At 72.7% G+C, this 55,700-nt stretch carries 49 protein-coding genes, 2 pseudogenes and 1 riboswitch (1 of these 52 only partly in view); of the genes and pseudogenes, 27 read left to right on the top strand and 24 right to left on the bottom strand.

The window, feature by feature from the left end:
- The 5 genes from ABD946_RS04585 to ABD946_RS04565 all read right to left on the bottom strand — a co-directional run.
- Positions 1–701: SMP-30/gluconolactonase/LRE family protein (locus ABD946_RS04585; RefSeq protein ID WP_345280301.1), on the bottom strand; the 701-nt coding region annotated here is incomplete at its 3' end.
- Between the two features lie 70 nt (positions 702–771).
- Positions 772–2,820: a right-handed parallel beta-helix repeat-containing protein gene (locus ABD946_RS04580; protein ID WP_345280299.1), complete on the bottom strand. Its 2,049-nt coding sequence runs from the start codon at positions 2,818–2,820 to the stop codon at positions 772–774.
- Positions 2,821–2,873: 53 nt separating this feature from the next.
- Positions 2,874–3,620 (bottom strand): SDR family NAD(P)-dependent oxidoreductase, encoded by a 747-nt coding sequence (locus ABD946_RS04575; RefSeq protein ID WP_345280297.1) that lies wholly within the window; start codon positions 3,618–3,620, stop codon positions 2,874–2,876.
- Between the two features lie 14 nt (positions 3,621–3,634).
- A complete protein-coding gene (locus ABD946_RS04570; protein ID WP_345280295.1) occupies positions 3,635–4,690 on the bottom strand; it encodes an enolase C-terminal domain-like protein in 1,056 nt (351 codons plus the stop codon).
- Positions 4,691–4,699: 9 nt separating this feature from the next.
- Entirely contained in the window at positions 4,700–5,890 is a 1,191-nt protein-coding gene (locus tag ABD946_RS04565) for an ROK family protein (protein WP_345280293.1), read from the bottom strand.
- A 411-nt stretch (positions 5,891–6,301) separates the two neighbouring features.
- Between ABD946_RS04565 and ABD946_RS04560 the strand changes: the two genes are divergently transcribed.
- From ABD946_RS04560 to ABD946_RS04535, 6 genes and pseudogenes are all read left to right on the top strand, one after another.
- Positions 6,302–7,264, top strand: a complete 963-nt coding sequence (locus ABD946_RS04560) for a TauD/TfdA dioxygenase family protein (protein WP_345280291.1) — start codon at positions 6,302–6,304, stop codon at positions 7,262–7,264.
- A 113-nt stretch (positions 7,265–7,377) separates the two neighbouring features.
- The gene (locus ABD946_RS04555) at positions 7,378–8,940 is read left to right on the top strand and encodes an ABC transporter substrate-binding protein (RefSeq protein WP_345280289.1); all 1,563 of its coding nucleotides are present in this window, start codon (positions 7,378–7,380) and stop codon (positions 8,938–8,940) included.
- Between the two features lie 3 nt (positions 8,941–8,943).
- Positions 8,944–9,887: pseudogene (locus tag ABD946_RS04550) on the top strand (ABC transporter permease).
- 4 nt (positions 9,888–9,891) lie between these two features.
- Positions 9,892–10,728 carry an ABC transporter permease gene (locus ABD946_RS04545; protein ID WP_380150509.1) on the top strand — a complete coding sequence of 279 codons (837 nt, stop codon included), beginning with the start codon at positions 9,892–9,894 and terminating at the stop codon, positions 10,726–10,728.
- Between the two features lie 124 nt (positions 10,729–10,852).
- The gene (locus tag ABD946_RS04540; protein WP_345280287.1) at positions 10,853–12,466 is read left to right on the top strand and encodes an ABC transporter ATP-binding protein; all 1,614 of its coding nucleotides are present in this window, start codon (positions 10,853–10,855) and stop codon (positions 12,464–12,466) included.
- A complete protein-coding gene (locus ABD946_RS04535; RefSeq protein ID WP_345280285.1) occupies positions 12,463–14,784 on the top strand; it encodes an arylsulfatase in 2,322 nt (773 codons plus the stop codon). Before ABD946_RS04540 ends, ABD946_RS04535 begins: the two co-directional genes overlap by 4 nt.
- A 13-nt stretch (positions 14,785–14,797) precedes the next feature.
- Here ABD946_RS04535 and ABD946_RS04530 read toward each other — a convergent pair whose 3' ends face one another.
- Entirely contained in the window at positions 14,798–15,127 is a 330-nt protein-coding gene (locus ABD946_RS04530; RefSeq protein ID WP_345280284.1) for a MoaF-related domain-containing protein, read from the bottom strand.
- 102 nt (positions 15,128–15,229) lie between these two features.
- Complete coding sequence (locus ABD946_RS04525; protein ID WP_345280282.1) at positions 15,230–18,538, bottom strand: carbohydrate binding domain-containing protein; 3,309 nt, start codon at positions 18,536–18,538, stop codon at positions 15,230–15,232.
- A 225-nt stretch (positions 18,539–18,763) separates the two neighbouring features.
- Here ABD946_RS04525 and ABD946_RS04520 point away from each other — a divergent pair, with 225 nt between their 5' ends.
- Both ABD946_RS04520 and ABD946_RS04515 read left to right on the top strand, forming a co-directional pair.
- Entirely contained in the window at positions 18,764–19,204 is a 441-nt protein-coding gene (locus ABD946_RS04520) for a GNAT family N-acetyltransferase (protein WP_345280281.1), read from the top strand.
- A gap of 112 nt (positions 19,205–19,316) precedes the next feature.
- Positions 19,317–19,628, top strand: a complete 312-nt coding sequence (locus ABD946_RS04515) for a hypothetical protein (RefSeq protein ID WP_345280279.1) — start codon at positions 19,317–19,319, stop codon at positions 19,626–19,628.
- A gap of 59 nt (positions 19,629–19,687) precedes the next feature.
- Here the strand turns inward: ABD946_RS04515 and ABD946_RS04510 are convergent, their stop codons facing one another.
- Entirely contained in the window at positions 19,688–20,083 is a 396-nt protein-coding gene (locus tag ABD946_RS04510; protein ID WP_345280277.1) for a guanyl-specific ribonuclease, read from the bottom strand.
- A 204-nt stretch (positions 20,084–20,287) separates the two neighbouring features.
- On the opposite strand from ABD946_RS04510, the gene ABD946_RS04505 reads away from it, so the two are divergent.
- Positions 20,288–21,526: an esterase/lipase family protein gene (locus tag ABD946_RS04505; RefSeq protein ID WP_345280275.1), complete on the top strand. Its 1,239-nt coding sequence runs from the start codon at positions 20,288–20,290 to the stop codon at positions 21,524–21,526.
- A 167-nt stretch (positions 21,527–21,693) separates the two neighbouring features.
- A riboswitch (cyclic di-AMP (ydaO/yuaA leader) is annotated at positions 21,694–21,861 on the top strand.
- 6 nt (positions 21,862–21,867) lie between these two features.
- Positions 21,868–23,049: a glycoside hydrolase family 16 protein gene (locus ABD946_RS04500; protein WP_345280273.1), complete on the top strand. Its 1,182-nt coding sequence runs from the start codon at positions 21,868–21,870 to the stop codon at positions 23,047–23,049.
- A 1-nt stretch (position 23,050) separates the two neighbouring features.
- On the opposite strand, the gene ABD946_RS04495 is transcribed toward ABD946_RS04500, so the two are convergent.
- Complete coding sequence (locus tag ABD946_RS04495) at positions 23,051–23,518, bottom strand: hypothetical protein (protein WP_345280271.1); 468 nt, start codon at positions 23,516–23,518, stop codon at positions 23,051–23,053.
- 81 nt (positions 23,519–23,599) lie between these two features.
- On the opposite strand from ABD946_RS04495, the gene ABD946_RS04490 reads away from it, so the two are divergent.
- On the top strand, positions 23,600–23,917 hold the full coding sequence (locus ABD946_RS04490) for an antibiotic biosynthesis monooxygenase family protein (RefSeq protein WP_345280269.1): 318 nt from the start codon (positions 23,600–23,602) through the stop codon (positions 23,915–23,917).
- 31 nt (positions 23,918–23,948) lie between these two features.
- Here ABD946_RS04490 and ABD946_RS04485 read toward each other — a convergent pair.
- Positions 23,949–24,744: pseudogene (locus ABD946_RS04485) on the bottom strand (IclR family transcriptional regulator).
- 189 nt (positions 24,745–24,933) lie between these two features.
- On the opposite strand from ABD946_RS04485, the gene aceB reads away from it, so the two are divergent.
- Together aceB and ABD946_RS04475 are read left to right on the top strand one after the other, a co-directional pair.
- Positions 24,934–26,586, top strand: coding sequence for a malate synthase A (gene aceB, locus ABD946_RS04480; protein ID WP_345280267.1), 1,653 nt, complete (start codon positions 24,934–24,936; stop codon positions 26,584–26,586).
- A 136-nt stretch (positions 26,587–26,722) separates the two neighbouring features.
- Entirely contained in the window at positions 26,723–27,109 is a 387-nt protein-coding gene (locus ABD946_RS04475; RefSeq protein ID WP_345280266.1) for an allophanate hydrolase-related protein, read from the top strand.
- Here ABD946_RS04475 and ABD946_RS04470 read toward each other — a convergent pair.
- The gene (locus ABD946_RS04470; protein WP_345280264.1) at positions 27,087–28,010 is read right to left on the bottom strand and encodes a hypothetical protein; all 924 of its coding nucleotides are present in this window, start codon (positions 28,008–28,010) and stop codon (positions 27,087–27,089) included. The genes ABD946_RS04475 and ABD946_RS04470 overlap by 23 nt on opposite strands.
- 45 nt (positions 28,011–28,055) lie before the next feature.
- Positions 28,056–29,642 (bottom strand): alpha/beta hydrolase family protein, encoded by a 1,587-nt coding sequence (locus ABD946_RS04465; RefSeq protein WP_345280262.1) that lies wholly within the window; start codon positions 29,640–29,642, stop codon positions 28,056–28,058.
- 148 nt (positions 29,643–29,790) lie between these two features.
- Here ABD946_RS04465 and ABD946_RS04460 point away from each other — a divergent pair, with 148 nt between their 5' ends.
- A complete protein-coding gene (locus ABD946_RS04460; protein ID WP_345280260.1) occupies positions 29,791–30,108 on the top strand; it encodes a hypothetical protein in 318 nt (105 codons plus the stop codon).
- Between the two features lie 275 nt (positions 30,109–30,383).
- On the opposite strand, the gene ABD946_RS04455 is transcribed toward ABD946_RS04460, so the two are convergent.
- The 9 genes from ABD946_RS04455 to ABD946_RS04415 all read right to left on the bottom strand — a co-directional run bounded on the left by ABD946_RS04455 (position 30,384) and on the right by ABD946_RS04415 (position 38,607).
- On the bottom strand, positions 30,384–31,067 hold the full coding sequence (locus ABD946_RS04455) for a response regulator transcription factor (protein WP_345280258.1): 684 nt from the start codon (positions 31,065–31,067) through the stop codon (positions 30,384–30,386).
- A 4-nt stretch (positions 31,068–31,071) separates the two neighbouring features.
- On the bottom strand, positions 31,072–31,728 hold the full coding sequence (locus ABD946_RS04450) for a histidine kinase dimerization/phospho-acceptor domain-containing protein (RefSeq protein ID WP_345280312.1): 657 nt from the start codon (positions 31,726–31,728) through the stop codon (positions 31,072–31,074).
- 1,026 nt (positions 31,729–32,754) lie between these two features.
- Positions 32,755–34,137, bottom strand: a complete 1,383-nt coding sequence (locus ABD946_RS04445) for an 8-oxoguanine deaminase (protein WP_345280256.1) — start codon at positions 34,135–34,137, stop codon at positions 32,755–32,757.
- Between the two features lie 62 nt (positions 34,138–34,199).
- On the bottom strand, positions 34,200–35,660 hold the full coding sequence (locus ABD946_RS04440; protein WP_345280254.1) for a nucleobase:cation symporter-2 family protein: 1,461 nt from the start codon (positions 35,658–35,660) through the stop codon (positions 34,200–34,202).
- A gap of 264 nt (positions 35,661–35,924) precedes the next feature.
- The gene (gene pucL / locus ABD946_RS04435; protein ID WP_345280252.1) at positions 35,925–36,845 is read right to left on the bottom strand and encodes a factor-independent urate hydroxylase; all 921 of its coding nucleotides are present in this window, start codon (positions 36,843–36,845) and stop codon (positions 35,925–35,927) included.
- A 28-nt stretch (positions 36,846–36,873) separates the two neighbouring features.
- Complete coding sequence (gene uraH / locus ABD946_RS04430) at positions 36,874–37,209, bottom strand: hydroxyisourate hydrolase (RefSeq protein WP_345280250.1); 336 nt, start codon at positions 37,207–37,209, stop codon at positions 36,874–36,876.
- Between the two features lie 48 nt (positions 37,210–37,257).
- Complete coding sequence (gene uraD / locus ABD946_RS04425; protein WP_345280248.1) at positions 37,258–37,761, bottom strand: 2-oxo-4-hydroxy-4-carboxy-5-ureidoimidazoline decarboxylase; 504 nt, start codon at positions 37,759–37,761, stop codon at positions 37,258–37,260.
- Between the two features lie 217 nt (positions 37,762–37,978).
- The gene (locus ABD946_RS04420; RefSeq protein ID WP_345280247.1) at positions 37,979–38,356 is read right to left on the bottom strand and encodes a helix-turn-helix domain-containing protein; all 378 of its coding nucleotides are present in this window, start codon (positions 38,354–38,356) and stop codon (positions 37,979–37,981) included.
- Positions 38,353–38,607 carry a thiamine-binding protein gene (locus ABD946_RS04415; protein ID WP_345280245.1) on the bottom strand — a complete coding sequence of 85 codons (255 nt, stop codon included), beginning with the start codon at positions 38,605–38,607 and terminating at the stop codon, positions 38,353–38,355. Before ABD946_RS04415 ends, ABD946_RS04420 begins: the two co-directional genes overlap by 4 nt.
- Positions 38,608–38,787: 180 nt before the next feature.
- Between ABD946_RS04415 and ABD946_RS04410 the strand changes: the two genes are divergently transcribed.
- The 7 genes from ABD946_RS04410 (at position 38,788) to ABD946_RS04380 (ending at position 47,849) form a co-directional block, all read left to right on the top strand.
- Entirely contained in the window at positions 38,788–39,627 is an 840-nt protein-coding gene (locus tag ABD946_RS04410; protein ID WP_345280243.1) for a TIM barrel protein, read from the top strand.
- A gap of 37 nt (positions 39,628–39,664) precedes the next feature.
- Positions 39,665–40,552 carry a 2-hydroxy-3-oxopropionate reductase gene (locus ABD946_RS04405; protein ID WP_345280241.1) on the top strand — a complete coding sequence of 296 codons (888 nt, stop codon included), beginning with the start codon at positions 39,665–39,667 and terminating at the stop codon, positions 40,550–40,552.
- Positions 40,553–40,857: 305 nt separating this feature from the next.
- Entirely contained in the window at positions 40,858–41,982 is a 1,125-nt protein-coding gene (locus ABD946_RS04400; RefSeq protein WP_345280239.1) for a glycerate kinase, read from the top strand.
- Between the two features lie 125 nt (positions 41,983–42,107).
- Positions 42,108–43,490, top strand: a complete 1,383-nt coding sequence (gene allB, locus ABD946_RS04395; protein WP_345280237.1) for an allantoinase AllB — start codon at positions 42,108–42,110, stop codon at positions 43,488–43,490.
- Positions 43,487–44,752 carry an allantoicase gene (alc, locus tag ABD946_RS04390; protein ID WP_345280235.1) on the top strand — a complete coding sequence of 422 codons (1,266 nt, stop codon included), beginning with the start codon at positions 43,487–43,489 and terminating at the stop codon, positions 44,750–44,752. The genes allB and alc overlap by 4 nt, the downstream gene beginning before the upstream one ends.
- Positions 44,753–44,864: 112 nt before the next feature.
- Positions 44,865–46,328 carry a catalase gene (locus ABD946_RS04385; RefSeq protein ID WP_345280233.1) on the top strand — a complete coding sequence of 488 codons (1,464 nt, stop codon included), beginning with the start codon at positions 44,865–44,867 and terminating at the stop codon, positions 46,326–46,328.
- A 294-nt stretch (positions 46,329–46,622) separates the two neighbouring features.
- Positions 46,623–47,849, top strand: a complete 1,227-nt coding sequence (locus ABD946_RS04380) for a L,D-transpeptidase (protein WP_345280231.1) — start codon at positions 46,623–46,625, stop codon at positions 47,847–47,849.
- A gap of 48 nt (positions 47,850–47,897) precedes the next feature.
- On the opposite strand, the gene ABD946_RS04375 is transcribed toward ABD946_RS04380, so the two are convergent.
- Both ABD946_RS04375 and ABD946_RS04370 read right to left on the bottom strand, forming a co-directional pair.
- Positions 47,898–48,794: a hypothetical protein gene (locus ABD946_RS04375; protein ID WP_345280229.1), complete on the bottom strand. Its 897-nt coding sequence runs from the start codon at positions 48,792–48,794 to the stop codon at positions 47,898–47,900.
- Positions 48,791–49,828: an SPFH domain-containing protein gene (locus ABD946_RS04370; protein ID WP_345280227.1), complete on the bottom strand. Its 1,038-nt coding sequence runs from the start codon at positions 49,826–49,828 to the stop codon at positions 48,791–48,793. Before ABD946_RS04370 ends, ABD946_RS04375 begins: the two co-directional genes overlap by 4 nt.
- 187 nt (positions 49,829–50,015) lie before the next feature.
- Here ABD946_RS04370 and ABD946_RS04365 point away from each other — a divergent pair, with 187 nt between their 5' ends.
- The 5 genes from ABD946_RS04365 (at position 50,016) to ABD946_RS04345 (ending at position 54,183) form a co-directional block, all read left to right on the top strand.
- Complete coding sequence (locus ABD946_RS04365) at positions 50,016–50,774, top strand: IclR family transcriptional regulator (protein ID WP_345280311.1); 759 nt, start codon at positions 50,016–50,018, stop codon at positions 50,772–50,774.
- Positions 50,775–50,940: 166 nt separating this feature from the next.
- On the top strand, positions 50,941–51,480 hold the full coding sequence (locus ABD946_RS04360; RefSeq protein WP_345280225.1) for an EF-hand domain-containing protein: 540 nt from the start codon (positions 50,941–50,943) through the stop codon (positions 51,478–51,480).
- Positions 51,477–52,598, top strand: coding sequence for an isocitrate/isopropylmalate family dehydrogenase (locus ABD946_RS04355; protein ID WP_380150505.1), 1,122 nt, complete (start codon positions 51,477–51,479; stop codon positions 52,596–52,598). The genes ABD946_RS04360 and ABD946_RS04355 overlap by 4 nt, the downstream gene beginning before the upstream one ends.
- Positions 52,595–53,251, top strand: a complete 657-nt coding sequence (locus tag ABD946_RS04350; protein ID WP_345280223.1) for a cysteine hydrolase family protein — start codon at positions 52,595–52,597, stop codon at positions 53,249–53,251. Before ABD946_RS04355 ends, ABD946_RS04350 begins: the two co-directional genes overlap by 4 nt.
- A complete protein-coding gene (locus ABD946_RS04345; RefSeq protein WP_345280221.1) occupies positions 53,248–54,183 on the top strand; it encodes an SAM-dependent methyltransferase in 936 nt (311 codons plus the stop codon). Before ABD946_RS04350 ends, ABD946_RS04345 begins: the two co-directional genes overlap by 4 nt.
- Before the next feature lie 7 nt (positions 54,184–54,190).
- On the opposite strand, the gene ABD946_RS04340 is transcribed toward ABD946_RS04345, so the two are convergent.
- The gene (locus ABD946_RS04340; protein ID WP_345280219.1) at positions 54,191–55,156 is read right to left on the bottom strand and encodes a DUF6528 family protein; all 966 of its coding nucleotides are present in this window, start codon (positions 55,154–55,156) and stop codon (positions 54,191–54,193) included.
- Between the two features lie 204 nt (positions 55,157–55,360).
- Between ABD946_RS04340 and ABD946_RS04335 the strand changes: the two genes are divergently transcribed.
- On the top strand, positions 55,361–55,700 hold the 5' portion of the coding sequence (locus ABD946_RS04335) for a metal-dependent hydrolase (protein ID WP_345280218.1). The gene runs 554 nt beyond the window's last position; 340 of the gene's 894 nt are visible here — the first part of the coding sequence; the start codon lies at positions 55,361–55,363; the stop codon falls past the right edge of the window.

Genomic DNA, 55,700 nt, shown 5'->3' with positions numbered 1-55,700 from the left:
GCGCGGGGGACGGGGACCTCGACGGTGGCCAGCAGGGTGCCGGTGGGGGAGAAGCAGTGCACGGCGTGGCCGCCCCAGAAGGCGATCCAGAGGTTGCCCTCCGGGTCCAGGGCCAGGCCGTCGGGCTCGCCCTGGTACTGCGACAGGTCCAGGGTGCGGACGGTGGCGCCGAGCGGGCCGTGCTCGGGGTACTCGTACAGGGTGGCCCGGTGGCTCGGGCTGTCGATGTGCCAGAAGCGGTCCGGCTCCGGCCAGCCGAGGCCGTTGGGGATGGCCAGGCCGCCGAGCAGCTGCCGGACGGTGCCGTCCGACTCGCGGCGGTAGAGCCGTCCGTCGGTGCGAGGCTCGGCGCGCTGCATGGTCCCGGCCACCATCCGGCCGAACGGGTCGACGGCGCCGTCGTTCATCCGGCGGCCGGCGTCCTCGGCCTCCACGGGGGTGGCCAACTCCGGGGTGCCGGTGGCCAGGTCGAGGTTCTCGAAGCCGCGCTCGGTGGCCAGCAGCAGGCGGTCCGGGCCGGCCGGGGCCAGGCAGCCGGGGGTGACGTCCAGGCGCAGGCCGTCGGTGCGGCCGGTGGCCGGGTCGAGCCAGCGGATCTCGTGGTCGGGGATGCCCAGCCAGTACAGCCGCTGTGCGTCGGCGTCCCAGCGCGGGCCCTCGCCCAGGGTGAGCCGGTGGCTGTCGGCGGGTTCGGCACGCATGGAGGTCTCCTCGGGAGCGCGGGGTGCCGCCCCGCACCGGTGTCGGTGCGGGGCGGCCGGGTGGTGGGGATCAGTCGAGCGGTTGGACCAGTGGATCGTCAACTGCGAAGGTCGCGGCGCCGGTTCCCGGCTGCACCCGCAGCCGGAGCCGGTCGGCCGGGCCCGACCCGGCGGTGAGCCGGGCGGTGGCCAGCGGCACGTCGTCGACCAGCAGGTCGTACGTCCCGGTGGCCGGGTGCAGCAGCAGGGCGACCCGGAGCCAGACCCCCGGCGGGTAGGCGAACGGCGCGTCGGTCCAACTCCCGTTGTCCGTCAGGGCGGCACTGCCGTTGGCCGCCAGGCTGAACTGCGCCACCGGCGCCCCGGCGGCGTCCAGCAGGTGCACCCCGAGCGGGGCGCCGGTCTGCCCGGCCCGGACCCGCAGGTCCACCCGGGTCTCGCCGGAGACGGCGGGGAAGGTGCGGACGGCGTTGACCTCGGTGGCCTGGCGGGTGAGCAGCAGGGAGTTGCCGTAGCCGCCGCCCGGGTCGGCGCCGACCACCGCCCCGGCGGCCGGGCCGGTGACGGTCCACCCGGCGGGGGCGGAGCCGGCCGGGTCGGTGTTGAAGTGGGCGGCCAGGGTCGGGGCGGTTACCGAAGGGCCTTGGTACCAGCCGGTGTTGGCCCCGCCCGCGCCCAGCGCCGAGGAGCCGGCCAGCAGGCGGTAGCCCCAGGGGTCGGCCAGCTCGCGGCCGGAGAGCAGCGGGGCGCCGGTCACGGTGTTGGTCGCCCCCGCCGGGGTCGGAACGGCGTAGAACACGTTGTGGTCGATGGTGAAGGCCGGGTCGTTGAGCGTCCAGCCCACCGTTCCCGAGCTGCCGTGCTTGGCGACGATGTTGTCGGTGAAACGGACGTCCAGGGTGGCGTTGGTGCCCTCGGTGACGATCTGCTGGCTGATGCCGTCGGCCAGGTAGATGGTGTTGTGGTGGATCCGGCCGTTCTTCAGCGCTCCCGGGCAGACCTGGAAGCCCCGGGCCCGGTCGTTCACCGAGACGTTGTGGCGGATGGTGAAGTTGCTGGTCGGGGTGTCGTAGGGGCAGAGCAGGAAGAAGCCGCCCTGGTTGTCGTGGGAGTAGTTGTACTGGAACACCACCCCGTCGGTGGAGTGGTCCACGTCGTAGGCCATGCCGTCACTGGTGGTGCGGCCGCCCGAGGTGTCGTTGTACTGGAAGGTCACGTCCACCGAATTCGCGGTCCACATACCGGCGTTGGGGGAGCCGGAGCGGACGTTGAAGCCCTGCAGGAGGTTGCGCTCCACCAGGGTCTGCTGCCCGGTCATCGGGGCGATGCCGTCCCCGCCGATGTCCCAGAGCCGGTTGCCCCGGATCTCCAGGCCGGTGGACGGGGCCCAGGGGGCGGAGCAGAGGCTGTTCCAGAACGCGGCCAGCCGGGTGTTGCGGCACCAGTTGGACCAGGTGTAGATGCCCTGGCGGTCGACCGCGTGGATCCGGTTGTCGAGGATCTTCAGCCCGGTGAAGGCGGTGGGGGTGGTGGAGCCCTTGGCCTCCACCACGATGCCGCCGGAGGCGTCGGCGTACTTGCCGGTGCCCGCGCCCGCACCCGTGACGGCGGGCAGCTTGCCGCGCACGTCGTGCACGTCCAGGCCCTGGAGCACGATCCCGGGCAGGGTGCCCGTGTCGGTGGCCCGGACGTACACACCGCGCCGGGTGGACCGGTTGTCGCCCGGCGCGCTCAGGTCGAGGTTGCGGACCTCGACGTACGCCAGGTCTGCGAGCAGCACGGCCTCGGTGCCGCCGTCGGCGTTGACGGCGGGGAGCGGGCCGGTGCCGTAGGCGTCAACGGTGACCGGCGCGGCGGCGGTACCGGAGCCGACCGGGGTCAGGGTGCCGCGGCAGGTGGAGCCGCGCTTGAGGCGGAGGGCGCTGCCGGGCGTCAGGGTGAGGGAGTTGACGGCGGCGAGGGTGTTGTACGGGGAGGACTGGGTGCCGGTGCCGTTGGTGGCGGCGGAGCAGTCCAGGTAGGCGGTGACCGGAGCCGCTTCGGCGGCGGCCGGGACGGCCAGGGTCAGGGGCAGAGCGGCGGCGAGGGCTGCGGTGAGCAGCCGGAGGCGGCGGGACACTCGCCCTCCTGGGTGATGGACACGGAGCTCTCTTCTCGGTTGGTGACGGACCCTCAGCGCAGCAGCGCTTCGGGGAGCATGGCGGTCGCCCCGCCGTCCACGGCCAGGCAGGTGCCGTTGACGAACGAGGCTTCGTCGCCGGCCAGGAAGGCCACGGCGCGGGCGACTTCGGCGGCGGTGCCGTGGCGGCCGAGCGGATTGGCGCGCAGCAGGGCCGGGCCCAGCTGCGGATCGCTCCACACGTGCCGGTTCCGCTCCACCGGTACGAAGCCCGGGGCCACCGCGTTGCACCGCACCCCGCGCGCGCCCCACTCGACGGCCACCGCCCGGGTGAGCGCCAGCAGCGCCGCCTTGGCGGCTGCGTAGGCGGCGAAGCCGGGGACGGCGCCGTGGGCGTGCGGCGAGGCGATGTGCACGATCGAGCCCGGGGTGCCGGGCGGCAGTGCGCGCAGGAAGGCGGTGTCGAAGTGGCGGGCAGCGGTCAGGACGGTGTGCAGCATGGTGTCCCAACTCCCGTCGTCCTGCTGGTCGAGCGGGGTCGGGGTGCCGGAGAACGCCCCCTGCACCAGGATGCGGGCGGGGCCGCCGAGGGCTTCGGCGGCGGCCAGCGCGGCGGCGCGGGTGGCCGGGTCGGTGACGTCGCCCCGGACGGGGGTGACCCGGTCGGCGGCGGGGACGGGGGCCAGGTCGACGGCGACCACCAGGGCGCCGCGGGCGGCGAGTTCGGCGGTGACGGCGGCGCCGATGCCGTGGGCGGCGCCGGTCACGACGGCGATCCGGTCGGCGAGGGGGAGGGGCACGGTGCTGGTTCCTGTCAGGTCGGGGTGTGGGGGTGCCAGTGGCCGGGTGCGAGGTCCAGGCCGAGGCCGGGGCCCTCGGGGAGGGTGAGCCAGGGGCTGTCCGGGGTCTCGGCGGGGTGCACTGCGTGGCGCCGCCAGGAGGCCTCGCCGAAGGCGAACTCGCTCTCCACGGACGGGCCGAGGGCCACCGCCAGGTGCAGTCCGGCGGCGGTGGCCACCGGGCCGGACGGGCTGTGCAGCGAGACCCCGGCCCCGGCGGCCAGGGCCTCCTCGGCGAGGGCGCGGGCGGCGGCGAGGCCACCGGCGTGCTTGACGTCCGGCAGCAGCCAGCCGAGGCCGGCGCCCAGGGCGGGGCGCACCTCGGCCGGGGCGGTGGCGAACTCGCCGCCGGCCAGCGGGGCGATGCCCGCCTCGCGGACGGCGGTGAGCCCGTCCAGCGGGGCCGCGTCCTCCAGCCAGCGGAGGTCGAGGGCGCGCAACTGCGCTGCGGTTCGCAGCACTTGGTCGATGGAGAGCAGCGCGTGGGCGTCCACCATCAGCTCGGCGTCCGGGGCCGCCGCCCGGACCGCCCGGGCCCGGGCGAGGCCGCCGCCCAGCCGCTCCCCGTCCGGGAGGCCGTCGAACGGCGCGCACTTGAGCGCGGTGTACCCGGCGGCCACGGCGGCGGCCGCGACCTCGGCGAACTCCTCGGGGGTGCGTCGGCGCAGCGCCCGGTTCAGGTTGGCGTACCGCCGCACCGGGCGTGCGGCCCGGCCGCCGAGCCACCGCCAGAGCGGCACCCCGGCCCGCCGCGCGGCCAGGTCGGTGAGGGCCTGCTCCAGCCCGCCGCGGACCGTCCTCGCGGCGAACCGCCGTTCTCCGGAGGCCAGTTGATCGAGCAGGGCCAGCGCATCGCCGCCGGACCCGCCCTCGGCCAGCCGCTCCGTGACCGACGGCCACAGTGCTTCGGCCCCGGGCCCGGCATCGGACCACTCGCCGAGCCCGAACGCCCCGTCCGCGTCGCGGACCCGCACCACGTCCCACGAGGTCCGCGCGGACACACGGGCGCGGAACAGTTCGACGGTGAGCACGGAGGCCTCTCAGGGAAGGTGGTGGGTGAGGGGGTCGGAGAACCAGGCATTGAGGAAGACGGCGGCGGAGGCCAGGACCAGGGCGTGGTCGCCCAGGCCGGAGGGGACGAGGCGGGTGGCGGCGGCCGGGCCGAGGGAGCTGTGGCGGGCCAGTTCGGCGCGGACGTCCGGGAGGTACTCCGGGGTCTTCAGCGGGCCGCCCGCCAGGACCAGCAGCTCGGGGTTGACCAGGTCGAGCAGGACGGCCGCCGCGCGGCCGACCGAGCGGGCGCGGGTGCGCAGCAGGCGGATCGCCCCGAGGTGGCCGTCGCGGGCCAGCCGGACCAGGTCCTCGAAGGACTCCTCCTGGCCCACCATGCCTTGCCCGCGAGCCAGTTGGAGGACCGAACCGTCGGCCAGCACGGCCTGTAAACAGTCCGAGGCGCCGCACCCGCACAGCACTCCCTCGACCCCCGGCAGCCGCAGGTGGGCGATGCCGCCGGCCGCCGAGCGCGGGCCGCGGTGGATCCGACGGCCGACGGTGAAGGCGGCGCCGACCACGTTGCCGACGAAGAGTTCGAGCAGGCTGTCGGTCTCCTGCCCGGCGCCGTACCAGCCCTCGGCGAGCGCGAGCGCGCGGACCAGGGCATCGAGCCGGACGGGCGCGTCGAGCCGTTCGGCGAGTGCGGCGTGCAGCGGGACGTCGTGCCAGCCGAGCGGGCCGTGCTCGACCACCGTCCCCGACTCGGTGTCGACCCAGCCGCCGGTGGAGACGCCGATGCCGAGCAGCCGCCGGTGCGACTGCCAGGCCGTCAGGTCGGCCAGGGCCTCAGCCAGTTCGTCGACCAGCTCGCGCGGGTCGGTGGACCCGCGTGGCACGGCCCACTGGGCCAGCACCCCGCCGCGCAGGTCGACCAGGCCCAGGGTGGTGCGCAGCACGCCGATGTGCACCCCGGCCACGGCGGTCTCCTCGACCGGCAGGTCCAGCGGGATCCGCGGCCGCCCGGTCGCGCTCGGACCCAACTCCGGCTCCATCTCGACCAGTTGGCCGCTGTCGGCGAGCCGTCCGGTCAGCCGGGAGACGGTGCCGGCGGAGAGTCCGGTGAGTTCGGCGATCCGGTGGCGGGGGAGCGGGCCGTGGGCGAGCACGGTCCGCACCACGGCGGCGGCGTTGTGCCGCGCACTTTCCGCAGGGACCGCGCGGGTCGTGGGGGTGGTCATCGGAGGCTGCCTCCCTTCGAGTTAATTTCGCTTGGAAAGTTAATGCGACAACAGAAGGAAGGACAAGCCCCGCCGAGGCCCGCCATCCGCCGCAACACGGCGCAACGAAGCCGCAACACCCGCTCCCACCAGGCGAGATGGTGTTTGACAGACCGGCTCGCGGTCACCACGATGATGCCCAGAAACCGAGCCGCAGTTCGAGCGAGTGACCGAAGGAGGAGCGATGACCGTCCGCATGTGCCGTGCCCTGTCCGCCTCCTGTCCCTGTCGCCGCTGCCGCTGTTCCCGCTGACGCCGCTTTCGTCCGCGCCCCGTCGCGCCGCTCTCCACGCTTCTCCTCCGCCGCCGGCCCGTGCCGTGCGCTGCCCGCCGTGCCCGAGCACGCCCCTTCACCAGAACCGAGGGACCGTCATGACCACTGCCGTCTCCACCCAGCTGAACCTCACCCCGGCCGCCGGCCGGATCGGCGCGATCGTCCACGACGTCACGCTCGGCGGCGACCTGCCCGCCGAGACGGTGGCCGCGATCGAGGCCGTGCTGTACGAGCACAAGGTGCTCTTCTTCCGCGGCCAGCAGCACCTGGACGACGCCGGACACGAGGCCTTCGCCCGTCTGCTGGGCCAGCCGGTCGGCCACCCGACCGTCCCCAGCGCGGACGGCCGGTACATCTTCGAGCTGGACGCCACCAAGGGCGTGCGGGCCAACAACTGGCACACCGACGTGACCTTCGTGCCCTCCTACCCGAAGGCCTCCATCCTGCGCTCGCTGGAGCTGCCGCCGGCCGGCGGCTCCACCGTCTGGGCCAACACGGTGGCCGCGTACGAGGACCTGCCGGCCCCGCTGAAGACGCTGGCCGAGAGCCTGCGCGCCGTGCACACCAACGACTACGACTACGCGGCCTCGCTGGCGCTCACCCCGGAGCTGGCGGACAACAAGGAGGTGGCCGAGCTGTTCCGCTCGGTCTTCGTCTCCACCGCCTTCAAGACCGAGCACCCGCTGGTGCGGGTCCACCCGGTGACGGGGGAGAAGACCCTGCTGCTCGGCGCCTTCGCGCAGAAGATCGTCGGGGTCTCGGGCGCCGACAGCCGCGCCCTGATCACCCTCTTCCAGCGCTACGTCGAGCGCCTGGAGAACACCGTCCGCTGGGACTGGTCGGTCGGCGACGTGGTGATCTGGGACAACCGCGCCACCCAGCACTACGCCGTCAACGACTACGGCGACGAGCCGCGCCTGGTCCGCCGGATCACCCTGGACGGCGACCTGCCGGTCGGCCCGGACGGGCAGCCGAGCCGCCTGCTGGAGCCGGCCGACCCGCCGGCCGTGGCGGGCATCGTCCCGGCCGAGCAGCTCGAAGCCGCCGCCCTCAACTCCTGACCCCCGTAGGTCTCCTGACGCCGTGACGACGGCGGTCCCGGCCGCCGTCGTTACTTTCGGCACCGAACAAACCATCCCCCACGAAGCCACCCCTCGATGAAGGACACGGAACGATGACCACGCTCTCCCGCCGCTCCCTCCTGCGCGGCTCCGTCGCCGCGGCCGGCCTGCTCTCGCTGGCGGCCTGCCGCTCGGCGGCCGAGAGCGCGAGCACCGCCGCCTCCCCGTCGGGAGGTCCGCGCCGCGGCGGCACCCTCGCCATCGCCACCACCATCGACTTCACCCCGAGCCTGCTCTTCGCCCAGAGCGCCAACACCCTGGTGCAGCGCCTGGTCTTCAACACCCTGACCCGCTACGACGACCAGCTGAAGCCGCAGCCCGAGCTGGCCACCTCCTGGCAGCTGGCCGCGGACGGCAAGGGCATCACCTTCAAGCTCCGCGACGACGTCACCTTCCACAACGGCCGCAAGTTCACCGCCGACGACGTCATCTTCGCCATCAAGAACCTCCAGAACCCGGTCCGCTCCGCCCAGTTGAGGACCACGGCGGCCACCGTCACCGAGTTCACCAAGAACGGCGACCACGAGCTGACCCTCACCCTGGCCCACCCGGTCTCCAACCTCTTCGACCTCTTCGAGTTCATGATCATCACGGACTCGGCCACCGTCGAGGACGCCGTGGCCGGCAAGGCGCTGGTCGGCACCGGCCCGTTCGTCTTCGGCAAGCGCACCCCCGGCTCCTCGATCACCTTCACCCGCAACGACAAGTACTGGAACCCGGGCCGCCCCTACCTGGACGGCGTGGAGATCCGGGTCATCCCGCAGGCCGACTCGCTGGTGGCCTCGCTGAAGACCGGTCAGAGCCACCTCTCCTACCACGTGCCCGGCAAGGACCTGGCCGGGCTCAAGGCCTCCGGGCAGTTCCAGCTCAAGCCCTACGACACCGGCTCCGGCGCCTACTACATCGGCGTCAACGTCAGCGCCGACCAGGTCAAGGACAAGCGGGTCCGGCAGGCCATCTCCTGGGCAGTGGACCGCGAGCGGCTGGTCCAGCAGGCCCTCGGCGGCTACGGACTGCCCTCCGCCGCCCCGTGGCCCAAGTCCTCGCCCGCCTACAGCGACGCCAACGCCACCAAGTACCGCCACGACCCGGAGAAGGCCAAGGCACTGCTCGCCGAGGCCGGGGTCACCGGCCTCACCCTGCCGTTCGCCCACTCCAACACCCCGGACGGCATCGCCTTCGCCCAGATCATCCAGCACGACCTCAAGCAGGTCGGCATCGAGACCGTGCTCCAGCCGACCGACTCGCCGACCATGCAGAAGCAGCTGATCTCCCAGACCATGCCCGCGCTCTGGACCCTCGGCCACGGCTTCGCCCAGCTCCACCCCGCCACCCTGGCGGTCAGCGCCTACCCGTTCAACGAGGCCAAGAACAGCTCGCACTTCTCCTCGCCGGCCTACACCGACATCGTGCAGCGCGCCTGGAAGCGGCCCGACGCCGACAGCCCCGAGGCCAAGGCGCTCTACCAGCAGATCACCGACATCCTGCTGGACGAGGAGTTCGTCATCGACCTTGCCATCGGCGGCCAGATCGAGGTGGCCGGGCCCAAGGTGCGCGGCGCCACGCTCAACAAGTTCACCTACCTCAACCTCGACGACGCCTACCTGACGGCCTGACGGATGCGCACCTTCCTGCTGAGGCGGCTGCCCTCCGGGCTGCTGGTGCTGGCGGCCGCCTCCTTCCTGATCTCTCCATCCTCCGGCTGATCCCCGGCGACCCGGCCACCAGCCTGGCCGGGCCGGACGCCGGCCCCGAGGCGGTCGCGGCCATCCGCACCCGCCTCGGGCTGGACCAGCCCTTCCTCTCCCAGTACCTGACCTGGCTCGGTGACCTGCTGACCGGCCACCTCGGCCCCAGCTACGCCATCGGCGGCGAGGTCGCCACCCTGATCGGCGACGGCCTCGGCGCCACCGTCGAACTCACCCTTGGCGCCCTGGTCCTGGTCGCCCTGATCGGCCTGCCGCTCGGGGTGATCGGCGCCACCGTGCGGCGCGGGCCGGTGGCCGCCGCGGTCCGGGCCTTCACCACCACGGTGCTGGCCGTGCCGCCCTTCGTCACCGGCGTGCTGCTGGTGCTGGTCTTCGCGGTGACGCTCCGTCTGCTACCCGCCGGGGGCCACGAGTCGATCCTCGACCAGCCCGACATCGGCCTGCAGTACCTGCTGCTGCCCGCGCTCTGCCTCGCCCTGCCCAGCGCCGCCATCCTGGCCCGCTACCTCAAGGACGGGCTGGAGCGGGCGCTGGCCGAGGACTACGTCCGTACCGCCACCGCGCTCGGCGTCTCCCGACGCCGGATCGTCTGGCGGCACGCCCTGCCCAACGCGCTGCCGCCCGCCGTCACCGTGCTCGGCCTCCAGGTCGGCCAACTCCTCGGCGGCGCCGTCCTGGTGGAGGCCATCTTCGCCTGGCCCGGCCTCGGCCAGCTCGCCGAGCAGGGGGTGCTGCGCCGCGACTACCCCGTGGTGCAGGACCTGCTGCTGCTCCTCGTCGCCGTCTACGTCGCGGTCCAGCTGCTCACCGACCTGGTGTACACGTGGCTGGACCCCCGGATCAGGTGGGAGTGACCTGTTGACCACCATCTCCCTCGCACCCCGTCGCAGCTTCCTCCCGGCCGGACTGCACACCCTCCGGGGCACCGCGGGCCTGACCCTGGTCGGGCTGGTCGTGCTGGCCGGGCTGCTGGCCCCCCTGCTCACCGACGCCGACCCGCTGGCCCAGAGCGGCCTGGCCCTGGCCGGGCCGAGCGGGGCCCATCCCTTCGGCACCGACGACCTCGGCCGGGACCTGTTCAGCCGAGTGCTGCACGGCATCCGGGCCGACCTGCTGATCAGCGTGGTGGCCGTCCCGGCCGGCGCCGTGCTCGGCTGCTCGCTGGCCCTGCTGGCCGCCACCTCGCGCGGCGCCGACGTCGCCGTCCAACGGGTCTTCGACCTGCTGCTGGCCTTCCCCGGCCTGATCCTCGCACTGGCCGTCACGGCCGTCCTCGGCCCCGGCCGCTGGCCAGTGATCATCGTCATCGCGCTGGCCGAGATCCCGGGCTTCGGACGGCAGTTGAGGGCCGGAATCCTGGTCCAGCGCGAGCGCGAGTACGCCCTGGCGGCCCGGCTCGGCGGCGCCTCGAAGGCCCGGGTGCTGCTGCGCCACGTCCTGCCCAACGCCACCGACCCGCTGATCGTGCAGGCGGCCATCGCCTTCTCGCTGGCGGTCTTCATCGAGGGCGCCATGAGCTTCCTCGGCGTGGGCCTGCGTCCGCCGGAGCCCTCGCTCGGCGGCATCCTCAGCCAGTCGATGGCGTACCTGTCGAGCCACCCGACCTTCGCCGCCGCGCCGCTGGTCGTGGTCACCGCCCTGGTGCTCGGTTTCACGCTGATCGCGGAGGCACTGAACGAAGGGATCCGACGATGACGGGACGGACGCCCGCGGCGGGCTGGTGGCGGGGCGGGGGAGGCGCGACCCCGTTGGTGGTCGTCCGCCGCCGGCCGCTCGGCTTCACGCTGATCGCGGAGGCACTGAACGAAGGGATCCGACGATGACGGCGGTACTGCCGGAGACCACGGTCGCCACCGTGCTCCAAGTCACCGATCTGCGCGTCGAGTTCGACGGGGCGGAGGCCGTCTCCGGGGTCTCCTTCGAGCTCGGCGCCGGGGAGACGCTCGGCATCGTCGGCGAGTCCGGCTCCGGGAAGTCCACCACCGCGCTGGCGCTGCTGCGGATGCTGCCCGCCGGCGGGCGGGTCTCCGGCGGCTCGATCGAGCTGGGCGGGCAGGACCTGGCGCAGCTGGACGAGCCGGAGCTGCGTGGGCTGCGCGGCCGCCGGATCGCGATGATCTTCCAGGATCCGATATCCTCGCTCAACCCGGTGCTCACCGTCGGCCGCCAGCTGGACGAGGCGCTGCGGGCGCACGGCCGGTACCTCGCCAAGGCCCAACGCGCGGAACGCGCTTCCGAGTTGCTCGACCTGGTCGGCATCCCGGGTGCGGCCGGACGGCTGCGGGACTTCCCGCACCAGTTCTCCGGCGGCCAGCGCCAGCGCATCATGATCGCCCTCGCGCTGGCCGGTGACCCAGAGGTGCTGGTGGCCGACGAGCCGACCACCGCCCTCGACCCGACCGTGCAGCGGCAGATCCTCCTCCTGCTGGAGCGGATCAACCGCGAGCGCGGCACGGCCCTCGTCCTGATCAGCCACGACCTCGGCGTGATCGCCCAGACCTGCCGGCGGGTCCTGGTGATGCACCAGGGCAAGGTGGTCGAGCACGGCCGCACCGAGGAGGTCCTGCGCAGCCCGCAACAGCCGTACACCCGACAGCTGTTGGCCGCCGTCCCGCGCCTCGAGGCCCCGTCCACCGCCGCCGCCAACTCCACCCCCGGCCCCGAGCCGCTGCTCACCGTCCGCGAGGTCACCAAGACCTACGGCCCGCGCCGCCGCCGGGCCACCGCGCTTGCCGGCGTCAGCCTGGAGCTGCACCCCGGCGAGACCCTGGGCCTGGTCGGCGAGTCCGGCTCCGGCAAGTCCACCCTGGCCCGCGCCCTGGTCCAGGCCCACGCGCCGAGCACCGGCACCATCAGCTACCGCGGCGAGGAGCTCACCCGCTCCAAGGTTGCCCGCCGTGAGGTCCAACTGGTCTTCCAGGACCCGTACTCCTCGCTCAACCCCCGGATGACGGTCGGCCAGATCCTGGCCGAGCCGCTGATCGCGCACCGCCTCGGCACCCCCGCCGAGCGGGCCGAGCGGGTGGGCGAACTGCTGGCCCAGGTGGGGCTCGACCCCTCCGCCGCCGAGCGGCACCCACGCGCCTTCTCCGGCGGCCAGCGCCAGCGGATCGGCATCGCACGGGCCCTGGCCCCCAACCCCTCGGTGCTGATCTGCGACGAGCCGGTCTCCGCCCTGGACGTCTCGGTCCAGGCCCAGGTGCTGGAGCTGCTCTCCGGCCTCCAGCGTGAGCTGGGCCTGGCCGTCCTGTTCATCGCCCACGACCTCGCCGTGGTGCGGCAGGTGAGCCACCGCATCGCCGTGATGCACCGCGGCCGGATCGTCGAGACCGGCCCCGCCGACCGGGTCGTCACCGACCCGCAGGACCCGTACACCGCCGAACTGCTCGCCGCCGTACCGCACGTGAGCCACCATGACCGGAGCGCCGCATGACCACCACCCGCCGTGACCCCTACGCCGGCTTTCCCGGCACCGTCGGCCGCACCTTCGGCGAGTCCACCGCCGCCTGGCCGCCCCGCCGCCGGGCCCGGACCGGGGCGCCGAACGTCGTGGTCGTCCTGGTCGACGATCTCGGCTACAGCGACATCGGCCCGTTCGGTGCCGAGGTGCCCACCCCGACGCTGGACCGGCTGGCCGGGAACGGCGTCAAGCTGGCCAACTACCACACCATGCCGCTCTGCTCCCCGGCCCGCGCGGCCCTGCTGACCGGCCTCAACCCGCACCGGGTCGGCTACTCCTTCGTGGCCAACGCCGACCCGGGCTTCCCCGGCTACGGCATGGAGGTGGCCGGGGACATCCCCACCCTGGCCGAGCTGCTGCACGACAGCGGCTACGCGACCTACGCCGTCGGCAAGTGGCACCTCACCCGGGACTCCGCCTCCAACGCCGCGAACGACCGCTCCAACTGGCCGCTGCAGAAGGGCTTCGACCAGTACTACGGCGTGCTGGAGGGCCTGACCAGCCTGTTCCACCCGCACCAACTGGTGCGGGACAACAGCCCCTTGGACATCGACGAGTTCCCCGACGGCTACTACTACACCGACGACATCACCGACCAGGCCATCTCGATGGTCAAGTCGCTGCGCGCCCACGACTCCGAGAAGCCCTTCTTCCTCTACCTGGCCCACAACGCGGTGCACGGCCCGCTCCAGGCCAAGCCGGAGGACCTGGCCCGCTACCGGGGCCGCTACGACCGGGGTTGGGACGAGCTGCGCGCCGAGCGCTTCGCCCGCCAGCTGGCCGCCGGGCACTTCCCGGACGGCACCCGGCTGCCCGAGCGCAACGGCGAGGCCGGGTACGACGTCCGGCCCTGGGACGAACTCACCGAGCCCGAGCAGAAGTTGTACGCCCGCTACATGGAGGTCTACGCGGCGATGGTCGACAACGTCGACCAGAACCTGGGCCGTCTCACCGACACCCTGGCCGCGCTCGGCGAGCTGGACAACACCATCATCCTGTTCACCTCGGACAACGGCGGCACGGGGGAGGGCGGCGCCGAGGGCACCCGCAGCTACTTCAGCCGCTTCGTCCACCACCCGGCGCTGCCCGCCGACTGGAACCCGGACGTGGAGCGGGAGGTGGAGCTGATCGGCGGCCCGCAGAGCCTGGTGCACTACCCGCGCGGCTGGGGCATGGCCTCCAACACCCCCTTCCGCCTCTACAAGGGCCAGACCTACGCGGGCGGCGTCCGGGTGCCCTTCGTGCTCTCCTGGCCGGCCGGACTGCCCCGGGCCGAGGGCGACCCCGGCGTCCGGACGCAGTACCAGTACGTCACCGACGTGCTGCCCACCATCCTCGAACTCGCCGGGGTGGAGCGGCCGGTGGAGCGCCACCGGCAGAGCGTGCAGGAGCTGGACGGGATCTCCTTCGCCTCCGTGCTGCGCGCACCGGAGGCCGACTCCACCCACACCGAGCAGTACTGCGAGATGACCGGGAACCGCAGCTACTACCGGAACGGCTGGAAGCTGGTCACCCTGCACCGCCCGGGCAGCCCGTACGACGACGGCGAGTGGGCGCTCTACGACCTGCGCACCGACCCGACCGAGACCACCGACGTCTCCGCCGAATTCCCGGAGGTGGTCAAGGAGTTGGCCGAGGCCTGGGAGGACGCGGCCTGGCGCAACGGGGTCTTCCCGCTGGCCGACCGCTCCGGGGGCCTGGCCCTGCGCCACCCGGAGGACGCCGGGCTGCGCGCGCCGCTCACCCTGCTGGCCGGCACCCCCGAGCTGGAGCGCTACCGCTCCTCCCGGCTGATCGCCTTCCGCTCCTTCGAGGTGGTGGCCGAGCTCACCGAGCACCGCGCGGGCGACCAGGGCGTGCTGGTCTCGCACGGCGACCAGGGCGGCGGCTACAGCCTCTACGTGGAGGACGGCGCGTTGCGGCTGGCCTACAACCAGTACGGCGAGCTGTTCGAGGCCGGCGGCGGCCCGCTGGAGCCGGGCGCCCGGACGGTCGGCCTGCGGGCGCACGCGGTGGCCGACCTCAAGTGGGAGTTCGAGCTGCTGGTGGACGGCGAGGTGACGGGCCGTCTGGGGCCGGTCCACCAGCTGATCGGGATGGCCCCGTTCCAGGGCATCAGCGTCGGGGTCGACCGCAAGTCCCCGGTCTCCTGGCCGGTGTACGAGCGCCACCGCAGCTTCCGCTACGGCGGCCGGCTGCACGCGGTGACCTACCTGCCGGGCGAGCCCGCCCCGTACGACCCGGAGACGGTGGCCACCGCGCTCAAGGAGGCGGCCGCCGCGTTCGAGTGACGGGGTCGGCGGGTCAGGACTCCGGGGTGAGCGAGCCGGTGTGCAGCTCGCCGACCCGGCCGCCCTCGCCCTCGTAGGTCCAGAAGGCACGCACCGTCAGCCGCGTCAGGTCCATCACGTGGCTGACGGTGATGCCGCCCTTCTCGGTCCAGCTGACGAAGTAGACCGCCGGGGCCACCTCGGCCACGTGCAGGGCGACGTCCTCCCACTGCCCGGCCGACTCGCCGAGGCCCTCCCAGCGCAGCCGGGTGCCGTCCGCCGAGTACGTGTTGCGGAAGGCGGCGCCGTTGTCGACCTGGAACAGGTAGGTGTGTCCGGCGAAGGCGGGCAGGGGCGCGGTCATCTCGGGAGGCGTCCTCGTCTGGTGGCTACGGCTGGCGGGTGGGTACGGACGGCGAGCCGCCCGTACCGACCAACCTATCGGACCACCGGCCCGGAACGCCGCCTACTTCAGGTACGGGCCGTCCGCGCCGACCTTGCCCGGGGCGGCGTTGGCCCCGCCCAGGTCGAGCACGTAGACGCGCAGGTTGCCCTTGCCGGAAGCGGCCACCGCGAGGGTGCCGTTGGTGACGTTCTTCACGTCCCCGGTGACGGCGTCCTTGTAGGTGCCGTTCGGGATCCCGGAGAAGGTGGCGGCATTGGTGACGGCCACCAGGGCGAAGCTGTCCGTCCCGTTCGCGGTGTACCGGCGCTTGAAGGCCACGTCGCCGGAGACCCCCTGAGTGGAGTACTGCCCCAGCTGGAGGGCGGGCACCGCGCGGCGGATCTGGTTGAGCCGCTGGAGTTGCTTGACCAGCGGTTGCTGGAGCGTGGTGGCCACCGGGCCGGAGGCCGAGGAGACCACCGAGAACTGGCCGGCCGTCACCTCACCGGCCACCTTGTCCCCGTAGTACGCCCGCCCGGTGCCGGCCAGCGGGCAGGTCGGGCCGCAGTCGATCTGCTTCCCGGCCTGGAACTCGATCTCCGAGCCGTAGTAGAGGGTGGGGATGCCCCGGAAGGTCCACATCAGCGCCATGTTCTCGGCCCAGGCGTCGGTGCCGCCCGCGTAGCGGGTGCTCGACTTGTTCGGGCCGAAGTCGTGGCTGTCCACGTAGACCACGTTGTAGGTGGCGTCGTTGGTGGAGTCGTCGCTGTCCTTGCCGTTGTTGAAGGCGTTGGACGCGTCACCGAAGTTCATGTGCATCCGCATGTCGATGATGTTCATGCCGGAGAATTTCGAGTGGTCGGGCGCGTGGTACTCGTTGCCGTTGAGCACCGCGTTCGTGGAGGTCGGCTGGTTGCCGGTGCCCATGGTGTTCTCGTAGGCGAACTGGTCGAGCGCGGCCTGCACGTCGTCCGAGGTGTACTCCCTGCGCTCCTTCCAGGTGAAGAACTGGGCGGAGTGGTTGACCGACCCGCGGTTCCACCTGTCGTTCACGAAGGCGCCGACCTCGCCGAAGACGAAGAAGTCGTTCGCCTTCTCCGGGCCGAACTTCCGTGCCACCTCCTCCTGGATCGCGGGCAGGAAGCGACGGTTCCAGGTGACGCGCGGGATGTGCACGGCGGTGTCGATCCGGAAGCCGTCCACGCCCATGTCGATGTACTTGTCGTAGGCCCCGATCAGGTACTGCTGCACCACCGGGCTCTCGGTGTTGAAGTCGGCCAGGTCCTCGTGCAGCCAGCAGGAGCGGGAGTCCTCGCCCTCCCAGTTCCCGATCCAGCAGGCGTGGTAGAGCGCCTTGGGGAACATCCCGGTGGTGGCGCCCGGCCACTGGCAGTTGTAGATGGTGTAGCCCTCGGGGCTCCTGGCACCGGTCGGCTTGCCCCAGTTGAGGCAGGTGTTGCCGCTGGGCTCGGCCGTGGACCAGAGGTCGCCGTTGTAGTACGACTTCCCCGAGACCGGGTCGACGGTCAGGCCGTCGTACTCGAAGCCGGAGTTGGGGGCGTCGTAGTACCAGCTCCACTGGCTGTCCCGGACGCCGTAGACGGTCGGGGTGAACAGGCCCTTGGCGCCCCAGCGGGAGCTGTGGTTGTAGACCACGTCCTGGTAGATCTTGACGCCCTTGGCGTGCGCGGCGTTGATCAGGTCCTGGTACGAGGCGCCGGCCGACTCCAGGCGCGGGTCCACCTTGTAGAAGTCGTACCCGTGGTACCCGTGGTAGTCGTAGTCCGAGCGGTTGAGCACCACCGGCGTGATCCAGATCGCCGAGAAGCCCAGCGCCTTGACGTAGTCCAGCTTCTGCACCAGGCCCTTGAAGTCACCGCGGAACATCGGGTCGGCGTTGGCCGCGTTGCCCGACTTCACGTCCTGGCTGCCGCCCCGGTTGTTGGAGCTGTCGCCGTCGTAGAAGCGGGCGGTGAGGACGAAGTAGATCGGGTCCTTGCGCGGGTCACCGCCCAGCGGGGCGCCGGCGGCGGGGGCCGGCTCCGCCGTGCCGGTGGTGGCGCAGGCGGGCGGAGCGGAGGCGGTGGAGAGGTTGCCCGCCGCGTCCTTCGCCCTGACGGTCCAGCAGTAGGAGGTGGTGGGCTCCAGGCCGCTCTGCGAGTACACGGTGGAGGTGGTGTCGACGACGGAGCCGCCCCGGCTGCCGCCGGTACGGGTGACCTGGTAGCCCGTCACGCCGCGGTCGTCGGTGGCCGGGTTCCAGGTGAGCACGGTGCCGGTGCCCGTGGCGGAGGCGCTGACGCCTGTCGGGGCCGTGGGGGCGGTGGTGTCCGGGACGGCGGTGGCGCAGGGGTCGGTGGCGTCGGGGGTGACGGTCTTGTCCTTGACGGTGCTGTTGCCGCCGCGGAGCTGGTAGTTGACGCCGTTGTTGTTGTCCCAGACGCCGTTGCCGTTGTTGAAGACGGCCTGCCAGGTGGTGGCGGCGCCGAGGCTGACGGTGCGCTTGACCCAGCCGGTGCAGGCGGCGGTCATGCCCGTGCCGGGGGAGGTGGTCCAGGCGCCGCCGGTGGGGGCCCAGTGCAGGTTGACGGTGGACCAGCCGACGCTGGTGGTCGAGTACCAGACGGTGGCCTCGGTCGCCGGGGTCGGCGTCGTGGTGGGGGTGGGCGTCGGCTCCGGCGTGGTGGTGCCGCAGGGGTCCGAGTGGGCGACGACGCCGTCCTTGACGGTGATCGAGCCCGTCCCCAGCTGGTAGTTGGCGCCGCCGTTGTTGTCCCAGGTGCCGGCGCCGTTGTTGAAGGTCGCCTGCCAGGTGGCCGCGTAGCCGAGGGCCACGGTCTGCTTCACCCAGCCGGTGCAGGCGGCGGTCATCGCCGTGCCGGGGGAGGTGGTCCAGGTGCCGCCGGTGGGGGCCCAGTGCAGGTAGTACGCGGGCCAGTTGCGGCCGGCGGTGGAGTAGAATACGGTCGCGGAGGTGGGGGTGGCGGCCGCGCACGGGTCGGTGGTGGTGACGGTGCCGCCCGAGACGGCGCTGACGCCGCCGGCGAGTTGGTAGTTGGCGCCGTTGCGGCTGTCCCAACTGCCCGAGCCGTTGGTGAAGGTGGCCTGGAGACCGGTGGCGGCGCCGAGGTCGACGCTCTTCTTGAACCAGCCGGAGCAGGCCGCCTCCATGGCGGTGCCGGGCGCGGTCGTCCAACTCCCGCCAGTGGGGGCCCAGTGCAGGTAGACGGCGCTCCAGGTGGTGGCGGGCTTGTAGTAGACGGTCGCGGTGGTGGCCGCGTTGGCGGTGAGTGCGGGCAGCAGGGTGGCCAACAGCCCTGCCACGACGGCCAGTACGGCGGCCAGTGGATGGCGGGATCGCCGGGGGCGGCGTGCGACTTCACGGTCCACGGAGGGACTCCTCGAATGCCTGACGGGTGGGGGAGGAGACGCCCCCTCCGGCGACGGCACAGGGGTGGGGCCCTGCGGCGCACGCCACCGACCGGAGTTGACGCTCCGTCTTGCGCAAGACTCTGCAAGATGTTTCAGGAGAGTACTCGTCCGTAAATCCCCCGTAAAGGCCCGACGTCAGGTCCGGAGGCGAGGCCCCGGGTCCGGCGCGATAGCGTGCCGGGCATGGCGGACTGGGATCTTCGGCAGGCATCGGCTTCGGACGTCGAGGCGGTGGCCGAGCTGCGCGCGACGGTGCTGCGACCGGATCTGGAGCGGCTCGGCCGGTACGACCCGCAGCGCGTCCGGCAGCGGCTGCGCGACGGGTTCGACCCGGGCCACACCTGGGTGATCGAGGTGGCCGGCGAGTTCGCCGGCTGCGTGGCCCTGCGGCCCGCCGCGGACGGCTGCTGGCTGGAGCACTTCTACCTCGACCCGCGCCACCAGGGAGCCGGCGTCGGCTCGGGCGTGCTGGGTCGGCTGCTGGAGCAGTGCGACCGCACCCGCACCCCCGTCCGCCTCAACGTCCTCCAGGGCAGCCCGGCCCGACGGCTGTACGAACGCCACGGATTCACCGTCGAGACCGAGGACCCGGTGGACGTCTTCATGGTGCGGGAGCTGCCGTGAACGCGCCGGTGCGGCGGTGGACGATCACGCGGATCGGCACTGGACGCGGTGGGGGCCGGGTGCCATGATCGCGCTGCGCTCCGGAGCGTGTCCGGGGTGCGGGGAGCGAATCGTGAAGGTGTATCTCGCAGTTCCGCCTCTGCTGGTGGCGGTCTTCCTCGCCGGGTCGGGGATCGCGACGCTGACGCGGGGCTGGATGCTCCCGCTGAACCGGAGGTACGTCCGCCGTCCCCGGCTGCACGGTTGGGCCCAGCTGGTGTCGGCCTTCGCCCTGGTCTGGCAGGCGGTGTTCGGGCTGCTGGTCGGCGAGTTCGGCTTCCGGATGGGCCTGGTGATGATCGGCAACGTGTTCTTGCTGGTCGGGTTCGGCCTGATGGGGCTCAGTCAGCGTGCGCCGCGTCCGGCGCGGCCCGTCCCGAGCTGACCGCGCGACCGCCCGCCCCCGGGGAAGTGGGGCGGGCGACCGGTGGGTGAAGTGGGGCGTCAGCAGCCGAAGTTGACCTTGTAGAAGGTCGCGTAGTGGTCGGCGGTGTAGTAGTCCTCGTGGAAGACCTTGCCGGTGACGATGCGGCGGGCGCCGCGGGTCGAGGAGCCCGGGGTCTTCACGGTGTACTCGTGGTAGTAGCCGGTGGTCTGCTTCGGGAGCACGCCCTCGCGGTTCTGGAAGACGATGCCGTCCTGGCTGTAGGGGAACGGGCCGCCCTGGTCGATCAGCTTGACGGTGGTGCGGCCCTCGGTCGGGAGGGCGGTGTAGCAGATGCTCCCGCTGACGGTGGCGGAGGCGTCGGTGGCGAACACGGCGGTGGGGGCGAGGGTGAGCAGACCGACGGCGGCGACGGAAGCGGCACGGGTCTTCAACGCGCGTAGAGTGATTCGCATGTTTTTCAGTCTGAGGGTTTGTCAGGTCCCGGAGGAAGCGTTGCGGAAACACTTCACCGACGGGTAACTCGCCGTGAATCCAAGTGACTTGTGGGTTGCCGCCATGCGGCGCAGGTGCCGGATGTGTGACCGTGCCATGGGGGAGCGGTGCCGGTCCGCCTACCGTGGCCGGACCCCTGCCCCCCCACCAGGCTGGAGCTCCCCGTGAGACGACTCCTCGTACTGCTGCTCAGCTGCGCCGCCCTGGCGCTGGGCCTCGGTCCGGCCGCCGCCGCGACCCCCGCGTACCTGAAGCTGGAGGCGACGTACTCCGCACCCGGCAACGGCTGGGCCAAGGTGGAGCGTTGGTACGACACCACCACCGGGTTCCGCGCCGAGCAGTTCCCCGCGGACGGCCGCGGTGACCAGGACGGCGCCCGGGTCAGCTACTTCGGCGGGGTGAAGCGCCCCTCCTCGGCCCGCTTCCTGCTCTACTCGGCCGCCGGCTGGGACACCGGCGCCAAGTCCGCCGTCCTGCTGGTGCACGGGGCCAACGACAACGCGGACCGGGCCTGGGCCAACCCCGCCGAGAGCGGCAACTGCGGTGCGGCGAGCTGCCCTTCGACCGGGCTGGCGCAGCAGCTGGCCGCCGCCGGGCACCGGGTCTTCGCGATCGGGTTCGCCCACAAGCACGGTGACAACCTGATGCAGGCCCAGGCGGTCGGGGACGCCGTCGCGGTGATCCGGGACCGGCTCGGCGTGGGCCAGGTCGACCTGGTCGCCTGGAGCAAGGGCGAAGTGGCGGCCCGGAGTTGGGCCTCCTCGGTCCGGCCGTCCTGGGGGCGGGCCTACCCCGGAGACGTCCGTCGGCTGGTCACCCTCGGTGGCCCCAACGGCGGCCTCGACTACGTCTACGCCCACGGCTGGAGCTTCTCGCTGGCCACCTGGCCCGCCTGCGGGGGCACCGCCAACGCACCCTCCCCGCACCTCTGGATGACCTGTTACGGCACCTACACCTCCCAGCCCTGCCTCGGCGTGCTGCCGGTCAACGGCTCCGACTGCTTCCCCGGCCAGCGCCAGCTGCTGGCCCGCTGGGACGGGCGGTACGGCGTGGACCAGCTCACCCAGGACTGGTGGACCACCTACTACGGCGGCCAGGGCTACTACACCGCCGGCCAGGGCATCCAGGCCGCGATCGACGCCGGTTCGCTGATCGCCCCGCTGCAGGCCGCGGGCACCCCGGCCGCCGTCCCGGCCTACCTGCTGGCCGGCGGCTCCGCCGACCTCCCCGGCCTGCTCAACGAGAACCGCGGCCCGAGCGACGGCATCGTCCTCACCGCCAGCGCCCTCGACACCACCGGCATCCGGACCGTCGGCGGCACCAGGCTGCTCACCGACCTCAACCACCTCGAACTCGGTTGGGCTCCGGCCGCCGCCGCCCAGGTCGCCGCCTGGCTGTCCTGAGGAGCGGAACGGTATCCGCCCAAGGGGTCGGCTGCGACCGGTGGGCCGGGTCCTGTGAGGGACGTCTCGTTGTCGCTCGGCGGGTCGCCGCCTAGCCTGCAGGGAGTTGTCCGCGTACGAGCGGACGCCGTCGCCGGGGCGCCGAGTCCTGCCTGCCCGTCGACGGTCACTCGACCACACCGAGTACGGGCAGGAGCGGGGGAACCAGGTCAGTCCGTGACCCCTGCCCGCCCACTCGGCGCAGGGGCACTCGGGGTGAAGCCGCTCACGGGCGGCCGGGCGTTCCCTCATGCCCGAACCCGACAGCTCACCTCGCAGGCGTCGAAAGAGGACTCCTGCCCATGCGCTTCTCCGTCACTCCCGCGCGCCTCGGCGCGGCCGCCCTGGTGGCCGTCCCGCTGATCGCCGCCGCCCCGCTGGCCGGCCAGGCCGAGGCCGTCACCGTCGTCACCCAGGACCGGCTCAGCCCGAACACCCTGGCCGCGGACGTGGCCGGCCGGGCCAGCCTGACCGTGCACTCCGGCTCCTGCTTCACCGCCAAGACCCTCGGCGTCGGCGTCCGGGACGCGGCCGGCCGCAACCTCGACTTCCCCGGCAACGCGAGCAACGTGCGGATCTGCCCGGGCGGGGTGACCTTCACCAGTGGCGCCCGGGCGCTGCCGGCCGGGACGTACACCCAGTTCGGCTTCTGGCAGGACCAGAACGGGGGCTGGCACAACCTGCCGTCCCGTCAGCTGACCGTCGGCGGTGCCTCGGTGACCCCGACCCCGACCCCCACGCCCACTCCCACGCCCACTCCGACGCCCACCCCGACCCCGACCCCGGGTGGTTCGCCCGTGCCGGGCAAGGCGCTGACCTGGTCGGAGGAGTTCGACGCTCCCGTCGCGCTCGGCAGCAAGTGGGTCAACGACCGCAGCAGCAGCTACCGTTACGGCAACCACAACCCCGACGACAACAAGCTGGACTGGCTGAACCCGTCCGGCGTCTCGGTCGCGAACGGTGTGGCCACCTTCACCGCCAAGCCCTCCGTGCACACCCTGGAGAACGGCAAGCAGGCCTGGGACACCGGACTGCTCACCACCGAGTACTCCTCGCAGGGCTTCCAGGTGCGGACCGGCGACTACGCCGAGGCCCGGGTGCAGCTGCCCTCCGAGGCGGGCGCGTGGCCCGCGCTGTGGACCTGGAAGAACGGCAACGGGGAGATCGACACCTTCGAGTACCACCCGGACAACGCCGCGCTGCTGGAGCTGACCAACCACGTCAGGTCGGGCCAGAAGTACCTCACCGACGCCACCGCGATCGGCCACGACAAGTGGGTCACCATCGGCACGTACTACGGTGCGAACTCCGTCGACTGGTACGTGAACGGCGTCAAGGTCTTCTCCGACAACCAGGGCGTGGGGGCCGACTGGTCCGCCTACCTGATCCTCAACCTCTCGGTGGGTGCCGGGAAGTACCACCCGGCGCCGTCCGGCACCGCACCGATCGACTTCGCCGCGGACTGGGTCCGCGTCTACCGCTGAGTCAGCTCACGGAGAGCGTGAACGGCGTGGAGTTGTTCGTGAGGTCCGTGTCGTCCGCGCTGACCACCGTCACCTGCCCCTCGGCCGTCGTGCCGGGGGGCACGTCCGTGTCCACCCGGACGGGGGCGAGGACCGTCGCGGTCCGGTACTGAGGCAGGCCGGCGCCGAAGGTGCAGGTCAGCGCGTGGTTCCCGGCCGTGAGGGTGCAGTCGGTCGGGAAGGTCGGGCCCTCGAAGGTGAAGCCCTCGGGGACCGTCAGCACCACCGTGAAGGGCGACTCGGTCCGGTCGGGGCCCCCGTTGGCGACGAATCCGTGCACCGTCGTGGTGCCACCGGGGGGAGCCGCCTCGGGGTCCAGCCGGACCACCTCCAGGTCCGAGTTCGAGGGCGCCGCGCTCGCCGGCACGGTCACCCCCAGCACCAGCGCTGCGGCTGCGGCCAGCACCACCGTCAGCTTCCGTCCACCCATGGTCCACTCCGTTCGCTCTCCGTGTCGCCAACTGCACAGAATGTATCGGCAGAGTGTCCGGGAGAGATGGAGGTGCGGACGGTGTCCGGACAGGTGTTGAGCGAGGTCTCCGGGGTGGTCGGCCCCGAGAAGGAGGCCCAACTCGTGACGTCGTACCGGGAGTTGGTGGCAGGGGCGCTGCCGGAGGGGCTGATCAGGACGGAGCTGCTGCGCGGCCCGGGTGGCCGCTGGCGGGTGCAGAGCCTGTGGCGGGACAAGGCCACCCTGGAGGCCGTCCGGGCGGATCCGAAGCTGGCCGCCGCGCCGCGGCTGTTCCGCGAGGTGGGCGTGGAGCCGGAGCTGACGGTCTTCCAGCTGACGGCGGCACAGGTGGGCGCGCCCGACCTCGATCCGGACTGAGGCCGGGAGGTCGGGCGGGCCTGACCTGACGTCAGGGGGCGAGGACCTGACCGAGTCGGGTCGCGATCTGGCGCATCACGGGGACCAGCGAGCTCTCCCCGGCCTGCGCCTCCAGGGCCCGGATCCGGGCCTCCGGGCCGGAGACCGAGAGGGCGGTGGGGGTCGGTGCGCCGGGGACGGCGACCGCGATGCAGCGCACGCCGATCTCCTGCTCCTGGTCGTCCACCACGTAGCCGGAGGCCCGGGCGTGGGCCAGTTGGGCGAAGAGCTCGTCCGGGTCGGTGACGGTGTACGGCGTGTGCGACTGGAGCGGCTGGGTGCCGAGCACCGCGCGGGCCTCGGGCTCGTCCAACTGGGCCAGCAGCGCCTTGCCGACGCCGGTGCAGTGCGGCTGCACCCGACGGCCGACCTCGGTGAACATCCGCATCGAGCGGCGGGACTGCACCTGGCCGACGTAGACCACCTCGCCGCCCTCCAGCACCGCGAGGTTGGCGGTCTCCCCGGTGGCCTCCATCAGCTCGGCCAGGTACGGGCGGGCCCAGCTGCCCAGCAGGCGGCCTGAGGTCTCGCCGAGGCGGATCAGCCGCGGGCCGAGTGGTGTAGCGGCGGGCGGTGTCCTGGCGGACATAGCCCTGCTGCACGAGGGTACGGATCAGGCGGTGGATGGTCGGCATCGGCAGGCCGGAGCTGGCGGAGAGCTCGCTCAGGGTCGCGATGCCGCCGGAGTCGGCGAGTGCTTCGAGCAGCTGGAAGGCGCGCTCGACGGACTGGACGCCGCCGCCGGCTCGCTCGGCCCCGGACGGTGCTGCAGCGGGGGTGGTGGCCACCGGCGTTCCCTTCTGCTGTGGAGGAGGAGTAGAGTCCCGGCGATCTACCTCAACAAACCGTTGAAATTCTGTATCGCGGAAACTAGTCTCCACCTTACAGAACCGAACCCGCCAGTAGGTGGGTCGGTATCGAGGAGGCACCCACCGGAGCCTCCCTGCTGGCTCAACTGTCCAAGGAGTGTTCTGCCCATGGCTGCAGACCAGGACCCCGTCGGCGCCCCCTCCGCCGCTCCGGTCGTCACTGTCGCCGGTCCGCGCGTCCCCCGCAGCGAGGAGGTGCTCACTCCCGAGGCCGTCTCCTTCGTGGTCGGCCTCCACCGCGCCTTCGAAGGCCGCCGGCAGGAACTGCTGGCCCGCCGCAAGGCCCGGCGCGCCGAGATCGCGGCCGCGGGCACCCTCGACTTCCTCCCGGAGACCGCCGAGGTCCGCGCCGGTGACTGGAAGGTCGCCCCCGCTCCCCGCGCGCTCCAGGACCGCCGGGTCGAGATCACCGGCCCGACGGACCGCAAGATGGTCATCAACGCGCTCAACTCGGGTGCCAAGGTCTGGCTCGCCGACTTCGAGGACGCCACCGCCCCCACTTGGGAGAACGTGGTCAGCGGTCAGGTCAACCTGATCGACGCCTACGAGGGCCGGATCGACTTCACCACCGAGGCCGGCAAGTCCTACGCCCTCAAGCCCGCCGCCGAGCTGGCCACCGTCGTGGTCCGCCCCCGCGGCTGGCACCTGGACGAGACCCACCTGCTGGTCGACGGCGCGCCGGTCTCCGGCGGCCTCTTCGACTTCGGCCTGTACTTCTTCCACAACGCGGCCCGGCTGATCGCCAAGGGCGAGGCGGACCCGAACTCGGGCCCGTACTTCTACCTGCCGAAGACCGAGAGCCACCTGGAAGCCCGGCTCTGGAACGAGGTCTTCACCCACGCGCAGGCCGCGCTCGGCATCCCGCACGGCACCATCCGCGCCACGGTGCTGATCGAGACCATCACCGCCGCGTTCGAGATGGACGAGATCCTCTACGAACTCCGCGACCACGCCGCCGGGTTGAACGCCGGCCGGTGGGACTACCTGTTCTCCATCGTGAAGAACTTCCGGGACGCCGGGGAGCACTACATCCTCCCGGACCGGAACTCGGTCACCATGGCAGCCCCGTTCATGGCCGCCTACACCCGCCTGCTGGTGCAGACCTGCCACAAGCGCGGCGCCCACGCGATCGGCGGCATGGCCGCCTTCATCCCCTCCCGCCGCGACCCCGAGGTCAACGCCGCCGCGCTGGCCAAGGTCAAGGCCGACAAGGACCGCGAGGCCGGCAACGGCTTCGACGGCTCCTGGGTCGCCCACCCCGACCTGGTCCCGGTCGCCCGGGCCTCCTTCGACGCGGTGCTCGGCGAGCGGCCGAACCAGAAGGAGAACCCCGGCCCGGCCGAGCCGGTGACGGCCGCTCAGCTGCTGGACATCGCCGGTGCGGGCGGCAGCTGCACCGAGGCCGGACTGCACAACGCCGTCCAGGTCGGCGTCCGCTACATCGAGGCCTGGCTGCGCGGGCTCGGCGCGGTCGGCATCTTCAACATGATGGAGGACGCCGCCACCGCCGAGATCTCCCGTTCGCAGATCTGGCAGTGGATCCGCAACGACGTGGTCCTCGCCGACACCGGCGAGAAGGCCAGCGCCGAGCTGGTCCGCCGGCTGGTGGCCGAGGAACTGGACGCGCTGAAGGTCGAGCTGGGCGAGGCCGCGTACGCCGGTGGGCGCTGGGCCGAGGCCGCCCGGCTGTTCGAACAGGTCTCGCTGGCCGAGGAGTTCGTCGACTTCCTCACCCTGCCCGCGCTGCCGCTGCTCGACTGACCACCAATCTAGCGAGGCGCGGCCGCCCTGCCGCCTGCCGTGCTGGAGCACTGGCCGCGCCGATTAGTACGAACCGTACGGCCACCCTCGGAAGCGGGTGGCCGTACGGCCTTGTCACGGAAGGAACTTCACGCACATGGCGCGCATCTTCTTCAACGGCCAGGCCATGGTCGGCGGCCCGTTCCACGCCTCGGTGGCCGACGCGCTGCTCGGCCCGGTCAGCACCGCCCCGGGATACCGCTTCTTCTCGATCCGGGACGAGTGCCCCGGCCTGCTCGCCGACCCGACGGTGGAGACCGCCATCGAGGGCGAGCTGTACGACGTCGACCTGGCGCACCTGCGCGACGTCATCCTCCCCGGCGAGCCCGCCGAACTGGAGCTCGGCGTCATCGAGTTGGCCGACGGCTCGGCCTGCCTCTCGATGCTGCTGGCCCGCGGCCAGCTGGAGCGCGGCGTGCACCAGGAGATCACCGGCTTCGGCGGCTGGCGCGCCTACCTCGCTACGCTGGGCCGCACCGCCTGACCGGGTGACCGTCCGGCCCGGCCAGCAGCCAGCTGCCGTCGCCGAGCGGGGTGATGTCGTAGGAGTCCGCGCTCCCGGAGGCGAACGGGGTGACGGCACCGGTGGCCAGGTCGACCAGGTGGTCCCGGTGCCACTCCTCCTCCGTCTCCTCGTCCTCGCCCATGATCGTGACCACCGCGGTGGAGTCGGTCAGGTAGCCCCCGTTCCACTCCACGACGCCCTCCTCGCGGTCGGGCTCGAAGGCGTCGACGGTCAGGGTGAGCAGCTCCTCGCCGCCCGGGTAGCGGTGGAAGGTCACGTCGGTCTGGCTGTGATCCACCGTCATGAACTGGGTGCCGTCGGGCGACAGCTCGATCAGGCAGCGGTCGTGCCACGGGTACTGGAACACCTCCAGCCGGCCGCCCAGCAGCCGGGCCCGGAAGGTGGCCACGCCGTCCTGGCCCTCGCCGAGCTCCAGCAGGACGTGGCCGTCGGTGGGGTGGAAGTACTGCGAGCCGCCGTGGCCGACGGTGCCCAGCTCCACGGCGTCGAGCCGCTCGCCGGTCGCGGCGTCCAGCACCTCCCAGTGGTCCAGCAGGCCACGGTCGGCCATCGCGTCGGGCCGGTAGACCCAGACCGTCCGGCCGTCGGGGGAGTACGCGCAGTCCGGCCGGTGGCCGTACGGGCTGGTGGAGTGCGGCTCCAGCAGGTGGCGCCAGAGCTCGGTGCCGTCGGCCGAGACGCACACCACGGCGTTCAGGGTGGTGTAGCAGGCCCGCCCCAGGTCCGAGGTGACCGAGGTCGAGATCGGCTCGTCACCGGCCACCGGCAGGAAGCGGGCGACCGGGACCAGCTCGCCGGGCCCGCCGGCGAGGTCGTACACGTGGATGACGTCCTTGAGGACACGGGTGGTGTGCTTCACGCGCCGCAGGCTACCGCCGCCCGCCGACAGCCCGTCAGGGGCCGGTCAGACGGGTGGTCTCGTCGTCGAGGTGGGTGGCGAACTCGGACTGGCGGACGTAGCCGCGGTGGTGGTGGCCCCGGATGACGGGGAGGTCGCTGCCGGGGCGGCGTTTCGGCGGTGGGCGGGTCGGGGAGCCAGACGTCGGTGATGCCGGGGGTGGTGAGGGGCTGGCCACCGAAGGGGTCGGTGGCGCGGTGGAAGTTGGCCCAGGTGGGCGGGGTGGGGAAGCGGGTCAGCCGGGCGGCGGTCGCGGCGTCGGCCAGGTGGCGGGGGAACCACCGGCGGTAGAGCCGGGGCACGGGGTTTGCCGTAGGTGACCACGGACAGGCGGGCGCCGGTCTCCGGCGCGGTGCCGGCCAGCCGGGCCACCGTGGCGGTGACGATCACCGCGCCCTGGCTGTGCCCGAGCAGCACCACCGACCCGCCCCGCGAGGTCAGGTGCCTTACCCGCTCGGCGAGTTGGGGGCACCGCCTGCTCCGCGTAGCTGGGCGGCGCGTACGGGTGGAAGGCCCGCGGCCAGAAGGTGGCGACGTCCCAGACGATGCCGACCACCCGGCGGGTGTTCTGGTCGGCCAGGGACTGACGGACCAGAGGAGCAGCAGCACCGGCCCGAGCACCAGGATGGTCCCGGCCAGCGCCGCGCTGGGCGCGGGCAGGCCGGTCCAGATCCGGGTGGGATCCGGCTTGGGGCCGCCGGTCCAGGCCAGTCCGTAGCTGATGCCGAAGGCGATCGCCGAGGCTCCGAGCAGGACGGCCGCGCCGGAGGTCAGGCCCTCCATCCGGCGCAGCAGCAGCTCGCCGTTGCGCTTGCGTCGCAGCACCTCGGCCAGCCAGAGCCCGCGCGGGCTCTCCGGGTGCGGCGCCGGGGCGCGCAGCCGGAGGGCGGGGCCGCGCTGCTCCCAGAGGTCCAACTCGTCGTCCAGGCCCACCGGGTGGCGCAGCCGGTGCCAGAACCAGACCAGGCCGAACCAGGCCGTCAGCAGCACCATCCCGTCGATGCTGTACCGGGCCAGCACCTCGGAGCCGGGCAGGATCTGGACCTGCGTCACGGCCGCCGCGCCCTTCTCCCCGGGCGGGCTGAGCCAGTGCGCGGCGGAGAGCGCCACGCCCGACCAGATGGCGAACAGCAGGCCGCTGCTGACCGCCACGGTGGTGAAGGAGGGCGGCAGCCGGGGCAGGCCGCGCTGCCCGGCGGAGCGCTTGGCCCACCAGGCGCAGAACAGCATCGCCGCTCCGGCGGCGTAGAGCACCAACAGCAGCAGGTTGAAGAGTTCCAGCAGGTCCGGGGTGCCGATCGCGGCCCCGCTCACCCCGGCCGCGCCCTCCCGGCGTGAGCTCGGCTGGACGGCGCAGAGCAGCATCGCGGCGCCCAGCAGCACGGTGGTGGAGGCGCAGGCCACCCGCCGGGAGATCCGGCCGCCGGCCAGCCAGGCCCTGGGGCGGTCGCCGAGCGCTGCGGCGGCGAACAGCAACAGGCCCAGTACGGTGAGCAGTTCGAGGGCGGTCAGCAGCCCGGTGGCCCGGCCGCCGGTGCGCGCGGTGCGCAGCACCACCAGGGTGAGCAGCAGCAGGGCCGAGCAGGTGTGCACCGTGCGGTGGCGGGTGGAGTAGGCGCCGCCCTCCCAGAAGCCGGGGTCGGTGAGTTCGGCACGGGCCAGGTCCCGGTGGGCGGGGCGGTCGTTCTCTCCGCCGGTGCCGTCCCCCGGCCTCCCAGCGCCGGTTGGGGCTGGTGCCGACGTGCAGCAGCAGCACCAGCAGGGCGGGCAGCAGCGCGGCCACCGCGACCGCGACGTAGGGGCGGTCCTGGAGTTGGAGGGCGTGCCAGAACGGCTGGGCGCGGCAGTTGGCGACCGCCAGGCACTGCCAGGCGGCCTGGTCGACCAGCACGTGGGTGAGGAACAGCAGGTAGGTGGCGGTGACGCAGAGCGCGATGATCCGCACCATGGCCTGCTGGAACCGGACCTGGCGCGGCCCGCCGTGGGCCATCCAGCCGGCCGTGTTGACGAAGGCGAAGGGCAGCAGCAGGAACCAGAGCGCGGTGGCCCAGGAGCGTGAGGTCAGCCCGCCCCAGGAGTACACCTCGCGGTGCCGCCCGGACGGCCGGGCGTCCCGCCCGCGCCAGATCCCGGCCAGCTTGGAGCCGGTGACCTGCCGGGCCTCCGGATCGTCCAGCCACCTCGGGCCGGCCCGGAGCCGCCGACCCCGTGCACCACGAGTTCGGTGACCCCGCCCTCGTCCACGTCGGTCGGATAGTCGTGGTCCACCCCGCCGCCCATGCCGCACCCCCGGAGCTCGCCGTGCTGGAACTCTGGGTCAGGGTGGGGGAGTTGTCAATGGAGTTCCCGGCGCTCGGCCAGCCGGTAGCCGACGCCCCGGACGGTGTCGATCCCGCAGCGGGCCCCGGCGGCCAGCAGCTTGCGGCGCAGCGCGGCCACGTACACCTCGACGATGTTCAGGTCGCCCCGGAAGGCGTGGTCCCAGACCGCGTCCAGGATCTCGGTCTTCGGCACCGCCAGCCCGGCCCGGTGGGCCAGACACTCCAGCACGCCGAACTCCTTGGTGGTGAAGTGCAGTTCGGCTCCACCGACCCGGCAGCGACGGGTGGCCGGATCCACCGTCAGGTCACCGACCGTCAGGACGGCGGGGCGGCCGGCCGCGCCCCGGCGGATCAGCGCCCGTAGCCGGGCGGTCAGCACCACGTAGGAGAAGGGCTTGCCGAGGAAGTCGTCCGCCCCGCTGTCCAGCGCCTCGGCCTCGTCGTACTCGCCGTTCTTCGCGGTCAGGATCAGCACCGGGACGGTGGAGCCCCGTTCGCGCAGCCGTCGGCAGATCCGGAAGCCGTTCAGCCCGGGCAGCATCAGGTCCAGCACCACGGCCGCGTACCCGCCGCTCTCGGCCAAGGCCAGGCCCTCCAGGCCGTCGCCGACCACGTCCACCGCGTAGCCCTCGGCCCGCAGGCCCCGGCTCAGGGAGTGGGCCAGCTCCTCCTCGTCCTCCACCAACAGCAGTCGCATCCGGTCAGCCTAGGAGACAGCCCCCGGGACGGGGAGGCTGACCACCAGCTCGGCGCCCCGGCCGGTGGCGGGGGCCACGGCGGAGGCCGTCCCGCCCAGGCCCTCGGCGATGCCGCGGACCAGGGCCAGGCCGAGCCCGGAGCCGCCGTGCTGACGGTCGCGCGACTCGTCCAGTCTGACGAAGCGTTCGAAGACCCGTTCCCGGTCGGCCTCGGCGATCCCGGGGGCCGTCGTCGGCCACCGTCAGCTCGGCCGTGCCGTCGGTGACCCGCAGGGACAGCGTGATCCGCGAGGCGGCGTACCGCTCGGCGTTGTCCAGCAGGTTCCCCAACAGCCGCCCGAGCAGCAACTCGTCGGCGGGGAGCAGGAGTTCGTCCAGGGCGAGCACTGTGGCCGGGCGCCCGCCGAGCAGGGCCCGCTCGGCTAGCTGCTCGGTGATCAGGTCGTGCAGCGGGGTGAGCCGGTCGGTGACGGCCTGGCCGTCGACCCGGTGCAGCAGCAGGAGATCGGCGGTGAGCCGCTCCAGTCGTTCGGCTCCGGCCACCGCGGTGCGGGCCACCGACGGCCAGTCGGCCCGCTCGGGGTGGGCCAGGGCCACGTCCAGCGAGCCGCGCAGCACCGCGACCGGGGTGCGCAGTTCGTGCGAGGCGTCGGCGACCAGCCGGCGCTGCTCGGCCAGCGCGTCCGCCAGCCGGTCCAGGGTCTCGTTGGTGGTGACGGCGAGGCGGCCGATCTGGTCCCGGGACGGCGGGGACGGGCACCCGTTCGTGCAGGTCGCCGCCGCCGATCCGGGCCATCTGACGGCGGATCGCCTCGACCGGCCGGAGCGCGAAGCCCACCACCAGCCAGGCGACCAGCGCCACGAACAGCGAGCCGAGCGGCAGCACGTAGCGGAGCAGCGCGGTGGTGACCGCGGCCGCGTCCTCCCGGGCGGCGTTGTCGTTCACCAGGACGAAGGTGGTGACCTGCTGGGCGGGGAGGCCCTTGCGGCCGGTCAGCGTCTCGAGGGCCGCGGCGTCCCAGACCTGGCCGGTGCGCCGCTGGAAGACCACGTCCCGGCCGACCAGGTCCGCACCCGGGCTGTTCGGCATGGTCAGCAGGACGCCGGCCGGCACCCGCAGCTCGACCTCGTCGCTGCGGCCCTTCAACAGAACGGTGCCGGCCGGGTCGTTCGGGTCGACGGCCGGCGGCATCGGGTGCAGTGCCGGGCGGAGCGCGTCGATATCGCCGAGCACCGCGTGGTGAAGCGCCCAGCTGCCGTCGGCCAGCATCAGCAGGTAGGAGGTCTGGGGGTACTTCCACTGCAGGGTCCGGTCCCGGTCGAGGGCCGGCACCGCGTCGTCCAGCGCGTCGGCGTCCTTGAGCGCGGTCAGCTTCGCGGGGGGCAGGCCGGCCCGGTAGCTCTGCTCGCCGACCCACCAGGTGACCCACGCCGAGCACCACGGCGGTGGCCAGGGCCGCGGCCAGCGCTGCCCGTAGGCGGATCGGGAGCATGCGGAGCAGTCGCACCGGTCCCCTCCCGCCTCGTTCGAACGGCCGTCAGCCTGGCACGGCCCGCCGTGCGGTGGCAACGTGGGGGTACGGGACGGCCCCGGACTCTCGCCGTGAGTCCGGGGCCGCCTCCACCCCGAGGGGTGGATCCGGGTGCCGCGCCGTCCCTGACGCGGTCCCGGAGTTGAGGGGGGGATCAGCCGCGCGAGGCCAGCTCGCGGGCGGCGCGGGCCGCGTTCTGCGCGATCCTGTCCTCGTTCACCGTGGTGAGCAGGCCCTTCTCGACCACCGGGTTGCCGTTGACCAGCAGCAGGGCCAGCGGGGGCAGGGCGCCGAAGGTGAGGGCGGCCACCGGGTCGGCGATCGAGGAGTGCATCACGCCGTCGATCTTCCAGAGCGCCAGGTCGGCCAGCTTGCCGACCTCGATGGAGCCGATCTCGTTCTGACGGCCCAGCACCCGGGCGCCGCCCATGGTGCCCAGGCGCAGCGCCGAGCGGGCGGTGAGCGCCTTCGGGCTGCCGTGCAGACGGTTGATCAGCAGCGCGTTGCGCAGCTCGGTGCCGAGCTCGCCGGACTCGTTGGAGGCGGTGCCGTCCACGCCGAGGCCGACCGGGACGCCGGCCTGCAGCATGTCCGGGACGCGGGCGATGCCGGCCGCCAGACGGGCGTTGGAGGACGGGCAGTGCGCGACACCGGTGCCGGTCTCGGCGAACTTGGCGATGTCGGAGTCGTTCATGTGGACGCAGTGCGCCATCCAGACGTCCTCGCCGAGCCAGCCGGTGGACTCGAAGTAGTCGGTGGGGCCCATGCCGAAGAGCTGCTTGCAGAACTCCTCCTCCTCGGCCGTCTCCGAGCCGTGGGTGTGCAGCCGCACGCCCTTGCGGCGGGCCAACTCGGCCGACTGCTTGAGGAGTTCGGTGGAGACCGAGAAGGGCGAACAGGGCGCGATGGCCACGTGCAGCATCGAGCCGAAGGAGGAGTCGTGCCACTTGTCCACGGCCGCCTCGGAGGCGATCAGGATGTCCTCGGTCTTCTCCACCGCGTGGTCCGGCGGCAGGCCGCCGTCCTTCTGCGAGCGGTCCATCGAGCCGCGCAGCGCGGTGAAGCGCATGCCGAGCTCCTGGACGGCCTCGATCGAGGCGCCGAGGATGTCGCCGCCGCCCTGCGGGAAGACGTAGTGGTGGTCCGAGGCGGTGGTGCAGCCGGACTTGAGCAGGGCGGCGGTCGAGCCCTGGGCGGCCGCGTGCACCAGCTTGTCGTCGATCCGGGCCCAGGTCGGGTAGAGCGCGACCAGCCAGTCGAAGAGGATGTTGTCCTGGGCCAGGCCGCGGGTGATCCACTGGTAGAAGTGGTGGTGGGTGTTGACCAGACCCGGGGTGACCAGGTGGCCCTCCCCGTTGATCCGGCGCACCACGTTGTCCAGCCACGCGGGGGCGGGGCCCGCACCGACCGACTCGATCTTGTTGCCGAGCACCACGACGTGGCCGCGGGCGTACTCGGTGTCGTTGGCGTCGACCGTCGCGATCGCGACGTTCTCGATCACGATCCGCTGGTCGGCGGGCGGGGGCTGGACTGCCATGGTGTGTCTCCTATGGGGGGAGGGTGCGGGGCGCGCAGTGAGCGCTGTGCGCCCCGCACCGTTCAGGACGGCGTCGCCGTTGACGCCGCGCCGTGCGGACTTCCTTGCGGGGCAGGGCGGTTCGCACCGACGTGGTGGAAGAGAAGGTTGAGCAGGACGGCCAGGACGCAGCCGGCGGATATGCCGGAGTGCATCAGCGTGCGGACGGCCTCCGGGAAGGCGTCGTAGAAGGTCGGGGCGGCGATCGGGATGATGCCGACCCCGAGCGAGACCGAGACCAGGATGGTGTTGGCGCTGGACTGCATCCCCGCCTCGGCCAGGGTCCGGATGCCGCTGGCCGCGACCGTGCCGAAGAGCACGATCCCGGCGCCGCCGAGCACCGGCGAGGGCACCAGCGAGACCACCGAGCCGAGCACCGGGAAGAGGCCGAGCAGGATCAGGATCCCGCCGCCGGCCGCGACCACGAAGCGGCTGCGGATGTTGGTCAGTGCCACCAGCCCGATGTTCTGGGCGAAGGCGCTGGCCGCGAAGCCGTTGAAGACCGGGCTGATCGCGGTGGCCAGCCCGTCGGCCCGCAGGCCGGCGGCCAGGGTGGGCTCGTCCGCCTCGCGCTCGACGATCCGGCCCAGGGCCAGCATGTCGGCGGTGGACTCGGTCATCGAGACGATCATCACGATGCAGATCGAGACGATCGCGGTGACCTCGAAGACCGGGGCGCCGAAGTGGAAGGGGGAGGGCAGGGCGAAGACCTTCGCCTCCGAGACCGCCCCGAAGTCGGCCAGCCCGAGGGGGAAGGCCAGCGCGGTGCCGATCGCGAGTCCGATCAGCAGCGAGAGCTGCTGCCAGAAGCCGCGGAGCAGCTTGTTGCAGAGCACCACCGCGGTGAGGGTGAGCGCGGCGAGACCGATGGCCTTCACGGAGCCGTAGCCGGGGGCACCGGGGGTGCCGCCGCGGGCCCAGTTGACCGCCACCGGCAGCAGGGACACCCCGATGAGGGTGATCACGGTGCCCTGGACGACCGGTGGGAAGAACCTGATGAGCTTGCAGAACCACGGTGCCGCGAGGAAGCACAGGATCCCCGCGACGATCACCGCGCCGAAGATCACCGGGAGCGCGTCCTGAGGGCCGTGCTCCTTGGCGATGGCCAGCATCGGTGCGACGCCGGCGAACGAGACGCCGTTCACGAACGGCAGCCGTGCGCCGATCTTCCAGACGCCCAGCGTCTGGAGGAGGGTGGCCAGGCCCGCGGTGAACAGGCTGGCCGAGATGAGCAGGGCGAGCTCGGTGGGGGACAGGCCCACACCGGCGCCGACGATCAGCGGGGGTGCGACCACACCCGCGTACATCGCGGCGACGTGCTGGAGTCCGGTGGTGAAGAGCTTCACCGTGGGCAGTAGCTCGTCCACGGGGTGGACCGGGCGGCCGGCCGGGTCGTCGGGGAGGTTCGGTGACGCTCCGTCCGGCCGCTCGGGTCCTTCCGGGGTGGAACCGCCGTCAGTGGTTCGGGTGTTGGGGAGTGCCATGTCGAGCCCCTCTTGTGCTCGTGACTCCCGGCGTGCCCGTGGCGCTGGAGAATGCCCGAGGGCGGGACGGCGGTGCAAGGGTCCCTCGGGGTGTTCCTCCGGCTCCCCGGGCCGGCCGCCGCGAGGCGAGCACGATCTCCGGTAGGTGGGGGTGGAGAAACAGGTGGAGCGGGCGGAGCGGGCCGTCCGGCACCGTCCGGCCGGGTGCGGCCGGGGGGTGCAGCGGTGCTGGACGACGGTCATGACGGTGCCTCAGCTCGGCGATCAGGCGACCGGGATGACCGGGGTGACGCCCTCGCGGTGCACGGTGCCCTCGATCAGGCCGTACATCCGGTCGGCGGCGTAGTAGACCTCGTTCTCGTTCTTCAGGCCGAAGGGCGAGAGGTCCACCAGGAAGTGGTGCTTGTTCGGGAGCTCCAGGCGGACCTCGTCCACCTCGGCCCGGTTGTTCAGCACCCGGGTGCCCATCCCGTGCAGGGTCTGCTGCAGCGAGTAGGAGTAGGTCTCGGCGAACGCCTCCAGCAGGTGGCGCTTGACGTGCTGGTACGAGCGGTTCCAGTTCGGCTCGGCCGAGCCCTCGGTGCCGTCGAAGGAGTACTTCCACCGGGCCGTCACCTGGGTGGCGAGGATCCGGTCGTACGCCTCCTGGAGGGTGGTGTACTTGTCCTTGATGTAGCCCCAGAACTCCGAGTTGGTGGAGTTCAGGACGGTGAGGTCCTTGAGGCCGGAGATCACCGACACGGTGGTGCCGTCGTAGACGATCTCACTGGTGCGCACCTCGCCGCCGTTGCGGACGAAGGAGTGGCCGACCTCCTCGGAGCCGATGAAGCGGGCCGAGTTGTCCGGGGTCTTGATCCGGTCCCAGGTGTACTCCTCGATCCGGATCCGGGCGCTGTGCACCACGCCGCGCTCGGTGTTGTCCACGAAGTGGCGGGCCAGCTGGATGCCGAAGGCCTCCGCGGACTCGATGCCGTACTCCTTGGCGAAGGCGTACACGGTGTTCTTGGTGGTGTCGGTGGGCAGGCAGTTGGCGTTCGAGCCGGTGAGGTGGACGTCGTCGAACTCGCCGCGCAGGGCGACCGAGACGTTCAGGTCCTTGATCTCGTGACGGGTGGAGTCACGGTAGACCCGGACGATGCGGTTCTCCGCCTTGCCGTACTGGTTCTGACCGAGCACGTGGGCCATGACGGCTCCTAAGGGTTCCAGCGGTCTACTAGCTTCCGCGGTAGACCGAGTATCCGAACGGGTTGAGCAGCAACGGCACGTGGTAGTGGTGCTGCGCGGGCGCGACCGTGAAGACGATCGAGACCTCGGGGAAGAACGGCGGCTCCTCGGACTTCTTCGCGTAGTAGGCGGAGGTGTCGAAGAGCAGCCGGACGACCGAGCCCGCCTCCACGGCCGGCAGGTCCTTGGCCCGGCCGTCGGAGTCCGTGGCGGAGGTGCCGAGCACCTGCCAGCCACCCTCGGTGTGCAGTGCGAGCTCGACCGGGACGCCCTCGGCCGGGCGGCCGAGGCTGGTGTCGAGCACGTGCGTGGAGATGCCAGTCATGGGTTGAATGACCTTACTGATGGCAGGAGTTGACGTACTGGCGGGAGTTCAGGACTCGTCCAGCAGTCGGTTGATCCGGATGTCGTTGATCTTGCGCAGCTCGCCCCGGACGATCTCCGCCTCGGTGGCGGCGTCGTTCGGGAAGCGCTCGCGGAGCGCGGTGAGCATGGTGTCGGCCGTGCGGCCGGTCGCGCAGATCAGGAACACGTGGCCGAACTTCGCCTCGTAGGCGGCGTTCGCCCCGTGCAGTTCGTCGAGGAGTGCGGAATCGACTCCCCGGATGCCGGCCTGCTCCCGCTCGGAGGTGGCGTCGCCCGTCTTGGGCTTGCCGATCCGGGCGTGGCCGGCCATCGCGTCGTTCAGGTCCTCGACCGTCAGCTTCGCCATCGCCGCCTCGTTGGCGGCGAGCAGCTCGGCCCGGTCGGACCACGGCCGGGTGTCCGCCACGAGGGCGGCCCAGCTGGGGCTGGAGCAGATCTCCAGCAGGGTCTCCGTCAGCTCGGCGGCAGGGGCCGCCGCCAGAGCGTCAAGAGCGTCGATGGGGCTGGTCACGGGTGGGCCTCCTGAAGAGTGGTGCCACCCGGAAAAGCTAGATCCGCCACCCGTAGCCGTCAACACTTTGTTGAACTGTTGGTGGTTACGTTTTGGGCCAAGTGCTCTGACCGGCCCTTTTGGTGTGCGATTCGCCAAGTGTGCCCGGTCCGCCGTGTCGGCAAGACTGGGCGCGGCGCCCCGGCCGCAGCCAGTGGACGGGGCGGACAGCGTCAGGTCAGCCCTTCGAACCGTCCTGTCGGTTCAGGTAGTTGTACACCGTGAACCGGCTGACGCCGAGGGCGCTGGCGACGGTCTCCACGCCGTGTCGGACGGTGAAGGCGCCGCGCTCCTCCAGGAGGGCGACCACGCGCTGCTTCTCGTACCGGTCCAGCTCGGTCAGCGGACGCCCGTCGAACTGACGGGTCATCTCGGCCAGCAGACGGTCCAGTGCACTGCTCAGGTGCGGCAGCCGGACGGCGATCGCCGCCCGGCCCTCCCACTCCAGCACCACGTCGTCCGGGCGGGCCTCGTCGAGCGCGACCTCGGTTGCGCCGACGGCCTCCAGCAGCGGCTTTATCGCCGATGCCAGCGGGTGATCCAGGGCCTCGCTCACGCGCTACCCCCTCCTTCCTCTTCCTGGTCCAGCACGCTGACCTGGACGGAGATCCGGGTGGCGCCGGCCGCCAGGGTCTCGCGCAGCAGCGTGGTCACAGCGGTGACGACGTCCTCGGCCTCGCCCCGGGCGTCGGTCCCGAAGGGGCCGACCGCCACCTCGAGTCCGGCGTCGGTCACCGCCTTCAGGGCCGCCTCGGCGTGCTCGGGGAACGTGTCCCGCTCGAACGGTTCTGTCGTGAACTCCACCATCAATCGCACCTGGTCACTCTATCGATCAGGCGTTTTGGCGGAAGGGGCAGGACTCGACGGAGAGCTTCAACAAAATGTTGCGAGCGGTCTTGACGGTCCATCGGACGGCAGGGCAAGCTTCCATCAAGCAGAATCCGTCTTCCGGATCGTGGAAGTCTCGGATCGGAAGAGTGAAAGGTGATGGGCGTGACTGCCGCTTCCCAGCACACGTACACGGTCAACCTGTCGATCCTGTTCAGCGAGCTCCCGCTCCTGGAGCGCCCCGCCGCCGCCGCGGCCGCCGGCTTCACCGCCGCCGAGCTCTGGTGGCCCTTCGGGGAGAACCACACGCCGTCCGAGGCGGAGCTGGACGCGCTGCGCAAGGCGTTCACCGACGCGGGCGTGCAGCTGACCGGCCTCAACTTCCTGGACGACCTGACCAAGGGCGCCCGCGGCACCGTCTCCGTCCCGGCCGAGCGCGAGCGCTTCCGGGAGAACCTGCCGGTGACCGTCGCGCTCGCCGAGTCGCTGGGCACCAAGGCGCTCAACGCGCTCTACGGCAACCGGGTGGAGGGCGTCTCCGCCGCCGAGCAGGACGAGCTCGCGCTGGAGAACCTCACGCTGGCCGCCCAGGCCGCGCACTCGATCGGCGCCGTGCTGCTGATCGAGACCCTGAACAAGGTCGAGTCCCCGGACTACGCCCTGCTCTCCGCCGAGGCCGCGATCGAGGTGGTGGACAAGGTGAACGCCGCCACCGGCCTCGGGAACGCGAAGTTCCTCTGCGACCTCTACCACCTGGCCCGCAACGGCGAGGACCTGGCCGAGGTGATCACGAAGTACGCCGACCGGATCGGCCACGTGCAGATCGCCGACACCCCGGCGCGCAACGAGCCCGGCACCGGCGAGCTGGACTTCGAGGACCTGTTCGCCCGCCTCACCGCCGCCGGCTACACCGGCCGGATCGGCCTGGAGTACAAGCCGTCGACCGGCGTCTCCGCCGACAGCTTCGAGTGGCTCCCGCGCGAGCTCCGCTCCAACTGACCCTCACATTCCTCCCCGCACCAAAGGACGTATCGCGATGAGCCGCAAGATCGCCTTCATCGGCCTCGGCATCATGGGCAGCCCGATGGCCGCCAACCTGGTCAAGGCCGGCCACCACGTGACCGGTTACAACCTGACCCAGCCCCAGATCGACGCCCTGGTGGCGGCGGGCGGCCACGGCGCGACCTCGATCGCCGACGCCGTGAAGGACGCCGAGGTCGTCATCACGATGGTCCCGGCCGACCCGCACGTGGAGCAGGCCATCCTCGGTGAGGGCGGCGTGCTGGAGAACGTGGCCCCGGGCACCCTGGTCATCGACATGTCCAGCATCACCCCGCAGACCTCGATCAAGGTCGAGGCCGCCGCCAAGGCGAAGGGCGTCCGCACCCTGGACGCCCCGGTCTCCGGTGGCGAGGCCGGCGCGGTCGAGGCCGTGCTCTCCATCATGGTCGGCGGCGAGGCGGCGGACTTCGCCGAGGCCAAGCCGCTGTTCGACGCGCTCGGCACCACCGTCATCCACGTCGGCCCGGCCGGTGCCGGCCAGACCGTGAAGGCGGCCAACCAGCTGATCGTGGCGGTCAACATCCAGGTCCTGGCCGAGGCCGTGGTCTTCCTGGAGAACGCGGGCGTGGACCTGCCGGCCGCGCTCGACGTGCTCGGCGGCGGTCTGGCCGGTTCCACCGTGCTGAACCGCAAGAAGGGCAACATGATCGACCGTCAGTTCGCCCCGGGCTTCCGGATCGACCTGCACCACAAGGACATGGGCATCGTCACCGACGCCGCCCGTGCCGTCGGTGCGGCCCTGCCGGTCGGCGCCGTGGTGGCCCAGCTGGTCGCCTCGGCCCGCGCCAACGGCGACGGCTCGCTGGACCACTCGGCCCTGCTCCGCGGCGTCGAGCGCCTCTCGGGCCGCGAGGTCAAGTAACCCCATAGCTCCCCCTGGCGGCGTGTACCTGTCCGGTCGTGCCCGCGTCGCCAGGGGGCCACAGTTCGGTCGGCCGACGGGTCCGGTGCTCATCCACCCGTCCGCCGACCGTGCCAAGCCGGCGGTGCGCTCGGTCCTTCGGTCGTTCCGAGCACCAGCGCCGCCCGGCCCCCTCCCCGCCGAGGGGAGCCCCCCGTACGTCGGAAGCGGAGCGGGGGGAACGGCGGGGAGGGGGTCGCACCCCGGTCATTCCGGGCAGATGATCGGCCTGACGACGTATCGAGCGCGAGCAACGGAGAGTCCCCATGGGTCACATCGTGGTAGCCCCTGACAAGTTCAAGGGCACCCTGGAGGGCGCCGAGGTCGCCGCCAGGATCGCGGCCGGCATCCGCCGGGTGGCCCCCGGTGCGGACATCCGCGAGCTCCCGGTCGCCGACGGCGGCGAGGGCACCCTGGCCGCCGCGCTGGCCGCCGGCTTCAAGAAGGTCGCCGTCAAGGTGGCCGGTCCGACCGGCCTGCCGGTGGACGCCGCGATCGCCCTGCGCGGGGACACCGCCGTGGTCGAGCTCGCCCAGGCCAGCGGCCTGGCCCGGCTCCCCGGCGGCCGCACCGCGCCGCTCGCGGCCGGCTCCTACGGGGTCGGCACCCTGATCGGACGGGCCGTCAGCCTGGGCGCCAAGCGGATCGTGCTGGGCCTCGGCGGCAGCGCCTGCACCGACGGCGGGGCCGGCATGGTCCAGGCCCTCGGGGTCGGCCTCTACGACGCCGACGGCCTGGAGCTCGCCCCCGGCGGCGCCGCGCTGCGCAAGCTGGACCGGATCGACCCGGGCGCGCTGGCCGACACCCTGAAGGGCGTCCAGGTCGTGGTCGCCTGCGACGTGGACAACCCGCTGCTCGGCCCGCGCGGCGCGACCGCCGTCTACGGACCGCAGAAGGGTGCCGACGGCGACGACCTGGTGATCCTGGAGGAGGGCCTGACCCGCTGGGCGGACGTGGTCCGCGGGGTCAGTGGCAAGGACTTCCGTGACGCCCCCGGCGCCGGGGCGGCAGGAGGGGTCGGCTTCGCCGCCCTGGCCCTGCTCGGCGCCACCATGCGACCCGGCATCGAGCTGCTGCTCGAACTGCTGGGCTTCGACGAGGCCGTGCGTGGGGCACGACTCGTCGTGACCGGTGAGGGATGCCTGGACGCGCAGACGCTGCACGGCAAGGCCCCCGCCGGTGTCGCCGCGGCGGCCACTCGGGCGGGGGTTCGGGTGGCCGCCGTGGCCGGACGGCTGGAGCTCTCGGAGCCCCAGTGGCGGTCGGCCGGCTTCGTCGCGGCGTACGCGCTGACCGACCTGGCCGAGCAGCCGGGGGACTCCATGACCAAGGCGGGGGAGCTGGCCGAGGTCGCGGGGGAGCGGCTGGCGGCCGAACTCCTGCAGGCCTGACCGATCGTACTTTCCTACATTGACGTTTTGTTGAAGGCGGGCCTAGGCTCCGAGCAATCGCAGCTGGCGACCCGGTGAACGGGCCCCAATTGCCTTGTCCGCCTTCGCTATTCCCGGAGGTCCCCATGCCCATCAGCGAGACGCCCGCCAGCACGGCGGTGATCCGCTCCCGCCGCGTGGTCCTGCCGGACGGCGAGCGCCCCGCTGACGTGCTGGTCCGGGACGGCCGGATCGAGCAGATCGCCGAGCACGGCTCCCTGCTCGTCGGCGACGCCCACCTCACCGACCTCGGCGACACCGCGCTGCTGCCCGGCCTGGTCGACACCCACGTGCACGTCAACGAGCCCGGCCGCACCGAGTGGGAGGGCTTCGCCACCGCCACCAAGGCGGCCGCCACCGGCGGCGTCACCACCATCATCGACATGCCGCTCAACTCCATCCCGCCGACCACCACGGTCGAGGGCCTGGAGGCCAAGCGGAAGATCGCCGAGGGCCAGGCCTGGGTCGACCTCGGCTTCTGGGGCGGGGCGATCCCCGGCAACGTGGCCGACCTCGAACCGCTGCACCGCGAGGGCGTGTTCGGCTTCAAGAGCTTCCTCGCCCCCTCCGGGGTGGACGAGTTCCCGCACGTCGAGCAGGAGGACCTGGAGGCCGCGCTGGCCGAGCAGGCCCGGATCGGCGCGCTGGCCATCATCCACGCCGAGGACCCGGCCGTCCTGGACGCCGCCCCGCAGCACCCGGGCGTGCACTACCGCGACTTCCTGGCCTCCCGGCCCGACGACGCCGAGGCCGCCGCCGTGGCCCGGCTGCTCGACACGGCCCGCCGCACCGGCGCCCGCGTCCACATCCTGCACGTCTCCTCCGCCGCCGTGCTGCCGCTGCTGCGCCAGGCCCGCGAGGACGGCGTCCGGGTGACCGCCGAGACCTGCCCGCACTACCTCACCCTCGCGGCCGAGGAGGTGCCGGACGGCGACACCGCCTTCAAGTGCTGCCCGCCGATCCGCGACGAGTCCAACCGGGACCAGCTCTGGGCGGCGCTGGCGGCCGGCGAGTTCATCGCCGTGGTCTCCGACCACTCGCCCTCCACCCCGGACCTGAAGCTCCTTCAGCGCTACGGCGGCAGCGGCGACTTCGCCGCCGCCTGGGGCGGCATCGCCTCCCTCCAGCTCGGCCTGCCGGCCGTCTGGACCGAGGCCCGCCGCCGCGGCCACACCCTGACGGACCTGGTCCGCTGGATGAGCAGCGGCCCTGCCGAGCTGGCCGGCCTCACCGGCACCAAGGGCGCCATCGCCGTCGGGAACGACGCCGACCTGGTGGCCTTCGACCCCGACGCCGAGTTCGCCGTGGTCGCCGAGGACCTCCACCACCGCAACCCCGTGACGCCGTACGCGGGCAAGACCCTGAGCGGCTCCGTCCGCACCACCTGGCTCCGCGGCCGGGTGATCGACGTCGAGGCCGCGCCGTTCGGCCGTCAGATCCGCAACAACGAAGAAGGAGACCTCAGTTGAGCACCGGTCAGACCCCGAGCGCTCCGTTCACCGAGCTGGTCAACCTGGCCTCGCGCCTGCTGGGCGCCGGCGTGGTCGACACCAACGAGGACACCTTCGCGGACGCGGAGAACCTGCTGGTCGCCAAGCCCGCCGAGTTCCGCCCGCACACCTTCGGCCACAAGGGCCAGATCATGGACGGCTGGGAGTCCAAGCGCCGCCGCGGCGTCTCGGCCGAGCAGCCGCACCCCACCGACGAGGACCACGACTGGGCGGTCGTCCGGCTCGGCGTCCCCGGCCGGATCCACGGCGTGATCGTGGACACCGCCTTCTTCACCGGCAACTACCCGGAGACCGGCTCCGTCCAGGGCGCCTCCGTCCCCGGCCACCCCTCGCCCGAGGAGCTGGCCGCCGCCGAGTGGACCGACCTGGTGCCGCGCACCGCCCTCCAGGGCAACACCGCCCACGAGTTCGAGGTCACCGACCCGACCCGCTACACCCACGTCCGGCTGAACATCTGGCCCGACGGCGGCGTGGCCCGCCTGCGGGTGCACGGCGAGGTGCTGCCCGACCCGCGCGAGCTGGACGGTCTCAGCTTCGACCTGGCCGCCCAGGAGTTCGGCGGCGTGGCCGAGGCCGCCTCGGACCGCTACTTCTCGTCCCCGCACAACCTGAACGCTCCCGGTCGCGCCTCCGTCATGGGCGACGGTTGGGAGACCCGGCGTCGGCGCGACAAGGCCAACGACTGGGTACAGATCGCCCTGGCCGGGGGCGGCGAGGTCCTGGCGGCGGAGGTGGACACCTCCTACTTCGTCGCCAACGCCCCTGGCTGGGCCGACCTGGTCGGCTACGACGCCTCCACCGGCGGCGACCCGTCCACCGACGCGGACGGCTGGTTCGAGCTGCTGCCCCGCACCCGCCTCCAGCCCGACACCCGGCACCGCTTCCGGCTCGCCGCCGGACGCAACGCCACCCACGTGCGGATCAACGTCTACCCGGACGGCGGACTGGCCCGCCTGCGCCTCACCGGCAAGCTCACCGAGGCCGGCCGCGCCGCCCTCGCGCTCCGCTGGTTCAACGCCGTCCCCGCCGCCGAGGCCGAGCAGGCCCTCGCCGAGGCCGGCCTCACCCCGGCGGAGGCCACCGAGCTGACCGCCGCCCGCCCGCTCGCGGACGCCGCCGCGACCACCGCCGCCGTCGCTGCCCTGCAGCCGACCGACGGCCCCGACGGCGAGCAGTCCTCCCGCCGCCGCTCGGCCATCTGGCGCCTGCTCGGCGTCTAGGCCAGGGGCGCGAGGAACTGCGCTGCCAGCCCACCGCTCTGCCGCAGTTCCGCGCCGACCCTCCGTTGCCGCCCCTAAAACACCTCGCACCGCTGCTACTTGAAGGACCCTCATGTCGAAGATCCTCACCACCGAGTCCGGCGCCCCGGTCGCCGACAACCAGAACTCCGCCTCCGCCGGCGAGTACGGCCCGCTGCTGATCCAGGACCAGCAGCTGCTGGAGAAGCTGGCCCGCTTCAACCGCGAGCGCATCCCGGAGCGCGTCGTGCACGCCCGCGGCTCCGGCGCCTACGGCTACTTCGAGGTCACCGACGAGGTCTCGCAGTACACCAAGGCCGACTTCCTCTCGGCCGTGGGCCAGCGGACCGAGGTCTTCCTCCGCTTCTCCACCGTCGCCGGCGCCCTCGGCTCCTCGGACGCCGTCCGCGACCCCCGCGGCTTCGCGCTGAAGTTCTACACCCGCGAGGGCAACTACGACCTGGTCGGCAACAACACCCCGGTGTTCTTCATCAAGGACCCGATCAAGTTCCCCGACTTCATCCACTCGCAGAAGCGCGACCCGTACACCGGCATCCAGGAAGCCGACAACGTCTGGGACTTCTGGGCCCACTCGCCGGCCTCCACCCACCAGATCACCTGGCTCTTCGGCGACCGCGGCATCCCGGCCTCGTACCGCCACATGAACGGCTACGGCTCGCACACCTACCAGTGGACCAACGAGCAGGGCGAGTCCTTCTGGGTCAAGTACCACTTCAAGACCAACCAGGGCATCCGCTCCCTCGACGGCGGCCAGTCCGCCGAGGTGCTCGGCGCCGACGCCGACTCGCACCAGCGCGACCTGCACCAGGCCATCGAGCGGGGCGTCTTCCCGTCCTGGACCCTGTACGTGCAGCTGATGCCGGTGGCCGAGGCCGCCGACTACCGCTTCAACCCCTTCGACCTGACCAAGGTCTGGCCGCACGCGGACTACCCGCTGGTCAAGGTCGGCCGCCTGGTGCTGAACCGGAACCCCGACAACGTCTTCGCCGAGGTCGAGCAGTCCGCGTTCTCGCCGAACAACTTCGTGCCGGGCATCGGCGCCTCCCCGGACAAGATGCTCCAGGGCCGCCTGTTCGCCTACGCGGACGCCCAGCGCTACCGCCTCGGCGTCAACCACACCCTGCTCGCGGTCAACGCCCCCAAGGCCACCACCGCGCAGAACTACGGCCAGGACGGCTTCTCCGCCGTGGCCCGCAACGGCAAGGACGCCAAGAACTACGAGCCCAACTCGTACGACGGCCCGTCCCAGACCGACGCCCCGCTGGCCGCCCCCGTCGCGGTCACCGGCCACACCGGCACCTACGTGACGCCGCAGCACACCAAGGACGACGACTTCTTCCAGGCCGGTGAGCTCTACCGCCTGATGTCGGCCGGCGAGAAGACCCGCCTGATCGACAACATCGCGGGCTTCCTCTCCCAGGTCTCCCGCGACGACGTCGTCGAGAAGAACCTCGCCCACTTCCACGCGGCCGACGAGGAGTACGGCGCCCGCCTGGAGGCCGCCGTCACCAAGCTCCGCGCGGGCAACGACAACTGACCCACCCGTACCACCTGACCCACCCTCACGGGCCGGGTCCCTCCCCCTCGGGCAGTGGGGGAGGGACCCGGCCCGGGCGCGTTGCGCCGGAACTCCTCAGGACTCCCCGCTCCACCGCGCGGGACGTCTTCCTCTGCGGCTCACCCGGTATGACCGCCTCCGCCGTCTCGGCCCTGGAGACCGCGGGCGTGCCGCGCGGCCGGATCCACTGCGAGAGCTTCGCGTTCTGACGCCCCACCACCGCCGGACCGGGTGCAACCTTCCGGCCCCGTCGGAGCGTATAGAGCGTGAACCATGAACGAGGGGGAGCACGTGACGTACGGACGGGCGGCCGGGGCCGCAGCGGTGATGGGCGGTGTGCTGGTGCTGGGCACGGCCTGCGGCGGTACGACGGGGGAGCCGAAGGCGGCCGCGTCCGGGGCGGCCTCGGTCTCGGCGTCGGCCTCGGCGGAGGTGCTGCCGAAGAGTTCGGCGGCCGTGCTGCGGGTGAGCCCGGCGAACGGGGCGGCGGACGTCCGGCTGGCCGGGGCGCTCAAGGTGGAGGTGGACGGCGGCACGCTGTCCGAGGTGGTGGTGACGGACAAGAACGGCACCAAGGTGGCGGGCACCACCGCTGCCGACGGCCGGAGTTGGACGCCGGAGGGCGGCCTGGTCGCCGGGACCGCCTACACCGTCAGCGCGCAGGCGAAGGACGGCCAGGGGCTGGTCTCGGCGGTGAGCAGCGGCTTCACCACGCTGGTGCCGGCCGGCAAGGTGTCGGTCCGGGACAACATCGGCTCGGGGGAGACCTACGGCGTCGGGATGATCGTCTCGGTCAACTTCGGCAAGCAGGTCAAGGACAAGGACGCGGTGGCCAAGGCGGTCACCGTCCAGGGCAGCGACGGCACCGTGGCCCGGGGCCACTGGCTGGAGGACGACACCCGGCTGGACTTCCGCCCGCAGGAGTACTGGAAGCCGGGCACCAAGGTCACCGTCAAGTACCGGCTGAAGAGCGTGGAGATCACCCCGGGCCTGTACGGCGACAAGGACGCCGAGGAGAGCTTCACCGTCGGCGAGAGCCGGATCAGCACGGTGGACGCCAAGACCCACCGGATGACCGTCACCACGGCGGCCGGCTCCCGCTCCGTCCCCATCTCGGCGGGGAACGACCAGAACCCGTCCTGGAACGGCACGATGGTGATCTTCTCCAAGGAGCGGGTCACCCGGATGAACTCGGCCACCGTCCCCGGCGTCAGGGGCGAGCCCTACGACCTGGCCGCCGTCCCGCACGCCATGAAGCTCACCGACACCGGCACCTACGTGCACGGCAACTCCTGGAACCAGAACATCGGCCGCGGCAACTACAGCCACGGCTGCGTCGGCCTGTTCGACACCGAGGCGGGCAGCAAGTCCTCCGACGCGGGCAAGTTCTACGAGGAGTCCCGGATCGGCGACGTGGTCTCGATCGTCAACTCCAAGGGCGAGACAGTCCAGCCGGAGAACGGCCTGAGCGGCTGGACGCTCCCGTGGAGCCAGTGGTGACCCTCCCGTGGAGCCAGTGGTGACGGACCATCGGGGCCCTCGCGGCCCTCACAGCAGCCGCAGGCGCTGGGCGGCGATGCCGATCCGCACCGTCTGACCCCAGCCGAGGCTGAGGGTGTCGGCCTCGACGCCGTCGCCGAAGGCGACCAGTTCGTCGGACTCGACGGTCAGGGTGAGAGTCTGGCCCTCCGTCAGCAGGCCCTGGACCTGGGAGGTGCCGGTGGTGGGGGAGGGCCAGGCCTCCCGGACGAACCAGGCCAGGCCCGCGGCGGCCGGGCCCGGCAGCGGGAGGGTGCTTCGGCTGGCCTGCCAGACGGAGCGGCACCAGCCGGTGGCCCCGGTGCCAGTGCCGACCAGCACGCCGGAGGAGGCCTGCGCCTCCTCCGGGGCCTCCGGGGCGGCCAGGCGGTAGCGTGCGGTCTGGTGGCCGCGCTGGCCCAGGTAGACCTCGTTGAGGGCGAGCAGCCGCTGGGTGTCGTCGGCCACCGCCTCGACCATGGTCCGCTGCTCGAAGCGCCGGTCGGCCCCCGCACCGACCGCGGCCCGCAGCAACTGGCCCGCCCGCTCGGGACGGTGACGGACCAGCACGCCCGCGTTGCGCCCCGGGTCGGCGTCCACCCCGATCACCGGCTGCCCGGTCAGGTACTTGGCGGTGTTGGCCACCAGCCCGTCCTGGCCGACCACGACCACCACGTCCTCGGGCGTGAAGAGGAAGCGGTCCAGGTCGGCCCGCTCCACCCGGCTGCGCCGCCAGTCCAGCGGGACGGCCGCCGAGACCTCGGCCAGCGCGGCGGCCGTCCGGTCGTGCCGCCGCTCCGCCTCGGCCAGTGAACGGCCGCGCGAGGCGAGGAAGAAGGAGGCCTGCCCGCGCGAGCCGTGCCGGGCGAGCAGCTCCTCGTACTCGGTGCGGCGGTGCACCAGCACCACCCGGGGGGTGAGCGTCACGACGACTGCCCGCCGCCCAGCTTGGTCAGCAGCCCGGTCAGCACGTCCGGGGTCAGGGTGACGCTGTCGATCTTCGGCAGGTGCTCGGCCATCCGGATCAGCGCCAGCGCCTTGAGCACCTCGGGCCCGGCCTGCTGGTGGGCCGCCAGCCAGGCCGCCTCGCCGGCCGCCCGGGCCTCGCCGAGCGCGCGGTCGCTCTCGGCCTTGGCGGTGGCCAGGATGGTGGCGGCCTCCGCCTCGGCCGCGGCCAGCCGGGTGCGGCGGACCGCCTCGGCCTCGGCCCGGATGCCGTCGTCGGCCGCCGCCTGCTCGGCCTGGCGGCGGGCGTTGGCGCCCTGCTGCTGGATCAACTCCTCCTCGCGGCGGGCCAGTTCGATCTGGTTGGCGAGTTCGTTCTCGGCGATCGCGCGCTCCCGCTCGACCGCGACGGCGCGCCGCTCGTAGGTGGCCCGGTCCGCCTCCTGCTGGACCTGCTCGCGGGCGGGGGTGCGCAGGGCCCGCTCCAGCTCGGCCTCGGGGCGCAGGGCGGTGATCCGGACCGCGATCACCGCGAGCCCGGTCTCGGCGAGGCGCTGGTCGCCGCCCAGGCCCTCGCCGATCCGCTGGCGGAGCAGGGTGATGCCGTCGGCCAGCGCGGCGGCCAGGGTGGTGCGGGCGATCAGCTCCAGGGCGTGCTGCTGGGCGGTCTCGGTGAGCAACCCGCCGATCTGGTCGAGCGGTTCGCCCCGCCAGCGGCCGGTGGCCAGGTCGATGCCGAAGTCCACCCGGGTGGCCGCGACCGCCGGGTCGGTGATCCGGTAGGTGACGGTGGCCTGCACGGTGAGGTCCTGGAAGTCGGCCGTGCGGGCGTGGAAGAGCAGGGTCAACTCGCGGTCGTCCGCCGGTACTTCGGAGATGCTGGCGGCCAGTGGGCGGAACCAGTAGGCCAGACCGGCGCCCTCCCGGCGCAGCTTGCCGCGCTCCAGGTGCCGGACGTACGAGGTGGGTGCGGCCCGCAGGTGCCGGTAGCCGAACCGCCGAGTGATGTCTGCCATGTCCCTCTCCTTTATCGTCATGAAGACGATAATCCCGGCTGATCCTTCTCGTCAAGATGACGAGATGATCATCCGCCCGAGCTGACGGACCTGGTGACGACCTGTCGGGCAATCCCGCCGGTGGTCCGTTCTCGAACGCTCCCTGGGGATACGCTGGGAGCGGCAGGTGCGTACGGAGGGGGTCGCCATGCCGGTGCGGGGATTGCCGGTCTCGGCCGGGCCGTTCGGAGTGCTGCGGCGGGCGCTGCGGGTGCTGGAGGCGGTGGACCGCCATCCCGGTGGCGTGCCCGAGGCGGCCCTGGCGCGCGAGCTGGGCATACCGCTGCCCGCCGTCCGGGAGCTGGCCGAGGCGCTCGAACTCGAGGGCTACCTGGCCCGGGTGGACGGGGTCTGGACGCTCGGCGGCGCGGTCGCGGTGCTCGGGCAGCACAACCGCGAGCAGCTGGTGCGGGCCCGGCTGGAGCAGCGGCTGGGCGAACTGCGCGACGAGCTGGGCGCCGCCGTCTACTTCAGCCGCTACCACGACGGCGAGCTCTCGGTGGAGGCGGTGGCCGCCGGCGACCACGCCCCCGCCGTGCTGGAGTGGGTGGACTTCCGGGCCACCGCGCACGCCAGTGCGATCGGCAAGTGCCTGCTCGGCCAGCTCGACCACGACGGACGGCGGGACCACCTCTCCCGCCACCCCGCCGCCCGGCTGACCGCCCGCACCATCACCGACCAGCAGCAGCTGATGCACCGTCTGGAGCGCCAGCCCGCCACCGTCCCGGTGCTGGATATCCAGGAGTACTCGCTCGGCACGGTCTGCGCCGCCGTCCCGGTCTCGGCCGGCACCACGGTCGGCTGCCTGGCCACCTCGCTGCCGGTCGAGCAGGCCCACCGGCTGCGTGCCGCAGCCGAGTTGCTCGCCGACCGGGCGGCGCCGCTGATGCTGGCGATGGCGGTCTGACCGCCTCCGCGTCCCCCGCTCGGCGGCGGATTCCCTCGTTCGGGTGCAATGGCGGGCCGTAGGCCGTTCGGGATCATCCGGCGCCCGGCGGAGCTGGATACTGGGTCGGCGGCCAGGCCAAGATCACCGGCCGCGACTCCCCCTTCGCTCCGAGAGGTGCTCCGCCATGCCCACTTCCGAGGCCACCGACCGCGTCGGACTCGTGTTCTCGCTCTTCGACGTCGACGGCAACGGCGTCCTGGAGCCGGACGACTTCGACCTGATGACCCGCCGGGTCGCCGAGGCGCTGCCGCAGGCCGACGCCGTCGCGAAGGACCGGCTGGCCGCCGCGCTGGACCGCTACTGGGACACCCTGGTCCGCGAGTTGGACGTGGACGGCGACGGCCGGATCAGCCCCGAGGAGTTCCGGGCCGTGGTGCTCGACCCCGAGCGCTTCGACGCCGTGGTGGACGAGTTCGCCGAGGCGCTGGCCGGCCTGGCCGACCCGGACGGCGACCAGCTGGTCACCCGGCCGGACTTCCTGGCCGTGATGACCGCGATCGGCTTCGAACTCCCCAACATCGAGGCGCTGTTCGACGCCCTCGGCCCGGTGGACGGCGACCGGGTGGAGGTGCCGGTCTGGGCCGAGGCGATCCGCGACTACTACCGGCCCGAGAAGGCCGGCATCGCGGGCGACCGCCTCCTCTCCGGCGCGGCGGCCCGGTGAACGCGATCGTCCGCCAGGCGGGTGCCCCGGCCGCGACCGACTCCGTGACCGGGCCCGCGCCCGTGATCGGGCTCGCGGTCGGCCGGGGCACCGGTCCCGAGCTCGCCACCGTCTTCGAGCGGGTGCTGGCCGCGCTCACCGAGGGGCACCCGGGCGGGGTGGAGCTGGTCCGCTCCGACCGCCTCTACCACTCGTACGTCTCGCTGCGCGGCGAGGGCGACCCGGCCGAGATCCAGGGGCTGACCGCGCGGGACGCCGAGCACTACGAGGAGTTCTGCCGGAGCCTGGCGGCCCGGGGCGCCACCGCGGTCTTCCGCACCGCGATCAACGCCCAGTCGCTCTACCTGGTGCGCCGGCGGCTGCGGGCCGTCAAGGTCGACCTGCTGCGGGAAGAAGGAACGTCACTGCTGCTGGTCCGCGACCAGGCCCAGGGCTTCTACACCGGGGAGAACGAGCACGCCCCGGGCCGGCTCACCCGCACCCTGACCTTCAGTCAGGAGCTCACCGAGGCGGTGATCGAGCACGCGCTGGGGCGGGCCCGCCGGGAGTGGCCGGACGGGCGGATCGACCGGATCGTGATGGCCTACAAGTTCCACCTGCTGGACGGGGCCTTCGACCGCTGGGTGGCCGCCGCCGCCGAGCGGCTGGGCGTGCCGATCGAGGTCTACCAGCCCGACACCGTCAACCGGAACCTGATCGCCCACGGCCTCCCGGAGCGCACCCTGCTGATCGCGGGCAACGAGTGGGCCGACATCATGCACGTCGTGCTGCTGGACCGCTTCGGCTCCGGGCGCCAGGAGAATCGTTGCACCGAGAACGTCTGCCTGGACCGGGGCGTGGCCGGCCTGGTCGAGTACCAGACGGTGCACGGCTCCGCCGACGACCTGGCGGGCCGTGACCTGGTCAACCCGGTGGCCACCGTCCGGGCCGCCGCCCTGGTCGCCGAGCGGCACGTGGGTGTCGCGGGGGCGGTGGAGCGGGTCGAGACCGCCCTGGCCGAGCTGGAGCGGGACGGGGTGGCCACCGCCGACCTGGGCGGGCGGCACTCCACCACCGAGGTCGCGTACGCGCTGCTCGCGCGGCTGGCCCGTACCCCGGCCCTGGCGCGGAACGCATGACGGACACTCAGGCCGTCGCCCCCGTGGGCCCGGCCACCGTCACCGGGTCGGCGACCGCGCTGGTGGTGGTGGACCTGCAGAACGACTTCTGCGTGGGCCCGGTCGCCACCGCCCGGTTCGCCGGGGACCCGGCGGTCCTGGAGCGGGTGGCGGAGGGCTGCGAGCGGGCGGTGGCCGAGGCCCGGCGGCGGGGTCTGGAGGTGGTGTTCGTCCGCTTCCTCGGCGACCCCGCCCACCAGGGCCCCGCCTGGCGGGCCCGCGACCTGCGCCGGGGGCGGCCGCCGAAGTGCGCGGAGGGGAGTTGGGGCGCCGAGTTCCACCGGGTCTCGCCCGGTCCGGAGGAGCGGGTCTTCACCAAACGGGCCTGCTTCGACGCCTTCCTGGCCGAGGGCTTCGAGCGGCACCTGCGGGCGCGGGGGATCGGCCACCTGGTGCTGGCCGGGCTGTTCGCCGACGTCTGCGTGGACTCCACGGCCCGCACCGCCTTCCAGAAGGGCCACCACATCACCGTGCTGACGGACTGCACCACCTCGCTCCACCTCCCGTACGAACAGGTGCTGCGCTTCGCGGCCACGCTGTACGGCGCCCGGACCCTGTCCGGGACGGATCCGGCGGCCTGGGCGGCGCCGGAGCCGCAGGGGGTACGGGCATGACCGAACTGCTGACCCGGGGTCAGGGCGGGGTGGCCGTCGGGGTGGGCCGCACCGCCCTGCTGGTGGCGGCGGCCCGGGCCGTCGAGACCCACCGCCCGGACGCCCTGGCCCGCGACCCGCTGGCCGAGCACTTCGTCCGCGCGGCGGCGGCGGCGGACCGGGCCGACCCGGCCGACTGGCCGGTCCGTCCCGGCCAGGTCCCCGGCGGAGACGCCGATCCGCTCTGGGGCCGGCTCGGCCGCTACTTCGGCCTGCGCACCCGGGCGTTGGACGACCACCTGCTCCGGTCCGCCCGGGAGCTCGGCGTCCGGCAGGTGGTGCTGCTCGGCGCGGGCCTGGACACCAGGGCCTACCGGCTGGACTGGCCGGCCGGCTGCGTGGTCCACGAGCTGGACACCGAGCCGGTGCTGGCGTTCAAGCAGCAGGTGCTGGACGGCACCGGCGCGCGGCCCGCGGCGGAGCGCCGGACGGTCGCGGCCGACCTGCGCGGGGACTGGGCCGCGGCGCTCGCCGCCACGGGCTTCGACCCGGCGCTGCCGACCGCCTGGCTGGCCGAGGGGCTGCTGCTCTACCTTCCCGCCGAGGCCGAGCGCCGTCTGGTCGCCCGCCTGGACGGGCTGAGCGCCCCGGGCAGCACCCTGGCCTACGAGGTGAAGGAGGTGGACGCGGAGTCCCCGGCGATCCGCTCCTCCCCGGTGTACGCCGCCGCCCGCGAGCGGCTCGGCATCGACCTGGTGGCGCTGTTCGCCACCGGCAGCCGCCCGGACTCGGCCGCCGAACTCGCCGCCCGGGGCTGGACGGTGACGGTGCGCAGCCCGTACGAGTTCACCGCGCTGCGCGGCCGCGGCCCGCTGCCCGAGCCGGACGACGCGCTGGCGGCCAACCGCTGGGTGTTCGCCGAGCGGCCCGGGGCGGTCGGGCCGGCGGCCTGACGGGTGCTCAGCGGTCCTGCGGGTACCACCAGCGGGCCTTGTAGAAGCGCAGTCCGGCCAGCTCGCGGCGGCTGTCCGGCCGGTGGAGCGCCAGGGTCGAGCTGCACCAGGGGCAGGCGGTGTCGGGGTCGGGGGAGACGGTCATCACCTGGCCGGTGACGGGGTCGTCGTCCACGCTCTTGACCGGCTCCCCGCTCTCCGCGCGGGGGAAGGGCGTGAAGGAGTCGTCGGCCGGGTCGTACTGCCAGACCCGGTCCCGGGCCGTGATCCAGAACCGTCCCGGGGCTCCGGCCACCGGGGCGAGGTCGTGGCCGCCCGGGCCGGGCAGCGGGACGGTCCGGACGGTGGTGAGGGTCGGCGCGGCGGGGGTGCCGCCGGGGCGCAGGGCCGTCAACTCGGTGCTGCCGAGGGCCCAGAGCAGTCCACGCGCGCCGTCCCAGTGCACCCCGTGCGCCCCGGGCAGCGGGTGCCAGGTGTAGTGGTCGCTGTGCGGACCCTGCGAGGCGGTGTAGAGGCGGAGCTGGCCCGAGGCGCTGCTCGCCACCGCGACGTTGCCGTCCGGCAGCAGCTCGATGCTGTGGGGGTTGCCCGATCCGGTGTCGACCGCCCAGCGCACCTGCCGGGACCGCTGCTCGACCACGGCGGCCAGGCCGCCCGAGGCGGTGGCGAGCAGGTAGCGGTGGCCGTGCCACCGGCGGGACTTGGCCTCGGTGGGGTTGGCGCCCACGGAGCGTCTCATCCCGGCCAGCTCCGGTGCCCGTTCGGCGTTCCAGGACCAGATCACCGGCGGCCGGCGCTCGCCGAGCTGCGGCAGCGGCCCGGCCATGACCAGGACGGAGCCGGACAGCTGGTCGGTCACCGCGACCGGCGTGACGGCGGGGTGGGAGGCGTGGGCCTCGGTGGCGCCGGTGGCCACCGAGACGCACAGGGCCAGGGCGAGGAGCGAACGGGGCGGGCGGCGAAGGCTGCTCACGATTCGTCAGGTTAACCGTTGATAGGTGATCGTCCGGGGCGGAATCGCCGGTGCGGCGGCGCAGGTCGGGGCGTCACCCGAAAGCTATTAGACACGTTGTCGATAAGAATGGTCGAAACCCTTGTGGGTCGCCATACCCGCGAGTAGTTTGCCTGGGGTCGAGCCGTCGTCACCCCTCGTCCACCCGCCGGTCAGGAGGCCCCCGTGTCCCGTCCCGCTGTGCCCCCCGCCGTCCACGACTCCCTGGTGCTGGAGCCCCGCGACGTCCACTTCGACTGGGCCGCGCTGCCGCTGCACTGGATCCCCGACGAGCCGATGGCCACCCACACCGTGAACGTGCTGCACCTGCTGCTCCCCGAGGGCGAGCGCTGGTTCGTCGAGGTCTTCAAGGACGCCCTGCCGCTTATCACCGACGACCAGCTGCGCGAGGAGGTGCTCGGCTTCATCGGCCAGGAGGCCATCCACGCCGAGGCCCACCAGGAGGTGCTGGACCACCTGCTCGGCCAGGGCCTCGACCCGCGCCCGTACGTGCGCCAGGTGACCT

This window comes from Kitasatospora albolonga, from assembly GCF_039535905.1.
GTDB classification, from domain to species: domain Bacteria; phylum Actinomycetota; class Actinomycetes; order Streptomycetales; family Streptomycetaceae; genus Kitasatospora; species Kitasatospora albolonga.
Note: the sequence above shows the minus strand (reverse complement) of the source record. Positions and strands in the feature narration are given on the sequence as shown.

Excerpts from the sequence above, each read along its gene's own strand:
- ABD946_RS04565 (WP_345280293.1), bottom strand. The coding sequence starts at position 5,890 with ATGACCACCCCCACGACCCGCGCGGTCCCTGCGGAAAGTGCGCGGCAC.
- ABD946_RS04560 (WP_345280291.1), top strand. The coding sequence starts at position 6,302 with ATGACCACTGCCGTCTCCACCCAGCTGAACCTCACCCCGGCCGCCGGC.
- ABD946_RS04555 (WP_345280289.1), top strand. The coding sequence starts at position 7,378 with ATGACCACGCTCTCCCGCCGCTCCCTCCTGCGCGGCTCCGTCGCCGCG.
- ABD946_RS04540 (WP_345280287.1), top strand. The coding sequence starts at position 10,853 with ATGACGGCGGTACTGCCGGAGACCACGGTCGCCACCGTGCTCCAAGTC.
- ABD946_RS04535 (WP_345280285.1), top strand. The coding sequence starts at position 12,463 with ATGACCACCACCCGCCGTGACCCCTACGCCGGCTTTCCCGGCACCGTC.
- ABD946_RS04530 (WP_345280284.1), bottom strand. The coding sequence starts at position 15,127 with ATGACCGCGCCCCTGCCCGCCTTCGCCGGACACACCTACCTGTTCCAG.
- ABD946_RS04520 (WP_345280281.1), top strand. The coding sequence starts at position 18,764 with ATGGCGGACTGGGATCTTCGGCAGGCATCGGCTTCGGACGTCGAGGCG.
- ABD946_RS04510 (WP_345280277.1), bottom strand. The coding sequence starts at position 20,083 with ATGCGAATCACTCTACGCGCGTTGAAGACCCGTGCCGCTTCCGTCGCC.
- ABD946_RS04500 (WP_345280273.1), top strand. The coding sequence starts at position 21,868 with ATGCGCTTCTCCGTCACTCCCGCGCGCCTCGGCGCGGCCGCCCTGGTG.
- ABD946_RS04495 (WP_345280271.1), bottom strand. The coding sequence starts at position 23,518 with ATGGGTGGACGGAAGCTGACGGTGGTGCTGGCCGCAGCCGCAGCGCTG.
- aceB (WP_345280267.1), top strand. The coding sequence starts at position 24,934 with ATGGCTGCAGACCAGGACCCCGTCGGCGCCCCCTCCGCCGCTCCGGTC.
- ABD946_RS04475 (WP_345280266.1), top strand. The coding sequence starts at position 26,723 with ATGGCGCGCATCTTCTTCAACGGCCAGGCCATGGTCGGCGGCCCGTTC.
- ABD946_RS04455 (WP_345280258.1), bottom strand. The coding sequence starts at position 31,067 with ATGCGACTGCTGTTGGTGGAGGACGAGGAGGAGCTGGCCCACTCCCTG.
- ABD946_RS04445 (WP_345280256.1), bottom strand. The coding sequence starts at position 34,137 with ATGGCAGTCCAGCCCCCGCCCGCCGACCAGCGGATCGTGATCGAGAAC.
- ABD946_RS04440 (WP_345280254.1), bottom strand. The coding sequence starts at position 35,660 with ATGGCACTCCCCAACACCCGAACCACTGACGGCGGTTCCACCCCGGAA.
- pucL (WP_345280252.1), bottom strand. The coding sequence starts at position 36,845 with ATGGCCCACGTGCTCGGTCAGAACCAGTACGGCAAGGCGGAGAACCGC.
- uraH (WP_345280250.1), bottom strand. The coding sequence starts at position 37,209 with ATGACTGGCATCTCCACGCACGTGCTCGACACCAGCCTCGGCCGCCCG.
- ABD946_RS04415 (WP_345280245.1), bottom strand. The coding sequence starts at position 38,607 with ATGGTGGAGTTCACGACAGAACCGTTCGAGCGGGACACGTTCCCCGAG.
- ABD946_RS04410 (WP_345280243.1), top strand. The coding sequence starts at position 38,788 with ATGGGCGTGACTGCCGCTTCCCAGCACACGTACACGGTCAACCTGTCG.
- ABD946_RS04405 (WP_345280241.1), top strand. The coding sequence starts at position 39,665 with ATGAGCCGCAAGATCGCCTTCATCGGCCTCGGCATCATGGGCAGCCCG.
- ABD946_RS04400 (WP_345280239.1), top strand. The coding sequence starts at position 40,858 with ATGGGTCACATCGTGGTAGCCCCTGACAAGTTCAAGGGCACCCTGGAG.
- allB (WP_345280237.1), top strand. The coding sequence starts at position 42,108 with ATGCCCATCAGCGAGACGCCCGCCAGCACGGCGGTGATCCGCTCCCGC.
- ABD946_RS04385 (WP_345280233.1), top strand. The coding sequence starts at position 44,865 with ATGTCGAAGATCCTCACCACCGAGTCCGGCGCCCCGGTCGCCGACAAC.
- ABD946_RS04380 (WP_345280231.1), top strand. The coding sequence starts at position 46,623 with ATGAACGAGGGGGAGCACGTGACGTACGGACGGGCGGCCGGGGCCGCA.
- ABD946_RS04370 (WP_345280227.1), bottom strand. The coding sequence starts at position 49,828 with ATGGCAGACATCACTCGGCGGTTCGGCTACCGGCACCTGCGGGCCGCA.
- ABD946_RS04365 (WP_345280311.1), top strand. The coding sequence starts at position 50,016 with ATGCCGGTGCGGGGATTGCCGGTCTCGGCCGGGCCGTTCGGAGTGCTG.
- ABD946_RS04360 (WP_345280225.1), top strand. The coding sequence starts at position 50,941 with ATGCCCACTTCCGAGGCCACCGACCGCGTCGGACTCGTGTTCTCGCTC.
- ABD946_RS04350 (WP_345280223.1), top strand. The coding sequence starts at position 52,595 with ATGACGGACACTCAGGCCGTCGCCCCCGTGGGCCCGGCCACCGTCACC.
- ABD946_RS04345 (WP_345280221.1), top strand. The coding sequence starts at position 53,248 with ATGACCGAACTGCTGACCCGGGGTCAGGGCGGGGTGGCCGTCGGGGTG.